Here is a 49,656-nt window from a genome sequence, read left to right as displayed (position 1 = left end):
GAAGCCAAGGCCCCAGAGGTATAGTGTGAAAAAAGCCAATAAAAACAATGCCAGTCAGGCTTAACTGACTGGCATTAACCTCATGGTCGGTTTTTTGCTTTCCGGCAAACGCAAACACCTATGCCGACAAGGGAGCAAGAGCCACGCAGTGGCGGATCATCCACGCTCTCACCACCCCGGTTTGCAAAGCCCTGGTAGCAACATCAGGACTGTTCGTATTTCCAGCTCACGTCCCCCTCCTATCCTGCTCTTGTGATTGCCCAACCCGACAAACGTTCCCCCTGTCACGGCGCAGTGCAACAAGGTGATTGCAAGGCCATCTCATTAGCGCAACACACCTCCCCTTGCGAATGTTACTCAGCGCCCATTAATTGCTCAGCGATTGGATATCATTTTGAAAAACTGATACTTAAGTAGCTACACTAGCCATTATCAACATGCAGGGACGTGTCACAAATGAGTTTGATTGGCTTGGTACTGGCGTTGATCGCCATCCTTGGCGGCAACATGATCGAGGGTGGCCACCCCAGTGCACTGCTCGATCTGCCCGCATTCCTTATCGTAATAGGCGGCACCATTGGCGCTGCGCTGACCCAGTTTCCTTTCTCCGTCGTCGGCAGCACCTTGAAGCGCTTCAAATGGCTGCTCTCCCCCCTCAAACTCGACATGCAGGAACAGGCCCAGTTGCTGGAGACCCTGGCAGGCAACGCCCGCCGCAGCGGTATGCTGGCGCTGGAAGGGATGATCGAGGAGATCAAGGATCCCTTCCTGAAGAAAGGGGTGCAGATGATGGTCGATGGCTACGAGAAGAACAAAATCCACGAGGTGCTGGAGAACGAGATCGAATTTGAACAGGAAGATCTCGAACAAACGGTCAAATTCTATGAAGCCATGGGCGGCTACTGCCCGACCATGGGGATCGTCGGCGCGGTATTTGGCCTGATCCACGCAATGGGTCTGCTGGATGCCCCCGACAAGCTGGGTGGCGCCATCGCGGTGGCCTTTATCGCCACCATCTACGGGGTATCCGCCGCCAACCTGATCTTCTTGCCGTTCGGCAACCGCTACAAGGGGTTTGCCCACCAGATCCGCCACTACAAGGAGATGACCCTGACCGGCATTCTCTGCATCGTGGATGGCGAGTCCCAAGCGCGCCTGCAAGTTACCCTCGAACCTTATCTGGGAGGCCATGGTGGCCAAAAAGAAAAAAGCTGAAGCGCCGGAGAACCACGAACGCTGGCTGGTCTCCTATGCCGATTTCATGACCCTGCTGTTTGCCCTGTTTGTGGTGCTCTACTCCTTTGCCATGGCCAAGCAGTCCGAAACCCGGGTGCTTATCCAGGGCTTTATCGAGTCACTGGGTAAAATCGGCCTCATCTCCCCTCCTGCTGGCTCACCCGTGATGCAGGGCGGTACCGGCATTCTTGAACCGGAATCGAAGACCACACCAAGCAGCTCGGAAAAAGAGACCCTGCTGGATAAAGAGGCGCAACCCGCAGCATCGGACCCCTTCAACGAGACCATAGGTGCCTCGGAAAAACCGAGCGCCACCGAAGCCTGGCCCCACAAGACCAAGGAGCAGGAGTGGGTGCAGGTGACCAAGCAGAAGCTGGAACAGCAGCTCAAGGCACAGATCGAATCCAAGGATCTCGAGGTCGAGCAGCTTGGCAGTCAGCTGGTGATCCGCATCGGCGAGAAGGCGCTGTTCCCCTCCGACTCGGCGTTCCTGCAACCCCAGTTCGTCCCGCTGGTCCACAAGATCTCCGGCATTTTGGCCAACATTCCGGGACAGGTGGTGGTCACCGGTCATACCGACAACTCCCAGGCGCCGGTGGAGCTCTATCGCAACAACTGGGAGCTCTCGGTGCTGCGGGCCTCCTCCATCGTGCAGACCATGCTGGCCAACCCCCAGCTGGATGCCAGACGGGTCATTGCCCAGGGAGTTGCCGACACCCAGCCCCGTTTCGCCAATGACACCCCCGAACATCGCCAGGCGAACCGCCGGGTCGATATCACCCTCTCCCAAGGCAAGGCAGCAGAAGAGTCGCTGCAACTGCTCAAACCCTGATCACCCTGCTCCCGCCTCGCGCGGGAGTTTCTTTTTAAAAACAAATAACTCAATAATATCAACACCATAAGATCTTAATGATAATGATTTCCATTTATTGTCAAGTGGTCAGGCCTCTGCAATAATGCCGCCCCTCAGGCTCAAATAAAAACAATTATCATTATGAACAAACTGTTTCAGGCATGGCCGGCACTCCTGTGTGCCTCCGCTGGCGCGGCCGATCTTCCCCCTGTGGAGAAGGCGCGCAGCGACGACACCATCATTGTTACCGGACAACGGGTACAACAGAAACTCTCCGATGTCTCCGGATCCATCACCGTCATCACCCAGGAAGAGCTGGACCGTCAGGTCGCCAGCGAGCTGACCCATGTGTTTCGCAAGATCCCCGGTGTCTCGGTCACCGGCTCTGCCGGGCGACCGCAAAACATCAGCGTGCGCGGCATCGGGGGCAACCGCATCCTGCTGATCAAGGATGGGGTGCGCGTCAGCGACGGCTTTGGCGCCGACAACATCAATGACAAGGTGGGGCGCTTCAACTTCGACCTTGATGACATCAAGCAGATCGAGGTGGCCAAGGGGGCCGGTTCCTCCCTGCATGGCTCGGATGCCATCGGTGGCACCGTGGTGATGAACACCAAGCAGCCAGAAGATTATCTGCAACAGCAGGATAGCTATCTGGCGGCCAAGACCCTCTACGGTGGCGACAGCAACAAGAAGAAGCTCAGCATGACCGGCGCGGCGCGGGCGCTGGAGAGCGAACATCTGTTGCGCCTCTCCGGCTGGCGCGGCAACGAAACGGCCAACTTTGAGGAGAGTCGCATTCCGGCGGATCTGGATGGCATGAGTGCCTCCACCAGCAGCCGCCTCCCCCTCAATGCCCATCACGCCCTGCGACTGGAGCTGGACTACTACGAAGATCACGCCAAACGCCTGATGGGCCCCAAGGCGGTGCCTCAACCCGATGGCAGCTGGAATGTGGTCGGCTTTCAGGAAAACAGTGATCAACGTACTCAGGGCGGCAAGTTCAGCTGGGAAGCCAACGATCTGGGCATGATCGATACCCTCAACTGGAGCCTGTTTGGCAACCAGTCACGCAACGAGGCCAACCAGCGCCAGCTGCTGCGCAACGATGCCCTGAGCGGCTATCCCAGATATCGCAGCCAGCGCACCCTCTCCACGTTCGAGGAGCTGCGCCTTGGCAGTGAGCTGGAGCTGCAGAGCAAGCTGACCACCGGCTCGCTGGATCACACCTTCAGCTACGGTGTGGAAGTGGAGCAGGCCAACCACGAGCGGCCGGTCAGCAATCTGACCCTGGAAGATGGCATCACCGCCCAGGGACAGAAAGCCCCCTTCAGCAAAGCCGAGACCCGCCGCGATGGCATCTGGCTGAGCGATGTGATCGATCTGGGCAGCTGGCAGTTTACCCCGACCCTGCGCTTTGACCGCCAGCGCCTGCGCGCACCGGACAGCAATCTGGCCGAGAACCACAGCGACCACATCTCCCCCAGTCTGGCGGCCAGTTACCGCTTCAACGAGACATGGCGCAGCTGGCTCAGCTATGCCAACGGCTTCCGCGCCCCCGCTTACGATCAGGTTTACGGCAACATTCCCCACTACTTTGCCATGCCGCCGTTCGAGATCATTGCCAACCCCAACCTCAAGGAGGAGACCAGCCACAGTCTGGAGTGGGGAGTGAATGGCCAAAGCGACAACTGGAGCGTCAAACCGGCCGTTTTCTACAACCGCTACTACAACTTCATCGACTGGCGCCAGACCGGTTTCCGCATCGATGACGGTGTCTTCCTGCGCCAGTATCGCAACGTCGCCAAAGCAGAAACCTGGGGCGCCGAGCTGGCCGCCAGCCTCTGGCTGAGCGACGAGTGGGAGCTTTCGACCAATCTGGCCTGGATGGATGGCAAGGATCACCGCGGCGAGCCGCTGCGAACCCAGGCACCGCGGGAAGGCAACACCACCCTGCGCTGGCAGCAGCTCGACTGGGGTGTTGAGCTCAGTGGCAACTATGCCGCCGCCATGACCAAGGTGCCCCAGTGCGCCAGTGCCCAGACTGGCTACAGCGGTGCCTGCCAGAGCAGCGCGGGCTGGTTCAGCCTGGATCTCACCGGCGACTGGCAGATCACCGACGCGCTCAAGGTCAATGCCACCATCGGCAACCTGCTCGATACCCGCTACGTCCGCTATCAGGATGTGGCCGGACTCCCGGCTGGCAGCGACACCTCCCTCTACAGCCAGAGCGGCCGCTATCTGTCAGCCAGCCTCAGCTACCGTTTCGTGGGGATGTGATGAAGCATCATGCAATCATGGCGGCCCTGTTGGCCGCCCCGTTGGCGTGGGCGCAAGAGGCCCTGCCACCGCCGATCCCATCCCAATCACACCTGATTTCGGGCAATCCCGTACGCCAGGATCCCTACTTCTGGTTGCGGGACGAGAGCCGCAGCAACCCGGCCATACTCGCTCTGCTCAAGCAGCAAAATCGCTGGAGCGAGCAGCAGCTCGCCGCGCAGCAGCCGCTGGAGGCGATCCTGCGCGCCGAGTTTGCCAACCATCCGGCGGGGGAACCCGTACCGGACAACTGGCTTGTGCGCGGCGATCAGGCATGGCAGCTGCGCCCGGACGGCTCCCTCTGGCAACGCCACGGGGGCAAGGTTCAGCAACGGCTTCCCGCCAGAGCGGGTGAGGGCTATTACGACGCGGGCGGCTGGGCCCTGAGCCCGGATAACCGCACGCTGGCCATCGCAGAAGACAGACGCGGCGATCTCGACTATCAGGTCACCCTGCTCGATCTCCAGAGCGGCAAGGCGCTGGCCAGTTTGGCGCAGCGCAGCGCCGATCTCGCCTGGTCACAAGATGGTCGCACCCTCTACACCATCGCCAACGAGCGCGACACCCTGCGCCCCTGGCAGCTGCGTGGCTGGCAGGATGGCCAAGAGCAGACTCTCTATGAGGAGCAGGATCCCGCCTGGCTGCTCAGCCTATATCGCACCACGGATGGCCAGCATCTGGTGTTGCAGGGCAACAACCACGACAGCTCGGAGCAGTACCTGCTCGACTCGGGCAAGCCGCAGCAGGTCAAACCCCGCCAGCGCGGGGTGGAATACTATCTGGACAGTCAATCCGGCTGGGTGATCAAGAGCAACCGGGAGGGGGCATTTGCCCTCTACTCAGCCAACACGCCGCTCGGTGAGTGGCAGCGCCTATGGCCCGCCAAAGGGGAAGATCTCGGCGATCCCGAGAAGTGGCGACTGTTTGATCGCCATCTGGTGGTGCAATTTCGCCAGCAGGGGGAGGATTGGCTCGCCCTGCTCGATCGCAACGGCCATGAACGCCAGCGCCTGCCGCTGGCCAGTGGCGCCGGTACCGGCTGGCTACAAGGAGAACATGACCCGGCCAGCGACCGCATTCTGGTGCGCAGTCAGGGCTTGAGCCAGCCCCCCGGACAGCGCTGGCTGGATTTGACCAGCAGTCAGTGGATCAACGACCAGCACACCGCAGACAATAAACCATTGCCCTATCAGAGCGAGCGGCGCTGGATCACTTCTGCCGATGGCACCCGGGTACCCGTCTCGCTGGTGTGGCGCAAGGATCTGGCCCCCCGCGCCGTGCTGCTCTACGGCTATGGCGCCTATGGCACGCCAATGCGCCCCTACTACCAGAAAGAGCTGCTGAGCCTGCTGGATCGGGGCTTTGTCTACGCCATCGCCCATGTGCGCGGCGGCGGCATGCTGGGGGAGCAGTGGACCCGCGATGGACGGGGCATCCACAAGCAGAACGGCATCAGCGACTTTATCGCCGCAGGTAGCACCCTGCGCCACTGGTCGCCCGACACAGCCCCTCTGCCCCTGTTTGCCATGGGTGGCAGTGCGGGGGGCACGCTGGTTGCGGCAGCCCTCAACCAGCAACCGACGCTCTTTAGCGGCGCCGTGTTGCAGGTTCCCTTCGTCGATATGCTCGGCACCATGAGCGATCCCGCCCTCCCCTTGACCCGTCAGGAGTACCAGGAGTGGGGCAACCCGGCCAAGCCCGCAGAGTATCAGGCGATGCGCCGCATCAGCCCCTACGACAACCTGCACCGCGCCCCCTACCCGCCCCTGCTGGTCACTACCGCCCTGCACGACAGCCAGGTGCCCTACTGGGAGCCAGTCAAGTGGCTGGCTCGCCTGCGGGAGCACAGCACGGGCTCCGGCCCCTACCTGCTGCTGACCGAACTGGAGGGAGGCCACCGCGCCGGTGGTGGCGATCGGGCTCGTGAATTTGCCTTCTTGTTGCATCTGGCGGGGATCAACCAATGACCCTACCGCTGATTGGGAGTACCACTATGAAACCCCTGTTGCCCGCCCTCTTGCTGGGGCTGGCTGGCTTTGCCACCGAGGCCGCCGAACTGCGTTTTGTCGAACAGGACGCCCCGGCCGATCCCCGCCTCTGGCTCGAACAGCAGCTCGGCGTCACCCTGAGTGATGCCCCGGCCTATCAGCGCCAAGGCAAGCTGGGCCACTATCTGCACTATCGCCAGCAGCTCAATGGCGCACCGATCGCCGGCCTGATGGCCGCAGTCAGTCTCGATGAGCAGGGTCGCCCGTGGCGTCTCTATCACAATACCCGGCTGATGCAGGCACAGGCGACGCCATGTGACGACGCCAGCCGCACCGGGGTGGATGCCTATACCGCCACGCTGGATGGCGCTGTGTGGCAATTCGCCGGCAGTGACGAGGCCCAGCCCTGGTACTGGCAGGATGGCGACACCCTGACCCCCGCCTGGCGTCTGCTGGCGGTAGAAAGCCAGCCGGGCAACAGCAAGAGCAGCCACTGGCAACTGTTTGTCACTTGCGATGGCAGCGCCCTGCTGGGGCGCACGCTGCAAGAGGCCAGCACCCGTGCCGAAGCGGCCCCGCTGGCAGGGGAAACGGCCACGGTGCAAGCCCGCATCTTTGCCCTCGACCCACGCACCCAGCTGAAAGATGGCAACCTGCTGTGGCGCCATGATCTGGTGCTGGACAACGGGGCCTATCGCACCGTCCCGCTCACGGTAAAAAAGGTGGATGACACCTACCTGCTGAGCGGCCCTCGCGCCCGGGTCGTGAACGGCACGGCGCCGGAAACCGTTCCCTTTAGCAGCCCTGATGCCGATGGCTTCCAGCTGGATCACCAGCAGCCCGCCTTCCTCGATATCAATGGCTACTACCATCTGGATCTGGCCCAGCGCCACGTAGAATCCCTGGGCTACCCAACGCTGATGGGCGGCCCCCTGGCCATCGATACCGATGCCGGGGAGCAGGACAACTCACTCTATGATCCCTTCTTGCGCCGGTTGGAAATTGGCCGGGTCGGCGTGCCCGATGCAGAAGATCCCATGGTGATCTGGCACGAGTTTGGCCATGCGGTGCAACACCATATCCTGCCCGACATGGGAGACGAGGGTGACTGGGGCGCCATCGGTGAGGGCTTTAGCGACTATCTGGCCGCCAGCTGGCGCCAGCGCAGTCCAGAGGCTCGCCAGTTCGAGCCCTTCATGGTCTTCAACTGGGATGCCAGGATCAGCGGCCGGATGCCCCGTCAGCTCGATGATCTGCGGGCGCGCTATCACCCGGGCTTCCTCTATCCGGCGCACCTCACCATCAACGGCAGCAACGGCGACCAGCTGTGGGGCACCCCGCTCTTCACCGCGCTGCGCCAGGCCGTTGAACAGTATGGCGAGGTAGCCCGTAACGAGTTCGATACCCTGCTGATTGAATCCCACTTCGGCCTCGGCCCGCAGGTGCGGATGCCCCAGCTGGCGCGCGTCACCGTGGATACCGCCAACCGTCTCTATCCGGATCGCAGCTATGGCAAGCTGCTGGAGCAGGCCTTCCGCCACCACGCCCTGCTGCCCACTCCCATCGCGGCCCGCCTTGCCGATGACAGCTACCTGCTGCCCGGGGAGAAAAAGAGCCTCGCCATTGAACTAACCAACCAGAGCGGCCGCCCCCTGACCGTGGCCGACGCCAGCCTGCTGCCGACCAAGGGGATCATGGGTGACGGTCACTGGCAGGGAGAGCTCAACGCCGATGGCACCGCCCGCTGGACCCTGCCGCTGGAAGCGGCGAGCAACCTGACCTGTGGCGAGGCTGTCACCTTGCCGCTGCAGTTCCAGCTCACCCTGCCCAGTCCCACCGAGCGCCAGACCCGCCTTGACCTGCAACTGCCGATCGGTGAACCGCTCTGGCAACGGGCCATCGGCCAGGGTGGCCAGATCAAGGATGCGGTGAGCAGTGAACGGCACGGCCTGTCCCGCTTCACCCTCACCCTGCCCGAGAGCAAGGCCCGCATCGACAGCGGATTCGTGGTTGCCCTCGATCTGGAGCACAGCAAGCTGGAGCAGCTGGAGATCTGGCTCACCTCCCCTTACGGCACCCGGATCAGCCTGTGGAACAAGGGCTACGCCAGTCATACCCGGCTCAAGGGGGAGTTCCCCCGTGAACTGGTACCGTTCGAATCGCTGGATAAGCTGCACGGCGAACCGCTCGCTGGCCGCTGGCTGCTGGAGATCAACGACACCAGCGCCGGTGACACCGGTCAGTTGCGCAGCTGGCGTGTAGCCCAGCAAGTCGGCGCCCGCTGCGACAAGGATGAAGCCCTTCCCAACACCGGCATCATCCCCCTTGAGCAGGATGAAGGGGGTGGCGGCACGACTTCCCCCCTGCTGCTGTTGCTGGCCCTGTGGCCCCGCCTCTGGCGCCGTAGCACCCCGCGCCGCTGAATCCTGTACCTCGGGGGTTACCGCCCCCGTGAACCTGTGACCGAATCAAGGAATGTGAAGTGAAACCATCCGTACTGGTTATTGCCACCCTCTCAGCCCTGCTCAGCGCCTGTGGCGGCGGGGAAGATAACGCACCACTGGCGATCCCGGACTACCGGGTCGATGTCGCCCTGCCGACCGCCGGTACCCTGTGTGCCGATCTGGATCAGAACTGGCAGTGTGATCCCGCCGATCCTGCCGTCAGCGGCGAAGGAGCGGTGGCCCTTGTCAGCCGCTCGGCCAACATCGTCAACTCGCCCCTGCTGTTCGTACCGCGGGGCGGAGGGCTGCTGCTGGCACATCCGGCCGCCAAAGGGGAGCCACAACGGCTACAACCGACCCTGCTCAGCACCCTGTGGCAGAGCCGCATTGCCGAAGGGGTGGCCGCCGAGCGCGCACTGACGCAGCTGTTGGCCGATCTCGCCCCGCTGCAACCGGGCAGCGACCGCGCGGCCCTCGCGGGTCTCGGCCAGTTTGATCAGGCGCTGCAGCAGGTGGCGAGCAGCGCTGCGGCATCAGCCAGTGGCGGCTGCCCACCATGGGCGAGCTGATGTCACTGATGCACTACGGCAGCCTGGCCAAGGATCCGCTGGGTCAGCGCATCATCGTGGACACCCGTTACTTCCCTGATATCGCCCCCTCGGAGGATGGCTTCTTCCATGGCTACTTCTGGAGCGCCACCAGCAACACCGCCCAGCGCTTCTCCGGTGGCCCCATCAGCAAACGCACGGCCCTGCTCCTGGGAGACGATGCGGGCACCACCTATCCCGCGCTGGTGCAGCAAGATACCTATATCGAACTGATGCAGGTACGACTGGTCGCCACTCCCCAATAATCCGAGGAATATCATGAGTCTTTATCGTTTTTCATTCGCCATGCTGGCACTGCTGGCCCCCCTGGCCCACGGTGCTGCCATTTGTGATGACACCATGGATCGCACCGCCCCCTCTGCCCGTTTTCTTGACCATGGCAACGGCACCGTCACCGATCAACACACCGGCCTCACCTGGATGCGCTGCAAACTGGGGCAAACATGGAATGGCAGCAGTTGCCTGGGGGAACCGACCGTTTACTACTGGCAGCAGGGGCTGCAAGTGGCGGAGCGGATCCGCAGTGACAGCAGCCATGCACTCTATCACTTCGGCGGTGTCAGCCAGTGGCGCCTGCCCGACATCAAGGAGCTGGCGACCCTGGTCGAGCATGCCTGCTACAAACCCTCCCTCAATGAAGCCATTTTCCCGCGCGCCATGGCGGGGGGCGGTAAAGAGGTCAATGAGGGCTATGTCTATCTGATGAGCAGCACGGTGACCTCCGGCAATGGTCAGCGGGCGTATCTGGATATCACCTCGGGAGATATCGGTCTTCGCGTCGTTGGCGCCTACCCGGATCAGGTCTTGCTGGTCGCCAATAAACCCTGACCGCCCCACGCTCGAAACCGGAACGTGATGACAAGAGAGGCTTGCGAGCCTCTCTTTTTATTGCTTTTTGATCGTGCCCGTCTCACCCGACCCCACTTTTCTCACCCCGGCTTTCCCTACCCGTAATACCGATCAGACCTTGCTTCACTCTCGGCATTTACCCCTTTCAGGTGATGGCAAGGAGCAGGGTTCTGCACTTTCCAAGCCTTTCCCGCCCGCCATAACCAACAAAAAAGTGCGCTTCTTAACAAAATTTAATTACCAGTTAACCGATTAATAATTAACCCATAAAAATGACATGTAAATCAGTACGAAAGTGTCATAATGCGTAACATTATTGTTAAGTCACTTGATTAAATTGGTTAGGAAAAACCTCTATGTTTGCTGATATTTCTGCTCAACATTGGGCTTTTGCCATTTATGTCATCGGTGCCATCACCATCTGTCTGGTGATGATAGGTCTCGCCGCCCTGTTGGGGGGCCGTGCCTACGGCCGTACCAAGAACAAACCATTCGAATCTGGTGTCGACTCGGTCGGCAGTGCCCGTCTGCGTTTTTCCGCCAAGTTCTATCTGGTCGCTATGTTCTTCGTCATCTTCGACGTCGAGGCGCTCTACCTGTTTGCTTGGTCCGTTTCCGTGCGCGAAAGCGGCTGGGTCGGCTTTATTGAAGCCACCATTTTCATCGGACTGCTGCTTATCGGCCTGATCTACCTCTGGCGCATCGGCGCACTGGACTGGTCACCGCGCAAACCGCAGCTGAACAACAAAAACAGTGATTGAACCACAGACCCTTTCCTTGAGGTTGCACCATGAAGTACACCCTGACCCGGATTGACCCGGATGCACCCGTTGAGCGCTACCCCCAGGAGCAGCGCCAGACCGTCGATGACCCACTGGCGCAAGAAGCGACGCGCGGCATCATGATGGGCCGTCTCGAGGAGGTGCTGCAAGACACAGTCAACTGGGGCCGCAAAAACTCCCTCTGGCCTTACAACTTCGGCATCTCCTGCTGCTACGTAGAGATGTGTACCGCCTTCACCTCCCCCCACGATGTGGCCCGCTTCGGCGCCGAAGTGATCCGCGCCTCGCCGCGTCAGGCCGATTTCATGGTGATTGCAGGGACCCCCTTCATCAAGATGGCACCGGTGATCCAGCGCCTGTATGAACAGTTGCTCGAACCCAAGTGGGTGATCTCCATGGGGGCCTGTGCCAACTCGGGCGGCATGTATGACATCTATTCCGTGGTGCAGGGCGTCGACAAATTCCTGCCGGTCGACGTCTACATTCCGGGTTGCCCGCCCCGTCCCGAAGCCTTTTTGCAAGCCCTGATGCTGCTGCAAGACTCCATCGGCAAAGAGCGCCGTCCCCTCTCCTGGGTGGTGGGCGATCAGGGGATCTATCGTCCCCAGATGCAGGCCGAAAAAGAGCGCAAGCGCGGCGAACGGATCAATGTGACCAACCTGCGCACGCCGGATGAGATCTGACCATGAAACTGACTCGTGATTTTCCCAGCAATTACGCCATGGCCCAGTGGCAGCCCAGCGACCACCTGGATGCCAAAGTCATTGGCGAACTGTTTACTCATTTCGGGGCCGAGCACTTCACCGTGCAGACCACGCGTACCGGCGTGCCGGTGGTCTGGCTCCCCCGCGAACTGCTGCAGGATGTGATGGGCTTTTTGCGCAAGGTGCCCTCCCCGTTCGTGATGCTGTTTGATCTCAGCGCCACCGACGAGCGGCTGCGCAGCCATCGCGACGACCTGCCCCAGAGCGACTTCACCGTCTTCTATCACCTCATCTCCATCGACCGTAACGCCGATGTGATGTTGAAAGTGGCGCTGGCCGAGAGTGACCTGCATCTGCCCACCATCACCAACCACTTCCCCAATGCCAACTGGTATGAACGGGAAGTGTGGGATCTGCTGGGCATCACCTTTGATGGGCACCCTCACCTGACTCGCATCATGATGCCCAAGAGTTGGCAGGGTCACCCGCTGCGCAAGGATTACCCGGCGCGCGCCACCGAATTCGATCCCTTCATGCTCGATGCCGCCAAACAGGACATGGAGCAGGAGAACCTGCTGTTCAAACCGGAAGAGTGGGGTCTGGCCCGCGGCAACGAGAACGAGGACTACATGTTCCTCAACCTCGGCCCCAACCACCCCTCTGCCCACGGCGCCTTCCGCTTGGTGTTGCAGCTCGATGGCGAGGAGATCCGCAACTGCGTGCCTGACATCGGCTATCACCATCGCGGTGCCGAAAAGATGGGCGAGCGCCAGTCCTGGCACAGCTATATCCCCTATACCGATCGGGTCGAGTATCTGGGCGGGGTGATGAACAACCTCCCCTATGTGCTGGCGGTCGAGAAGCTGGCCGGCATCAAGGTGCCGCAGCGGGTCGACATGATCCGGGTGATGATGGCGGAGCTGTTCCGCATCCAGAGTCACCTGCTGTTCTTGGGTACCTATATTCAGGACGTGGGGGCCATGACCCCGGTCTTCTTCACCTTCACCGACCGGCAGAAGATCTACACCATCATCGAAGCGATCACCGGTGCCCGCATGCACCCGGCCTGGTTCCGCATCGGCGGTGTGGCCCATGACTTGCCGAAGGGATGGCAACGACTGGTGCAGGACAACCTGCTGAGCTGGCTGCCCAAGCGGCTGATGGATTACGAAAAAGCGGCGATGCGCAACAGCATACTGCGCGGTCGTACCATAGGGGTCTCTGCCTACACCACCGAGCAGGCGTTGTCCTGGGGCACCACGGGGGCCGGATTGCGCGCCACCGGCCTCAACTTTGACGTGCGCAAGTGGCGCCCCTATTCGGGCTATGACCAGTTCGACTTTGAAGTGCCGGTCGGCAGCAATGGCGATGCCTACGACAGAGCCACCGTGCGGATCGAGGAGATCCGCCAGAGCATGTCGATCATCGAGCAGTGCATGAAGAACATGCCAGAAGGCCCCTTCAAAGCGGATCACCCGCTCACCACGCCGCCGCCAAAAGATCGCACCCTGCAAGACATCGAGACCCTGATCAACCACTTCCTGCAAGTGTCGTGGGGTCCGGTGATGCCCGCTGCCGAGTCGTTCCAGATGATTGAGGCGACCAAGGGTATCAACAGTTATTACCTGACCAGCGACGGCTCGACCATGAGCTACCGGACCCGGATCCGCACCCCGAGCTTTGCTCACCTGCAACAGATCCCCTCGGTAATCAAGGGCAGCATGGTGTCGGACCTCATCGTCTATCTGGGCAGTATCGATTTCGTTATGTCGGATGTGGACCGTTAAGTGATCCCGCCTCCCGGCCATGGTCGGGAATTGGGATCGCCGGACGAGAAGTAAAAGGACAAGCCACCAAAGGTCAAGTCATGAGCCAGCAATGTCAGTGTCACAATAATCAGACCCCACAGGGGCAAGGGGCATGCAGCAGCAAACAGGGCGACTTCGCTCTGAGCCAGGCTGAACGCGATGCCATCGAACACGAGAAACACCACTACGAAGATCCCCGCGCCGCCAGCATCGAAGCGCTCAAGATCGTGCAGCAGGCCAGAGGCTGGGTACCCGACGGCGCCATTCATGCCATCGCCGCCGAGCTCGGCATTCCCGCCAGCGACGTGGAGGGGGTCGCCACCTTCTATAGCCAGATTTTCCGCCAGCCGGTGGGGCGCCACATCATCCGCGTCTGCGACAGCATGGTCTGCTACATCAATGGCCATGAAGATCTGATGGCCGGTCTCAAGGAGGTGATGAACCTCGGCCCCGGTCAAACCACCCCGGATGGCCGCTTCACCCTGCTGCCGGTCTGCTGCCTTGGCAACTGCGACAAGGGGCCAGCCATCATGATCGATGACGACACCTATGGCGGCCTCGATCCGGTGACCTTGCTGAAAACCCTGGAGGCTTACCCATGAGCCTGCCGCAGAACAAGATTCTCGCCTCTCTTGGCACAGCCAACCGCACCCCGCGTGCGGCCGAGACCCACCCGCTCACCTGGCGACTGCGGGATGACGGCCAGCCGGTGTGGCTGGAGGAGTATCAGGCCAAACAGGGCTATGACGCGGCCCGCAAGGCGCTCGGCCAGATGAGCTCGGACGAGATCGTCAGCACCGTCAAAGATGCCGGCCTCAAGGGGCGCGGCGGCGCGGGCTTCCCCACGGGTGTGAAGTGGGGATTGATGCCCAAAGACGAGAGCATGAACATCCGTTACCTGCTCTGCAACGCCGACGAGATGGAGCCCAACACCTGGAAAGACCGGCTGCTGATGGAGCAGCTGCCCCATCTGCTGATCGAGGGGATGATCATCAGTGCCCGGGCGCTCAAAGCCTATCGCGGTTATATCTTCCTGCGTGGCGAATATGTGGATGCCGCCATCCACCTGCGCCGTGCGGTGGAAGAGGCCAAGGCCGCCGGTCTGCTGGGCAAGAACATTCTGGGCTCGGGTTTTGATTTCGAGCTGTTCGTCCACACCGGCGCCGGTCGCTACATCTGTGGCGAAGAGACGGCGCTGATCAACTCGCTGGAAGGGCGCCGCGCCAACCCGCGCGCCAAACCCCCCTTCCCTGCTGTCTCCGGTGTCTGGGGCAAACCCACCTGCGTCAACAACGTCGAAACCCTCTGCAACGTGCCCGCCATCATCGGCAACGGGGTCGCCTGGTATCACGGGCTGGCGCTGCCGGGCTCGGAAGATCACGGCACCAAGCTGATGGGCTTCTCCGGCAAGGTGAACAACCCGGGCGTCTGGGAGCTGCCCTTTGGCATCACCGCCCGCGAGCTGTTTGAAAACTACGCCGGTGGCATGAGAAGCGGCTATCGCCTGAAAGCCTGGCAACCGGGCGGCGCGGGCACCGGTTTCCTGCTGCCGGAGCACCTCGATGCCCAGATGTATACCGCCGGTATCGGCAAGGTGGGCACCCGGATGGGAACCGGACTCGCCATGGCGGTGGATGACTCCATCAGCATGGTCTCCTTACTGCGCAACATGGAGGAGTTCTTCGCCCGCGAATCGTGCGGCTGGTGCACGCCCTGCCGCGACGGCCTGCCCTGGAGCGTCAAGCTGCTGCGGGCACTGGAGCGTGGCGAAGGTCAATCCGGCGATCTGGCGACTCTGGAGCAACTCTGCGGCTTCCTTGGCCCGGGCAAGACCTTCTGCGCCCACGCGCCGGGCGCCGTCGAACCACTGGCCAGCGCCATCAAATATTTCCGCTCCGAATTCGAGGCCGGGATCAAAGGCAGCGGCGACAACCGCAAGCCGGTCAAAGGGATCCAGCCCAATCTGCTGGGCGAGCGCTGGTAACGACACCACAGATTTCACAAAACAGGTTTCAGGGAAGTTGTATGGCAACCATTTATGTAGACGGCAAAGAGTACGAGGTAGACGGAGCAGATAACCTGCTGCAAGCCTGTCTGTCGCTGGGTCTGGACGTCCCCTATTTCTGCTGGCATCCGGCGCTGGGTAGCGTTGGCGCCTGCCGCCAGTGTGCGGTGAAACAGTATCAGAATGCCGATGACAAGCGTGGCCGTCTGGTGATGTCCTGCATGACCCCGGCCACCGATGGCAGCTACATCGCCATCGAGGATGAAGAGGCCAAAGCGTTTCGCAAGAGCGTGGTGGAGTGGCTGATGACCAACCACCCCCACGACTGCCCGGTGTGTGAAGAGGGCGGCGCCTGCCACCTGCAGGACATGACGGTGATGACCGGCCACAACAGCCGTCGCTACCGTTTCACCAAACGCACCCACCAGAATCAGGAGCTGGGCCCCTTCATCGGTCACGAGATGAACCGCTGCATCGCCTGCTACCGCTGCGTCCGTTACTACAAGGATTATGCCGGTGGCGAGGATCTCGGGGTTTACGGTGCCCACGACAACGTCTATTTCGGCCGGGTCGAGGATGGCACCCTGGAGAGCGAATTTTCCGGCAACCTGGTGGAGGTCTGCCCCACCGGCGTCTTCACCGACAAGACTCACTCCGAGCGCTACAACCGTAAGTGGGACATGCAGTTTGCCCCCAGCATCTGCCAGCAATGTTCCGTGGGCTGCAACATCAGCCCGGGTGAACGTTATGGCGAACTGCGCCGCATCGAGAACCGCTTCCACGGCAGCGTCAACCACTACTTCCTCTGTGACCGTGGCCGCTTTGGCTATGGCTACGTCAATCTGGCGGACCGCCCGCGTCAGCCGCTGCTCAAAGATGGCAACGACCAGCTGACCATCACGGTCGATGGCGCCCTCAACCGCGCCGCCGATGCCCTGCGCAGTGCCCGCGGCCTCATCGGCATCGGTTCGCCCCGCGCCTCGCTCGAGAGCAACTTTGCCCTGCGCGAGCTGGTGGGTGAAGCCAACTTCTACGCTGGCGTCGAGCAGGCCGAGTGGGCCTGTCAGCTGAAGATACTGCAGATCCTGCAACAGGGCGGCGTGCCGACCCCGAGCCTGCGGGACATGGAAGAGGCCGACGCCATTCTGGTGCTCGGCGAAGATGTCACCATGAGCGCCGCCCGTATCGCGTTGGCGCTGCGTCAAGCCGTCAAGGGCAAGGCCCGCGAACTGGCCCGCAAGATGAAGGTCGATCTGTGGCAAGTTGCCGCCGTTCAAACCCTGGGGCAGAACGAGCGCTACCCGCTGCTCATTACCAGTCTCGACACCACCCGTCTTGACGATGTAGCAGCCGACAAGTTGCACGCCCCCTATGCCGATCAGGCGCGCCTTGGCTTTGCCATCGCCAACCAGCTCGACCCGAGTGCACCGGCCGTGACCGATCTCGGCCCCGAGCAGCAGGCACAAGCGGCTCGCTGGGCCGAACTGCTGGGCAACGCCAAGAAGCCGCTCATCATTGCAGGCTCCAGTGCCCGGCATGTGGCGCTGGTCGACGCGGCCAGCAACATTGCCCGCGCCCTGAAAGGCCGTGGGCTGGAAGCCAGCATCGCGCTGGTTGGCCAGGAGGCCAACTCGCTGGGTCTGGCCATGCTGGGCGCTCAAACCTTGTCAGACAAGCCGCTCGAAGCCGCCCTTGCGCGTATCGAGTCCGAAGAGGGGTTGGCGCTGGTCACCCTGGAGAACGATCTCTACCGCCGCGCACCGCGCAACCGGGTGGATGCTGCGCTGGCCCGACTGCAGCACCTGCTGGTCATCGACCATCAGGCGACCTTGACCGCCAACAAGGCTGACTTGGTGCTGCCAGCGGCCAGTTTTGCCGAAGCCGATGGCACCTTGGTCAACATGGAAGGGCGCGCCCAGCGCTTCTTCCAGGTCTATGCACCCGCCTTCTACAACGCCGACATTCAGGTGCGTGAAGGGTGGCGCTGGCTGGCAGCGCTGCAAGGGGCGCTCGAACGCAAGCCGCTGCGCTGGCAGAACTTCGATCAGATCAGCCACGCTTGCGCCAGCAGCCATCCGCTGCTGGCTACCATGCTGGAAGCGGCGCCCAACGCGGGCTTGCGGATCCGTGGCATGCGGTTGGCCCGCGAGCCGCACCGCTACAGCGGTCGCACCTCCATGCTGGCGGATCAGAACGTCAGCGAGCCACGGGTGGCGCAGGATCCCGACTCCCCCTTCAACTTCTCCATGGAAGGGTATGCCGGTGCCCGCCAGAACATGCCGCAAGTGCCCTTTGCCTGGGCGCCGGGCTGGAACTCTCCCTCCGCCTGGAACAAGTTCCAGGATGAAGTCGGTGGTCATCTGCGCGCTGGCGATCCGGGTCGCCGCTTGCTGGAAGCAACAGACCCGCAGGCAGAAGGCAAGGAGCCGCTCGGCTGGTTCGCCACCATCCCCACCCCCTTCAAGGCATCAGAGGCGCTGCAGGTGGTCAATTATGCCCAGCTGTTTGGCGGCGATGAGCTCTCCGCTCGCAGCCCGGTCATTCAGGCCCGGATGAACGAACCCGAGCTGGTGCTCAATCCCCTTGATGCTGAGCGTCTGGCCCTGCATGCCGGCAATCAGGTCTCCTTCTCCTGGGGCGGTAGCCACTGGCAACTGCGCCTGCGCCTGAGCGAACAGCTGAGCGCCGGTCTGGTGGGGCTCCCCCTTGGGGTGAACGGCCTGCCGACGGCCCTGCAACAAGCCTCAATCACTAACCTGCAGGAGGTGATCGCATGAGCGAGTCGCTAATCGATCTGTTGCTGGAGGTGGGCAAGGCACTGATCGTGCTGGTGGGGATCGTGGGGGCTGGCGCCTTCATGAGCTTCATCGAGCGCCGCCTGCTGGCCCTGTGGCAGGATCGCTACGGCCCCAACCGGGTGGGGCCGTTTGGTCTGCTCCAGCTGGCCGCCGACATGATCAAGATGTTTTTCAAGGAGGACTGGATCCCGCCGTTCGCCGATCGCCGGATCTTTATCCTGGCCCCCATCATCGCCTTCACCGCCTTTATTCTGGCGTTTGCGGTGGTGCCCATCACCCCTACCTGGGGCGTGGCGGATCTCAACGTCGGGCTGCTCTATATCCTGGCCATCGCGGGGCTGGCGGTCTATGCGGTGCTGTTCGCCGGCTGGTCGAGCAACAACAAATACTCATTGCTCGGCAGCTTGCGCGCCTCGGCTCAGACCCTCTCCTACGAGGTGTTTCTCGGGCTCTCCCTGATGGGGATAGTGATCCAGACCGGCAGCTTCAACCTGCGGGATATCGTCGAGGCACAGGCAGATTTGTGGAACGTGGTGCCCCAGATCCTGGGCTTTGTCACCTTCCTGTTTGCCGGTGTCGCCGTCACCCACCGTCACCCGTTCGATCAGCCGGAAGCCGAGCAGGAGCTCGCCGACGGCTATCACATCGAGTATGCGGGGATGAAGTGGGGTCTCTTCTTCGTGGGCGAGTATATCGGCATCGTGCTGATCTCCTCACTCATCGTGACCCTCTTCTTCGGTGGCTGGCATGGCCCCTGGTTGCCCCCCTTCATCTGGTTTGCCCTGAAGACCGCCTGTTTCATGGTGTTCTTCATCCTGCTGCGGGCCTCCCTGCCTCGCCCGCGCTTTGATCAGGTGATGTCGTTTGGCTGGAAAGTCTGCTTGCCGCTGACCCTGATCAATATGCTGGTCACCGCGGCAGTTGTACTGATAAGTACGCAGTGAGGCACTCAATATGAAAATTGTTAGCATTATTCAGGGTGTCGGCACCCAGTTACGCAGCCTGGCCATGGTCTTCTCCCATGCCTGGCGGCCCCGTGAAACCCTCAACTATCCGGAGCAGGCGGTCTATGCGGCCCCCCGCTACCGCGGTCGCATCGTGCTGACCCGCGACCCCGACGGGGACGAGCGCTGCGTGGCCTGCAACCTCTGCGCGGTTGCCTGCCCGGTCGGCTGCATCTCGCTGCAAAAATCCGAGCGGGAAGATGGCCGCTGGTACCCGGAGTTCTTTCGCATCAACTTCTCTCGCTGCATCTTCTGCGGCCTGTGTGAAGAGGCTTGCCCCACCACCGCCATCCAGCTGACGCCGGATTTCGAGATGGGTGAGTATCGCCGCCAGGATCTGGTGTACGAGAAGGAGGATCTGCTGATCAGCGGGCCCGGCAAATACCCGGACTACAACTTCTATCGCATGAGCGGGATGGCCATCAACGGCAAGCCGAAAGGGGATGCCGAAAACGAAGCCAAGCCCATCGATGTCAAGAGCCTGCTGCCCTGAGGAGTCAATCATGGAACTGGCATTTTATGCCTCGGCCCTGGTGGCCATTTACAGCACGCTGCGGGTGATCAGCACCAGCAACCCAATGCATGCGCTGCTCAATCTCATCATCTCCCTCATCGCCGTGGCCATGATCTTCTTCTGCCTGGGCGCCGCCTTTGCGGGCGCCCTGCAGGTGATCGTCTACGCTGGCGCCATCATGGTGCTGTTCGTGTTTGTGGTGATGATGCTGAACCTGGGAAGTGCCCAGGCGCAGGAGAAAAACTGGCTCACCCCCATGACCTGGGTAGGCCCTGCCCTGCTCTCGCTGATCCTGCTGGGCTTCCTGGGCCACGGCATTCTCGGGGTGACCGGTGGCCTTATCGGAGTGACCGAGGTGACCGCCAAGCAGGTCGGTGTCGAGCTCTTTGGCCCCTATGTACTGGCGGTGGAGCTCGCCTCCATCCTGCTGCTGGCGGGTCTGGTGACCGCCTATCACCTGGGTCGGGAAGACAAGAGTGGTGAAGTGCTCTCCGTCCCGCGCTCCGCATCCCGCTCTGCACAAGAAGGAGGTCAGCAATGAATGGAATCCCTATGGAGCACGGCCTCCTGCTGGCCGCGGTGCTGTTCTGCATCGGCTTGTGCGGTCTGCTGATCCGCCGCAACCTGCTCTACATCCTGATGAGTATCGAGATCATGATGAATGCCTCGGCACTGGCGTTTGTGGTGGCGGGTAGCCGCTGGGCGCAGGCCGATGGCCAGATCATGTACATATTGGTGATTTCTCTGGCGGCAGCAGAGGCCAGTATCGGCCTCGCCCTGTTACTGCTGCTCTATCGTCGTTACCACACCCTGAACGTGGACACTGTGAGCGAGATGCGCGGATGAGCCTCTTATATCTGACTTTTCTATTTCCGCTGCTGGGATGGCTGGTGCTGGCCTTCTCCCTCGGCCGGTTTGGCGAGCGTACCTCGGCACTGATCGGGGTAGGCTCCATTGGCCTGTCGGCCCTCACTACCCTGTGGGTGGGCATCGACTTTTTGGCCAACCCGCCCGAGGGGGGCGTCTATGTCCAGCGCCTGTGGCAATGGATGGCGGTGGGCAACTTTACCCCGAGCTTCTCGCTGGCACTGGATGGCCTGTCGCTGACCATGCTGGGGGTGGTGACCGGGGTGGGTTTCTTCATCCACCTGTTCGCCTCCTGGTACATGCGCGGGGAAGAGGGCTACTCCCGCTTCTTCACCTACACCAACCTCTTTATCGCCAGCATGCTGTTTCTGGTGCTGGCAGATGACCTGCTGTTTGTCTACCTCGGCTGGGAAGGGGTGGGGCTGTGCAGCTACCTGCTGATTGGCTTCTACTACAAGGATCGCAACAACGGCGCGGCAGCCCTCAAGGCATTTGTCGTGACCCGGGTGGGTGATGTCTTCCTCGCCATCGGCCTGTTTATCCTCTATCGCGAACTAGGCACCCTCAATATTCACGATCTGCTGGTGCGCGCCCCCACCCTGTTTGCCGAAGGCTCCCCTGCCCTGTCGCTGGCCTGCCTGATGCTGCTGGGTGGTGCGGTCGGCAAATCGGCCCAGTTGCCGCTGCAAACCTGGCTGGCGGATGCGATGGCAGGCCCGACCCCGGTCTCAGCGCTGATCCACGCCGCCACCATGGTGACCGCCGGTGTCTACCTGATTGCCCGTACCCACGGCCTGTTCCTGCTCGCGCCGGAGATCCTCCATCTGGTCGGGCTGGTTGGCGCCATCACGCTAGTGCTGGCCGGTTTTGCCGCGCTGGTTCAGACCGACATCAAGCGGATCCTCGCCTACTCCACCATGAGCCAGATTGGCTATATGTTTCTGGCACTCGGTGTCGGCGCATGGGAAGGGGCCATCTTCCACCTGATGACCCACGCCTTCTTCAAGGCGCTGCTGTTCCTCTCCGCCGGTGCCGTTATCGTTGCCTGCCACCATGAGCAGAACATCTTCAAGATGGGCGGGCTGCGCAAGAGTCTGCCGCTGGTCTATGCCTGCTTCCTGGTGGGGGGCTCGGCCCTGGCCGCGCTGCCGCTGGTCACCTCCGGTTTCTACAGTAAGGACGCCATCCTGTGGCAAGTAGAAGCCTCTGGCCAAAGCGCACTGCTGTGGGCCGGTCTGGTGGGGGCATTCCTCACCTCGCTCTATACCTTCCGGCTGATCTTTATCGCCTTCCATGGCAAAGAGCAGACCAAAGCCCATGCGGGCCACGGTCTGGCTCATCACCTGCCGCTGCAGGTATTGCTGGTGCTCTCTACCGGCATAGGCGCACTGATCACCCCGCCGCTGGCCGGGGTGCTGCCTGCAGGCCCGGGGGATCATATCGAAGAGGGTCGCCATGCGCTGGAGATAACTTCCGGCATCATCGCAATCGCTGGCATTGCGCTGGCCGCGTTTCTGTTCCTTGGTGAGCGCCGTCTGGCCACCTCCATTGCCAACAGCGCGCCGGGCCGTCTGCTCAGCACCCTCTGGTTCAACGCCTGGGGCTTTGACTGGCTCTATGACCAGCTGTGGGTCAAACCCTATCTGCTGGCGACCCGGCTGCTGGCCCGCGACCCGCTGGACTGGATGATGGGACTGCCTGCCTGGATTGCTCTGCGTGGCAACCAGTTGCTGGCCTGGACCGTGACCGGCAAGTTGCGCTGGTATGCTGCCTCCATGGGCATCGGCGCCGTGCTGGTGCTGGCGCTATTGCTGCTGGGGTAACGCGATGAACAACCGGACAATCATACAGCCAGGCTGTTTGCTCTCCCTGATGGAACAGGGAGCGCAATCTCATATGAACTTGAACGAGAGCTGATACCGTGACCTTACTCTGGATCTTGTTAATTCCTTTCATCGGCGGCTTGCTCTGCTGGCAGATGGAGCGTCTCGGCGGGCAGTTTGTCCGCTGGGTTGCCTTGCTCTCCATGAGCGCCAGCCTGCTGCTCTCCTGTGCCATCTGGCTCGGCAGTGACTTCTCGCTTGCCACGACGGGTCTCGACAGCGCGGGCGTCACCGGTGCCGCCTCCGCCTGGGCCGCCGAGTGGCGCCTGCCATGGATCCCCCGCTTTGGCATCTCTCTGCATCTGGCGGTGGATGGCTTGTCGCTCTTGATGGTGATCCTCACCTGCTTTATCGGGGTGCTGGCCATCCTCTGTTCGTGGAAAGAGATCGTGCAGCGCATCGGCTTCTTCCACCTCAACCTGCTCTGGATCCTGGGCGGCGTGCTCGGCGTCTTCATGGCGCTGGACCTGTTCCTCTTCTTCTTCTTCTGGGAGATGATGCTGGTCCCCATGTACTTCCTGATTGCGCTCTGGGGCCACTCGGTCACTGACGGAAAATCACGGATCAACGCCGCGACCAAGTTCTTTATCTACACCCAGGTTTCGGGCCTTGTCATGCTGGTGGCTATCATCGGGCTGGTGCTGACCCACCAGCATGCCACCGGTGTCTTCACCTTCAACTATCTGGATCTGCTCAACACCCCGATGAGCAAGGGCGTTCAGTGGCTGCTGATGCTGGGCTTCTTTATCGCCTTTGCGGTCAAGATGCCGCTGGTGCCACTGCACGGCTGGCTGCCGGATGCCCACAGTCAGGCACCGACCGCAGGCTCGGTGGATTTGGCCGGGATCTTGCTGAAAACCGCCGCCTACGGTCTGCTGCGCTTTGCCCTGCCGCTCTTCCCCGAAGCCTCTGCCGAATTTGCCCCCTACGCCATGGTGCTGGGCCTGATCGGCATCGTCTACGGGGCCATCGTGGCGTTCGGTCAGACCGACATCAAACGGCTGGTGGCCTACACCAGCATCTCCCACATGGGCTTTGTGATGATCGCCATCTACTCGGGTAGCGAGCTGGCGCTGCAAGGCGCCGTGGTACAGATGATCGCCCACGGGCTGTCTGCTGCCGGTCTCTTTATCCTCTGCGGTCAGCTCTACGAGCGGTTGCACACCCGGGATCTGCGCCAGATGGGTGGCCTGTGGGGACGCCTGCGCTATCTGCCGGGCGTGATGCTGTTCTTCTCGGTGGCGTCACTCGGCATGCCAGGCACTGGCAACTTCGTCGGCGAGTTCCTGATCCTGGTCGGCAGCTTCCAGGTGGCCCCGGTGATCACGGCGGTCGCCACCTTCGGTCTGGTGCTGGCCTCGGTCTACTCCCTCATCATGCTGCAGCGCGCCTGCTTTGGCCCCGCCAAGGATGAGAGCGTGCTCAAGGGACTGGATCGCCGCGAGCTGACCATGATGATGGTGATCGCCGGTCTCCTGGTACTGCTTGGCCTCTATCCCCAACCCGTGATTGATACCGCCAGCAGCAGCCTTATCAACGTGCTGCACTGGTATCTGCTGCCAACTGCTGGAGCCCTGCAATGACTTTCTCCGCTTCCCAACTGCTGGCACTGCTTCCCCTGCTGTTGACCACCGGGGCCATGGCGGCCCTGATGCTGGCCATCGCCTGGCGCCGCTGTGTCACCACCGCCTTTACCGTGACCATTGTTGGCCTCAATCTGGCGCTGTTCTCGCTGCCCATCGTGATGGCGCAGGGTGATCAAGGGGTCACCCCGCTGCTGCAAGTCGACAGTTACGCCGTCTTCTACATGGGACTGGTACTGATCGGCGCTCTGGCCACCTGTACCTTCGGCCAGTCATGGTTGAAAGCCTACCCGGACAACCGGGAAGAGTTCTTCCTACTACTGCTGATCGCCACCGCCGGTGGTCTGGTGCTGGCCTGCTCCCGCCATCTCGCCTCCCTGTTTATCGGGATCGAGATGCTGACCCTGCCGATGTTCGGTCTGGTGGGCTACGCCTACCGCGAGCGCCACTCGCTGGAAGCGGCGGTGAAATACATGGTGCTCTCTGCCGCCGCCACCGCCTTCCTGCTGTTTGGCATGGCGCTGCTCTATGCACAGGCAGGCAGCCTGAGCTTTGCCGCCCTAGGGCAGACCCTGGCCGAGAGCCCGGCTCACCATCCGCTGCTGATGGGCGGTTTGGGGCTAATGCTGGTCGGCTTTGCCTTCAAATTGTCGCTCGCCCCCTTCCACCTCTGGACACCGGATGTCTATGAAGGTGCGCCGGCTCCGGTCGCCACCTTCCTCGCGACCGTCAGCAAGGTGGCGGTCTTTGCCGTGCTGCTGCGCTTCTATCTGGCGGTACCGGCGGCGAGCGATCCCATGATCCACTGGCTGCTGGCGGCCATGGCGGTCATCTCCATCCTGGTCGGCAACCTGCTGGCACTGGTGCAGACCAACGTCAAACGGATGCTGGGTTACTCTTCCATCTCCCACTTCGGTTACCTGCTGGCGGTGATCGTGGCGAGCCGCATCGGCCAGATGCCGGTGGAAGCGGCCGGGGTCTACCTGCTGATGTATCTGTTCACCAGCCTGGGTGCCTTTGGCGTGGTGAGCATGATGTCGAGCCCCTATCGCGGCAAGGATGCAGACTCCCTGCACAGCTATCGCGGCCTGTTCTGGAAGCGCCCATACCTCACTGCCGTGCTGACGGTGATGATGCTCTCCTTGGCGGGTATCCCGATGACCCTCGGCTTTATCGGCAAGTTCTACCTCATCGGCGTCACCGTCGAGGCGCAGCTCTGGTGGCTCTCCGGTGCCATCGTGCTCGGCAGCGCGCTGGGTCTCTACTACTACCTCAAGGTGATGGTGACCCTCTATCTGCGCGAACCGGGCATGCAGCAGCGCGATGCCAGCGCCGACTGGGCACTCTCCTCCGGTGGTGTGGTAGTGCTGCTCTCTGCCGCTCTGGTGGTGTTGCTGGGGCTCTATCCCCAGCCGGTCATCAGCCTGGTACAAGGGTTCCAGCACGTGGTATTGCAATAACCTCCGTCGTTACCCCTCATCATTACCCGTCAAAACCGGCAGCCAAGGCTGCCGTTTTTTTTATCGACCCCTTCCCCTTAAACCATTTGCAGGGCTTGAATCGATTCTCCCCTCATCAACGTACTGGGCGACGAAGCCATTGGTTGACTTGGCACCTTGCCTGCCTGACCCACTCAGTTGAACCATAAAAAAACCGGCCAAATTTGGCCGGTTTCTGTTGTTACGCGCTAGCGTCGTCTCTATTAACCCAGACGGACCCGGGCGTTGCGGAACATCCGCATCCAGGCGCCATCTTCGCCCCAGTTGTCGGGGTGCCAGGAGTTGGCCACGGTACGGAACACCCGCTCCGGGTGCGGCATCATGATGGTGGCGCGACCATCGATGGTGGTCACGGCGGTGATACCATCCGGCGAGCCGTTCGGGTTGGCCGGGTATTGCTCGGTCACGCTGCCACGGTTGTCCACGAAACGCAGCCCCACCAGACCGCTGGCTTGCAGCGCGCTCAGGTGAGCGGCATCGCGCACCTCGACACGCCCTTCCCCATGGGAAACGGCAATCGGCATCACGGAGCCTGCCATGCCGGCAAAGAAGGCGGACGGAGAGTCTTGCACCTCTACCAGACTGAAGCGTGCCTCGAAGCGCTCGGAGCGGTTGCGCACAAAGCGCGGCCACAGATCGGCACCCGGGATGAGGTCTCGCAAGTTGGACATCATCTGACAACCGTTGCAGACACCCAGAGAGAGGGTATCGCCACGCTCGAAGAAGCGCTGGAACTGTTCGCGGGCGTTGTCGTTGAACAGGATGGACTTGGCCCAGCCTTCACCGGCACCCAGCACGTCACCGTAGGAGAAGCCGCCACAGGCCACCAGGGTCTGGAACTCCTCCAGCTTGATACGACCGGAGAGAATGTCGCTCATGTGCACGTCCACCGCCGCGAAACCGGCACGGTCGAACGCCGCCGCCATCTCCACGTGGGAGTTGACTCCCTGCTCGCGCAGCACCGCCAGACGGGGGGAGACACCACGGGCGATATAGGGGGCAGCCACATCCTCGGACGGGTTGTAAGTCAGCTTGGCATGCAGACCCGGATCGGTGGCGTCCTGACGGGCCGCGTGCTCACTGTCGGCGCACGCCGGGTTGTCACGCAGACGCTGCATCTGCCAGCTGGTTTCGCCCCAGATGGTGCGCAGCGCAGTGCGGTTGGCGCGATAGACCTCCTGACCGGCGCGCTGCAGGGTGATGAGATCCCCTTCGCGCACAGTGCCGAGCACATGAGAGCAGGCCGCCAGGCCGTGACCGGCCAGCAGGGTCATCACCGCCTCTTTATCTTCACGGCGCACCTGAATGACGGCGCCCAACTCTTCGTTGAACAGCGCCGGCAGCAGATCGCCACCGATGCGATCGAGCTGGATGTCGAGGCCGCAATGACCAGCAAACGCCATCTCGGTCAGGGTGACGAACAGGCCGCCGTCAGAGCGGTCGTGGTAGGCGATCAGTTTGCGATCGGCCACCAGCGCCTGAATGGCGTTGAAGAAGCCCTTGAGCTGAACCGGATTGTCGAGATCCGGCGCCTTGTCGCCCAGCTGGCGATAGACCTGCGCCAGCGCCGAGGCGCCGAGGCGCTGCTTGCCGTTGCCAAGGTCGATGAGGATAAGGTCGGTCTCACCGAGATCGGTACGCAACTGCGGGGTGACGGTGTTGCGCACATCCTCGACCCGGGCAAACGCCGAGATGAGCAGAGAGAGCGGCGAGGTGACGCTTTGCTCCTTGCCATCCTGCTGCCAGCGGGTCTTCATGGACATGGAGTCCTTGCCCACCGGAATGGTGATGCCCAAGGCCGGGCAGAGCTCCTCGCCCACCGCCTTGACCGCCTCATAGAGACCGGCATCTTCACCCGGGTGACCGGCAGCGGCCATCCAGTTGGCGGAGAGCTTGACCCGCTTCAGTGACCCGATGTGGGTTGGCGCCAGGTTGGTGAGCGCTTCCGCCACCGCCATACGAGCAGAGGCGGCGTGGGAGAGCAGCGCGACCGGGGTGCGCTCGCCCATCGACATGGCTTCGCCGTGATAGCTGTCGTAGGTGGCGGCGGTGACGGCGCAATCGGCCACCGGGATCTGCCAGGGGCCAACCATCTGGTCGCGGTTAACCAGACCGGTCACGCTGCGATCGCCGATGGTGATAAGGAAGGATTTCTCCGCCACGGTCGGCAGGCGCAGTACCCGCTCGGCCGCGTCACTCAAAGTGATGCCATCGAGCTGGAGTGCTTTGCCTTGGGCAGGCAGGGTCACCACATCGCGGTGCATCTTGGGCGCCTTGCCGAGCAGCACATCCAGCGGCAGATCGATGGGCTGGTTGTCAAAGTGGCTGTCAGAGAGGGTGAGATGCTTCTCTTCGGTCGCGGTGCCGATCACGGCGTAAGGCGCTCGCTCACGCTCGCACAGCGCCTTGAACAGCGGCAGCTTGTCCTGCGCTACCGCCAGCACATAACGCTCCTGGGATTCGTTGCACCAGATCTCCAGCGGGCTCATGCCCGGCTCGTCGCTCTGGATGGCGCGCAAATCGAAGCGACCGCCGCGCTCGCCGTCGTTGACCAGCTCCGGCATGGCATTGGAGAGACCACCCGCCCCCACATCATGGATAAAGACGATGGGGTTGTCGTCACCCAGCTGCCAGCAGCGATCGATCACCTCCTGACAACGGCGCTCCATCTCGGGGTTGTCGCGCTGCACCGAGGCAAAATCGAGATCTTCGGCCGACTGGCCGGAGGCCATGGATGAAGCCGCGCCGCCGCCCAGACCGATGTTCATCGCCGGGCCACCCAGCACGATCAGCGCAGCGCCGACCGGGATCTCCCCTTTCTGGACATGTTCGGTGCGGATGTTGCCGATGCCGCCCGCCAGCATGATGGGCTTGTGATAACCACGCACCTCGATGCCGTTGTGGCTCGGCACCTCCTCTTCGAAGGTACGGAAGTAACCGAGAATGGCCGGACGGCCGAATTCGTTGTTGAACGCGGCGCCGCCGAGCGGCCCCTCCTGCATGATGTCAAAGGCACTGACGATGCGGCTCGGCTTGCCGAAATCCTGCTCCCAGGGCTGCTCGAAGCCGGGGATCCGCAGGTTGGATACGGAGAAACCGACCAGACCCGCCTTGGGCTTGGCACCGCGACCGGTGGCACCCTCGTCACGGATTTCGCCGCCGGAGCCGGTGGCCGCCCCCGGGAACGGAGAGATGGCGGTCGGGTGGTTGTGGGTCTCCACCTTCATCAGGATGTCGACCTGCTCCTGATGATACTGGTACTCGCCGTTGGCCGGGCTCGGGAAGAAGCGGCCACCCTGGCTCCCTTCCATCACAGCGGCGTTGTCTTTATAGGCAGAGAGGACATAATCCGGCGTCTGCTCGAAGGTGTTCTTGATCATCTTGAACAGCGACTTGGGCTGCTGTTCGCCATCGATGGTCCAGTCGGCATTGAAGATCTTGTGACGGCAGTGCTCGGAGTTCGCTTGGGCGAACATATAGAGCTCGATGTCGTTGGGGTTACGACCCAACTTAGTGAAGTTCTCCACCAGATAGTCAATTTCGTCATCGGCCAGCGCCAGACCCAGCGCCACGTTGGCCTCGGCCAGCGCGGCACGGCCACCGCCCAGTACATCGACCTGGGTGAAGGGGCGCGGCTCGTGGTGAGCAAACAGGGCGCTCGCCGCGTCCATGTCGGCAAACACCACTTCCATCATCCGATCATGCAGCACGGCGGCAATGGCGCTGCGCTGGGCGGCACTCAATTCACCCTTCATCGTCAGGTAATAAGCAATACCACGCTCCAGCCGCTTGACCTGTTTCAGGCCGCAGTTGTGGGCAATGTCGGTTGCTTTGGAAGACCAGGGGGAGATAGTGCCGGGGCGGGGGGTAACAAGAAACAGCTGACCGCTGGGGGTGTGTTCGGGGATGGTCGGGCCGTAGCGCAAGAGCTGGCCCAAGGTCGCTCGCTCGGGGGGAGAGAGGGGGCTTGTCAGCTCGGCAAAGTGCACATACTCGGCATAGACATCCTCTATCTCTACTCCGCTCTCTACTCCACTCTCCGTACCACTCTCATTTCTCATCTGTGCGAAGCGTTGCAGCAGTTTTTGGACACGAAAATCAGACAGTGCTGGGGCACCACGCAAGATATCCATATGACCTTTCTCACCAAGTTTTAAAGTGGGGGGGAATTGAGACGCGCGTATTATAGGGATCTGGCTCACGCCGGACAAACGTTTTTCTCACTTCGTGCAGTGTGACTCTGCGCACACTCTCTGGTATAAAGGTGCCTCTTTTTTGACAAATGCCGATTTTTTCAACAAAGGTACTCACCTACTTGCGCTGCATTTTTCGACTGTTTATCGGGCTGTTGTTGACGCTGACTCTGGTTGGCTGCGACTTCTATAGCCCCTCCAGCCAGCTGGAGCAGATCCGCCAGCGAGGCGAGATCCGGGTTGGCACCATCTATGGTCCCACCTCTTATTACCAGCGTGATGACCTCGCCCAGGGGTTCGATTACGAGCTGGCGCAAAACTATGCCGACTGGTTGGGGGTGAAACTCACCATCATTCCGGTCGACACCACTGACGAACTGGTCGCCCTGCTGAAAAAGGGCAAACTCGATCTGGCCGCCGCCGCCATCATGGTCACCCCCGAGCGGCGCGAGCTGTTTCGCTTTGGCCCTGGCTTCTATCAGGTCTCCCCCAAGCTGGTCTACCGCAACGGCAAACCCAAGCCGGCTTCGTTGAACGACATCAAGGGCAAACTGGTCGTCGCCGCAGGCTCCACCGGGGAAGATCTGCTCAAAGAGATGAGCAAGGAGAATCCGGGACTGACGTGGAGCACCAGCCACAATGCCGATGTGGAGGAGCTGCTCAAGCAGGTGGTGGATGGCAAGATTGACTACACGGTGGTGCAGGATACCGTGCTGGCCCGTACCCAGCGCTACTACCCGGAGCTCACCGAGGGGCTGACCCTGGCCCAGAAGCAGACCGTCGCCTGGGCCATGAGCAAGCTGCCCGATGACAGCCTCTATGCCAGCGTGATCGACTTCTTCGGCCAGCGCTTCATGGATGGGGCCATCGCCAAGCTGGACGAGAAGTACTTCGGCCACGTGCAGAACTTCGACTTTGTCGATACCCGCACCTTCCTCAAGCGCGCCAAGAGCCTGCTGCCCAAGTACCAGCCGCTGTTCCAGACTCACGCCAAGAATATCGACTGGCGCCTGCTCGCCGCCATCAGCTATCAGGAGTCCCACTGGGACCCGCAGGCCCGCTCCTACACCGGCGTGCGCGGCATGATGATGCTGACCGAGCCCACCGCCAAGGCGATGGGGGTCAACGACCGGCTCCATCCGGAAGAGAGCATCAAGGGGGGTTCCCTCTATCTGCAACAGATGATGGAGAAGGTGCCGGACTCGGTGCCCGATGACGAGAAGGTGTGGTTTGCCCTCACCGCCTACAACATCGGTTACGGCCACATGATGGATGCCCGCCGCCTGGCCAAGGATCTTGGCAAGAATCCCGACGCCTGGAGCGACGTGAAAGAGGTGCTGCCGCTGCTGCAACAGGCGCGCTGGCATCGCAAGGTGCGTTACGGCTATGCCCGTGGCAGCGAGGCGCGCAACTATGTCAACAACGTGCGCCAGTACTACCAGAGCCTGCTGTGGCTCGACAACGAGCAGCAGAAGGCACACCAGCGGGAGAGTCTCGACAACGACAGCGAGCCGGAGCTGGCCGAGCGCCCCACCATCATCGCCGAGGTGGTCAATCAGATCACCTTGCGCTAACCAGCCATTATTCGGCTGTTGTCACGCAAATTTCTCTGTTACCATCGATTCACATCGGAGCCTATCCGAAATCGCATTGTTTTCATTATGTTGAGAGATTAAATAACAGCAATTTCGGATGGGCTCCATCAATGACCCAAGGCCGGGACGGCCACCCAGTTGGGAGGAGACCAAGATGCAAAAACGTAGAAAAATCAGTCTGGTCAGAAAAGCGAAGTGCAGCTGGAGCCCCAGACGCAAACTCAAGCTTAATGACATCAAGCGCAACTTGTGGCGCAGAAATCGATCCTATACCCTGCTTATTGCAGAGCACACAGCATAAACCCGGCATTCGCCGGGTTTTTTTATCTTCTTTCTCACCTGACTACCGTCTTACACCAGCGCCGCCTTGAACTGCACCGTCCGCTTGGAGATCAGCGAGTTGCAGTGGTTGCAGAAGTAATCCACCGCACCACACGCCTTGAGACGCTCCAGCTCCTGCTGGCAGGTGGGACAGATGGCAGTGACACGAACAGGGGCCTGGCACTGACCACAGGTCTGTTCCTTGCTGCGGGTATCCAGTTCAGCCTGGCATGATGGGCAAAGCAGCGCTTCCATTGTCGACTCCTCATAAAGTGAACCTGCGATGGGCTTGCCCATGGCGGGTTCCCCTCCCCGCCGGACATCACGCCACTGCAGGGGGAATAACAAAGCGGCTGCCGGTGAGGGCAGCCGCAAGGACTTATTTCTTCTTCATTTTCAGCAGGCGTTTGCGCTGACGTTCCTGACTCAGGGTCATGGTGTTCTTCTTGCCTTCAAACGGGTTGACCGACTCCTGGAACTCGACCCGGATCGGCGAGCCCATGATCTTGAGGGACTTGCGGAAGTAGTTCATCAGGTAACGCTTGTAGGAATCCGGCAAATCGTTCAGCTGGTTGCCGTGGATCACGATGCGCGGCGGGTTGTAGCCACCGGCGTGCGCATACTTGAGCTTGACGCGGCGACCGTTGACCATCGGCGGTTGGTGATCTTCCTGCGCCATCTGCATGATGCGGGTCAGCATCGCTGTGCTGGTACGACGGGTGGCGGACTGATAAGCCTCCTGAATGGATTCAAACAGGTGGCCAACACCGCTGCCGTGCAGGGCGGAGATGAAGTGGACGCGGGCGAAGTCGATGAAGCCCAAGCGACGATCCAGCTCGTTCTTCACATCCTCTTTCACCTTCTGATCCAGACCATCCCACTTGTTCACCACCAGCACCACGGAGCGGCCGGAGTGGAGCACGAAACCGAGGATGCTCAAATCCTGATCGGTGATGGTCTCCTGGGCGTCGATCACAAGCAGGCAGACGTTGGCATCTTCGATGGCTTTCAGGGTTTTGATGACGGAGAACTTCTCCACCGTCTCGTGTACCTTGCCACGACGACGCACACCGGCGGTGTCGATAATGACGTACTTCTGCTCGTCACGCTCCATCGGAATGTAGACGGAGTCGCGGGTGGTGCCGGGCATGTCATAGACGATGACCCGATCTTCACCCAGCATGCGGTTGGTCAGGGTCGATTTACCGACGTTGGGACGACCGACGATGGCAAACTTGATGGGCAGGTCGGCAAACGGGGTCTCTTTGGTATCTTCCCGGGTGTCCAGATCACCGGCAGCTACCATGCGCAGCAGGGCTTCTTCGTCGAAGTCCTCCTCTTCCTCATCCTGCGCATCTTCATCGGTAGCGGCTTCGACCAGGGTCTCCAGATGGGGAGCCAGGGCCAGTTCCAGCAGGCTCAGCACGCCACGACCGTGGGCGGCCGCGATCTGGTAGACCTCGCCCAGCGCCAGACCGTAAAACTCGGAAACCGCGGAATCACCATCGATGCCATCGGTCTTGTTGGCCACCAGAAATACCTTCTTGTGGGCCTTGCGCAGGTGTTCGGCGATGGCTTGATCCGCCGCGGTCAGACCGGCACGGGCATCCACCATGAACAGCACGACATCCGCTTCTTCGATGGCCAGCAGGGATTGCTCGGCCATCTTCAGCTCGATCCCCTCTTCGGTGCCATCGATACCGCCGGTATCGACCACGATAAATTCCAGCTCGCCCAACTTCGCCTGACCGTATTTACGGTCCCGGGTCAGACCGGGAAAATCGGCAACCAGGGCATCCCGAGTACGGGTCAAGCGGTTAAACAGGGTGGATTTCCCCACGTTGGGGCGGCCCACCAGGGCTACTACAGGAGTCATAAAAGCCTCATTCTCAAGACGACAAAGGCTCCGGGTCCGAAGACCAGGAGCCGGATATTCACATTATCGGACGATCAAGGACGCTTGAGGGCGTACAACTTGCCGTCACGGCTCTGCACATACAGGGTCTCGCCATCCACCAGCGGGGCGGCGTAGAGGCCACTGCTATCGAGCTGCTGCATCGCCTTGATGGTACCGTCGGTACGATCAAGCCAATACAGGTATCCTTCCACATCACCCACCACCACATAGTCACCGAAGATGACAGGTGCAGTGACGGTACGATTCTCCAGCTGGGTGTTGGACCACAGCTCCAGACCATTGCGACGATCGACCGCAAACAGATGGCTGCGGCTGTCGGTCAGCACGATGGCATTACCAGTCATCGCCAGGTCGCGATAGCCGGAATACTTGCGCTTCCACACTTCGTCGCCGGTCATCAGTTTGCGAGCCATCAGCTGACCGTTGTAGGCGATGGCATAGAGCTCATCACCGGCGATCAGCGGGCTGGCATCGACGTCGACCATACGGTCCAGTTCGGTAGCACCGCGGGCATCAGCCACCTTGGACTGACGCACCGGCTGGCCATTGCTCAGCAGGGCAATGCCCACCTTGCCATCGGCACGCCCGTAAATCACGGCGCCGTTGGTGATCACCGGCGCACCGGCACTGCGCAGGGTCAGCGGCGGCTGCTCTTCGGAGAGCGACCACTGCAGCTTGCCTTCGTCAGTATCGAGCGCGATCAGGCGACCGGAGGTGGTCAGCACCACCACGCGGCCATCTTCCACCGCGGGGCTCGCCACCACTTCGCCGGGCACATTGGTCTGCCATAGCACTTCACCGTTCTCTTCGTTCAGGGCATAGACCACCCCGTTCTCGGAGCCGAGGAACAGCTTGCCGTAACGGGAGACCAGGCCACCGGAGAGGCGGGCGCTGCGCTTGTCGGCATTGACCGGCAGGTCAGCCAGATCGACGGTCCAGAGGCGATCGCCGCTGGCCCGATCGAACGCGGTGACATCACCATCACGGGCGGCCGCATAGATGCGATCCTCTTCCACCACCGGCTTGAGCTGGGAGTAGAAGTCACCGATGCCATCACCTACGGTAGATGACCATGCGGTGTCGGCAGTGAAGGCAGATTCAACCACGGGCAGCGGCGCCATCGGGTTGAGATCCTCTTCCGAACTGAACAGGGAGCAACCCTGCAGAGCGAAGGAGACCGCAGCCCCCAGCGCTACCATCTTGAATAGATTACGCATCCGGTGCCTCACCAGTCGCAACGGCCGGCAGGGCCAGATCGTCCATTTTCAGCTTGAGCTCGGCGCTACCCTGCAGGCCGCCGGCATCGGCCGCCGCCTGATAGGCATCACGAGCCTCTTCGGTCTTGCCCTGCTTTTGCAGCACATCGCCACGGGCTTCGGCTACCTGCGCCTTGAAGGCGTCATTCTGGATGGTCGCCAGCTTGGCCAGCGCTTCGTCCGCCTTGCCCTGATCATTCAGCACACGAGCCAGACGCAGGGCCGCGATGGGGCGAATACTCTCGTCGCCGGTGGTCGCCACCAGATTCAGCTGTTCGGCAGCCAGATCCAGCTTGCCCGCCTTGACGGCAGCGGCAGCCAGTTGCAGGGCGGCCAGCTCGGCGTAGGAGTCGCCCTTGTTGGCGGTGACAAACTGCTGCGCCTGCTCGAAACCGGCGGCATCGCCCTTGGCCAGCTGTTCAATCACCTGATTGTAAGCCTGGGAGGAGGCCTCCATGGTCTCTTGCTGGTGCTGGTTGTAATAGCGCCAGCCGAACAGGCCGACCAGACCGATCACGGTCCCGGCAATCACCGAGGTTCCGTTCTCTTTCCACCACTCCTTGATAACCTCAACCTGTTGTTCTTCGGTGGTATAGACTTCCACAGCTTACTCTCCTTTGGCTGCCAGCAGGGCAATGGCGGCGTCAACCTTGACGGTCTGTTGCTCGGCCTGACCACGCAGATATTTGATAGTGATCTCCCCGTTTTGCACCTCGGTTTCACCAAGGATCAGGGCGATTGCCGCGCCGCTCTTGTCGGCACGCTTGAGTTGTTTCTTGAAGTTGCCACCACCGCAGTGGCTCATCAGGCGCAAGTCCGGCAGGGCATCGCGCAGACGCTCGGCCAACTGGAAGCCAGCCTGCTCGGTCCCCTCACCCACCATCGCCAGATAGACATCCACCGCCGGGCGGATATCGGCGTTGAGCTCGAGGGTCTCCAGCATCAGCACCAGACGCTCCATGCCCATGGCGAAGCCCACGGCCGGGGTCGGTTGACCACCGAGCTGCTCCACCAGACCATCGTAGCGGCCACCGGCACAGACGGTGCCCTGGGCACCCAGACTGCTGGTGACCCACTCGAACACGGTCAGGTTGTAGTAGTCAAGGCCACGCACCAGACGCTCGTTCACTTCGTATTTGATACCGGCAGACTCGAGCAGGCGCTTGAGCCCCTCGAAGTGGGCCAGGCTCTCTTCGCCCAGATGGTCGAACAGGCGCGGAGCACCCACCAGAATGGCCTGTACTTTTTCATCCTTGGAGTCGAGCACCCGCAGCGGGTTGCTGTACATGCGGCGCTGGCTCTCTTCGTCCAGCTGATCCTTGTACTGCTCCAGATAGGCCACCAGCGCATCGCGGTAAGCGGCGCGCTCGGCGCTCTGGCCCAGGGTGTTGAGCTGCAGAGTGACATGCTCGCTGATGCCAAACAGACGCCACAGGCGGTGGGTCAGCATGATCAATTCTGCGTCAATATCCGGCCCGTTGATGCCAAACAGCTCGACACCGAACTGGTGGAACTGGCGATAACGGCCCTTCTGGGGACGCTCGTGACGGAACATGGGGCCCATGTACCACATCCGGCGTTCCTGGTTGTAGAGCAGACCGTGTTCGATACCGGCACGGACGCAGCTGGCGGTTCCTTCCGGACGCAGGCTCAGGCTGTCGCCGTTGCGGTCTTCAAAGGTGTACATCTCTTTTTCGACCACGTCGGTCACTTCACCGATGGCGCGCTTGAACAGATGAGTCTGCTCGACAATCGGCATGCGCACTTCGCTGTAGCCATAGCTGGCAACGACTTGGCGCAGGATCTGTTCAACCTTCTGCCATACCGGGCTCTGCTCCGGCAGGCAATCATTCATACCGCGAATAGCTTGGATCTGTTTTGCCACGTTGATACTCGAGAAAAAGAGGTAAAATTTGGCCGCATTATAGGGATTTTCCCCCCCAAGGTAAAATCAGGGAATCCGGATGCGGGATTTAAAATCAGTCACCTGGAAAAAGGACCACCCGATGTGGCCCCGATTTGCTCAATCCTTGTCCACCAGGATCCGGTTGGCGGGATCCATCATGGCGGCCCGGGCGCGAATACGTCGCTCCAGCACCGGAATGAGATCCTTGTTGTCGAGCCGATCGACCCGCTGGCCCCCTTCATAGAAGGCACTCTTGTTGGCGGCACCCGCCAGACCAAGATCAGAGACCAGCGCTTCGCCCGGGCCATTCACCACGCAACCTATGATAGAGACATCCATCGGGGTGATGATGTCCTCGAGCCGCTCTTCCAGCGCGTTGACGGTGGCGATCACATCGAACTCCTGCCGTGAGCAGGAGGGACAGGCGATAAAGTTGATGCCACGGGAGCGAATGCGCAGGGATTTGAGGATATCGAAACCGACCTTCACCTCCTCCACCGGATCCGCCGCCAGCGAGATACGCAGGGTATCGCCGATGCCGTCGGTAAGCAGCATGCCCAGACCAATGGCTGACTTCACCGCGCCGGCACGGAAACCGCCCGCTTCGGTGATGCCCAGATGGAGCGGCTGCTCAATCTGTTTGGCCAGCAGGCGATAGGCACCGACCGCCAGGAACACATCGGAAGCCTTGACGCTCACCTTGAAATCCTGGAAGTCGAGGCGATCGAGATAGTCCACGTGACGCATGGCGGACTCCACCAGCGCTTCGGGGGTCGGCTCGCCGTACTTCTCCTGAATATCTTTCTCCAGCGACCCGCCATTGACCCCGATACGGATCGGGATATTGAGGTCGCGCGCGCAATCGACCACCGAACGCACCCGCTGCTCGTTGCCGATGTTGCCCGGGTTGATACGCAGGCAGTCGGCACCGTACTCGGCCACTTTCAGGGCGATGCGGTAGTCGAAGTGAATATCGGCGACGATGGGAATGCGGGTCTGCTGTTTGATGAGCCGGAACGCTTCCGCCGCTTCCATGGTGGGCACGGAGACACGGACGATATCGGCGCCGACCCGCTCGATCCGCTGGATCTGCTCGACGGTGGCGGTAACATCTGTGGTCTTGGTGTTGGTCATGGTCTGCACGGTAATGGGGGCATCGCCCCCAACCGGTACATTACCAACCATGATCTGTCTGGATTTACGACGAATGATGGGAGATTCGTGAGAAGACATGAGAAACAGGTTACTCCTGCGGCAGTGAGAAGCGGGCAGTACGACCGTTGTTGTAACGGCTCATATCAAACGACTGCCCCTTGTAGTCAAGCTTGACGGCCATCGGCGCGCCAATGATGAACTTCAGGGGCTCGGCGCCTTCCAGCACCAGCTCGTCGTTGGCCTTCTTCAGACCACTGAACAGGGTCTTGCCGTTGGCATCCTTCACATCCAGCCAGCAATCGGCGGTGAAGCTCATCTTCAGTTGCGGTGCCGTCGCAGGATCAACGACAGCCTCATTAGATTCGGTGCCATTGGCGCCGGATACTGCAACATCGGTCACTGTGCCGACATCAGCGTTGACATCGGTCGGGGCCACGGCCGCAGAGGCCGGTGCCAGTGTGGCGCTCGCCTCGGAAACCACCGCAGGGGCAGTCACGTCCGTGGCGGCAGGTGCGACAGTCGCCCCTTCCACCGCATCGGTATTGATCGCATCGGGCGGCGTGATAGCGGGTTCAGCCGGGGTCGAGCTGGTCGCACTCATCTCGGTGGCAGCCAGGGCTTCATCACCGGCAGAGCGACGGGCGGTACTCTGCCACCACCAGGCGACCGAGAGCGCAATCAACACCAGGATCACCAGCCAGGTCACCACCTTGAGCCGACTGTCGTTGGCTTGCTGGCGGGAGCGACGGGAGAAGCTCTGCATGTCGATATTGTCGGGAGGGGTCAGACCCAGCTTGTCATAAGCGGCCAGAATGGTCTCTTCGGGGATCCCGACCAGCTTGGCATAGGTACGCAGATAGCCCCGGATAAAGGTATGGGACGTGTGCTTGTCGTAGGTATCCGATTCGATAGCGGCGATCAGGGTCAGACGAAGGTGAATGCGGGACGCAACCTGTTCTCGTGTCCAGCCAAGCTGTTCACGGGCGTTGCGCAGCAATTGGCCTGGGCCTGCTGCCTGGGAGTCGTCTTGGAAATCGTGTGGCTGTTCAATAGTCATTGGCTAAATAACGCTTGGCTTGTTGCGAAGTGGGATATTGCCTTACCAGCTCAGTCCCGAATTGGTGAAGTAATGCCGGCTTGTCCATCGCCTGTGCCAGCCGCAGTCTCAACCAGAGACTCTCCTCATTCTCGTCTGACACATCGGCAAAACGGGCGAGGTAGGACTGCACATCAGGCAGCTTGCCATCTTTCATGGAAAGCTCGGCCAAGTCCAGCAATAACCCTGGATTGCGGGGATTATACCCCAAGGCCAGGCGATAGTACTCGCCTGCTTTATCATTTCTGCGATTTTGCAGCGCACAAAGTGCCGCATTTTCATAGGTATCGGCAATTTTTACATAGCCTGGCTGAATAACCGCCTGGTTGAACGCCTGATCTGCCTCGTCATAACGGCCGCGATCACAGAGGAAGGCACCATAGTTGTTCATTGCGTCAGCATTGGACGGATCCATGGCAAGGGCGTTCTTGTAATGGGTCTCGGCTGCCTTGAAATCCCCTACCTTCTGGTAAAAGTAGGCAAAACCGATCTGCACCTGAGGATTGGAGGGGTCATATTGGAGGGCGCGGTCAAGATTGAACTTGGCCTGCTCGGCATTGCCCTGACGCAGGTACTGAATACCCAGGTCGAGACGGGTCTGGGCAGCCGCCTTAAGGTCGGGGCCCACTTCACGCTGGGTCGAATTCTGGCCAGCGTAAGTGGTCTCGGTCACACAGCCAGGCAGCGCGCAGAGCGCTGCCACTACGATCAATGTACGTGTATCCATTCCCTGTCTATACAATGGCTTAGCATTTAAACCATTTTGACGGAAATCCCATCCTGTTGCATCCGATTTTTGATAGTTCGCTTGGTACGGTCAATTACGTCACCCACCAGCTGACCACAGGCGGCGTCGATGTCATCGCCACGGGTCTTGCGGACGATCACGGTGAAACCGTACTCCATCAGCACCTTGGAGAAGCGATCGATGCGGCTGTTGCTCGGCTTGCCGTAAGGGTTGCCCGGGAAGGGGTTGAACGGGATCAGGTTGATCTTGCTCGGGGTGTCCTTGAGTACCTTGGCCAGCTCGTGAGCATGCTGCATATCGTCATTGATATGATCGAGCAGCACATACTCGACGGTCACTCGACCACCGTTGGCGTTTGACTTCTCGAGGTAACGACGGACACCGGCGAGGAACTCCTCGATGTTGTACTTGTCGTTGATCGGCATGATCTCGGAACGCAGCTTGTCGTTCGGGGCATGCAGGGAGATAGCCAGCGCCACGTCGATTTGGTCGCCCAGCTTGTCCAGCGCCGGTACCACACCAGAAGTGGAGATGGTCACCCGGCGCTTGGAGATGCCAAAACCGTAGTCATCCATCATCAGACGCATGGCGGGCACCACGTTGGCCAGGTTGAGCAGCGGCTCGCCCATCCCCATCATCACCACGTTGGTGATGGGGCGCTTGCCACCGACCACGCGGGCAGCACGCCACACCTGACCGATGATCTCGGAGACTTTCAGGTTGCGGTTAAAGCCCTGCTGGGCGGTAGAGCAGAATTTGCACTCCAGCGCACAGCCGACTTGAGAGGAGACGCAAAGGGTCGCACGGTCATCTTCCGGGATATAGACGGTCTCGACTTCCTGATCACCCACCTGCAGGGCCCACTTGATGGTGCCATCGGCAGAGCGCTGCTCGCGGCTGATCTCGGGCGCCTTGATCTCGGCGATCGCCTTGAGGCGCTCTTTGAGCACCTTGTTGACGTTGGTCATCTGATCGAAATCATCACACCCAAAGTGATAGATCCACTTCATTACCTGATCTGCCCGGAATGGCTTCTCGCCCAGTTCGACGAAAAAGGCACGCATGGCATCCCGATCAAGATCCAGCAGGTTGATTTTTGTTTCGCTCATCAATGGCCTCAGTTCAAACACTTCATCAATTATTGGCTGACGACGTCAGGGGGCGGCATTGTACAAATAATGGGTCTGGCTTTCCACCTGGAGAATAGAGGGATATTGCGTAAACGGCGAAAACAACAAAGGGAGCCGAAGCTCCCTTGCAGGTATCAGTCGCGAGATTAGTCGCGGGAGCAGAGCTCGTTTTCGCTGAAGAAGTAAGCGATTTCACGCTGGGCAGAAGCAAAGCTGTCGGCACCATGCACCGCGTTGCGGTCGATGCTCTCGCCGAAGCAGGCACGCAGGGTACCGGCCAGGGCTTGCTCGGGATTGGTCAGCCCCATCAGATCACGGTAACGCTGAACGGCATTTTCCCCTTCCAGCACCTGCACCATGACCGGACCGGAGGTCATAAAGGTCACCAGTGCATCATAGAAAGGACGGCCTTGATGTTCGGCGTAGAAGCCGGCGGCCTGTTCGCTGGTCAGACGCAGCATTTTGGCGGCAACGATGGTCAGGCCAGCGCTTTCCATGCGGTGGTAGATCTCGCCGATCAGATTCTTGCTGACAGCATCCGGTTTGACGATAGAGAAGGTACGTTCGATGGCCATTGATATCTTTCCTTAACTACAGAGATTTATTGTTAGAATCCATGTTCGCTGGCGATTATACGTAAACAAAAACCGGAAAAACACACAAACAAGCAACTTTTTATTAAACATCACTCCCTTGCAATCAACATCCACGCTCATCTTGACCGAGCAGAGCCGGAAAATATGTGCGCTTGCGCACGATAGTGACCTTAAGCCGCCAAAAAACTATCTTTTGCTCACTATTCGAACAGCATGAAAGAAGGCACCCGAAGGTGCCTTGTCTCGTCTATTTGGCTTCCGCCAGCAGGGCCCGCGCAATGGTGCGCATCCCCAAAGTATTGGCCCCCGGCGCCCAGAGAGCATCGCCATTGTCACTGAAGCAGGCCGCCAGATCGATATGCAGCCACCCCATCCCTTCGTTGGCAACGAAACGGGAGAGGAAGCCCGCCGCGTTGGAAGCGCCACCCGGCCCGCCACCCTTCACCGGACGGCTGTTGGCCGTGTCGGCGTAATGGGAGGGGCACTGCTGGCGGTGCCAGGGCTCCAGCGGCAGCGGCCAGGCCGGCTCCTGCTCTGCATCGGCATAGGTCATGGCCCGGCTCACCAATCCCTTGTCGAGGCCAAACAGGGCATTGTAGCGCCCCCCCAGCGCCATCACGGCAGCGCCGGTCAGGGTGGCGGCATCGATGATCAGCGGCGCGCCGGACTCGCTCGCCAGTTGCAGGCCATCGGCCAGCACCAGCCGCCCTTCGGCGTCGGTATTCACAATCTCGACCGTGGTGCCGTTCTTGTAAGTGAGGATATCCCCCAGCTTGTAGGCGTGACCGGAGACCAGGTTCTCGGCGCAGCAGAGGATCAACTTCACCCGCTTGTCGAGCCCGCGCAGCATGGCCAGCGCCAGCGCACCGGTCACAATCGCCGCACCCCCCATGTCGCACTTCATGGTGAGCATCCCCTCGGAGCTCTTCATGGAGTAGCCGCCGGAGTCAAAGGTGATCCCCTTGCCCACCAGCGCCGCTGCCACCGGCGCCTTGGGATCGCGCCCCGGGTTGAAGTCGAGCTCCAGCAATACCGGTTCGCGCGCACTGCCGCGGCCCACCTGATAGAGGCCAACCCAACCGGCCTGTTGCAGCGCTTCGCCTTTCAAAATGCGATGGCTCCCCTTGTCCGGCGCCAGCTCGGTAATAAAGGATGCGGCTTCCACTGCCAGCTCCAGCGGGCCCAGCAGCTCCGGGGTGGCATTGGTCATCTCGCGCACCCAGCGGCCACAGAGCCAACGCGCCTCCAGCTCCTCTCTGTCCTCTTCCGAGGACATGGCCCACTGCAGTTGCACCTCCGCCTTGGGGGTTTGCAGACCCTGGGCAAAGGCCCACTGCTGCTCGCGCTCCCAGTGGCCAGCCAGCGTCACTTTCTGGATCCCCTGCAGGCAGAGCCGGCGCGCCGCCTGCTGGATATCGAGTAGCGGATTGGCCGTCACCAGATGGATCACCATGCCGTCGGCGCGGTGAGAGAGCAGCGCCCCCTCCCCCCACTCGGCCGGTGCAAATTCACGACTTAACCAGACATTCATGCGGTTACCTCCTGCAGCCAGCGTGCGATGGTGCGCAGACCGTGACCCTTGGCGCCAGTTGCCCAGAGATCGTTGCCCGATTTTTGATAAGAAGCAGCCAGATCCAGGTGTACCCAGCCTTTGCCCTCATCGCGCACGAAGCGGGAGAGGAACGCAGCAGCCGTGGTGGCACCGGCCGTGCCCTCTGCTGAAGCAACATTGCCCAGATCGGCAAAAGCCGAGGTGAGCTGGCTGGCATGCCAGGGCTCCAGCGGCAGTGCCCATGCCAGCTCATTTTCAACCTTGGCGGCGGCCAGCGCGCGCTGCTGTTCGGTCTCATCGAGGGAAAACACCGCATTGTAATCGCGGCCCAGCGCCATCTTGGCGGCGCCGGTCAGGGTGGCAGCGTCAAGGATATAAGTCGCGCCACTGTCGGAGGCTGCCATCAGGCCATCGGCCAGCACCAGACGACCTTCCGCATCGGTGTTCTGGATCTCGACCGAAACCCCATTCTTGTAGGTGAGGATGTCGCCCAGCTTGAAGGCGTGGCCGGAGACCAGGTTCTCGGCGCAGCAGAGAATGAGCTTCACCCGCTGGTTCAAACCACGGCTGATGGCCAGCGCCAGCGCGCCGGTGACCATGGCTGCACCGCCCATGTCGGACTTCATCGGCAGCATGTTGTCAGAGGACTTCATGGAGTAGCCACCGGAATCAAAAGTGATCCCCTTGCCCACCAGCGCCGCCACCACGGGCGCATGGCGATCACCGGTCGGGTTGTAGTCAAGCTCCAGCAGCACCGGCTCGCGCTCGCTGCCACGGCCGACCGACCAGATCCCGATATGGCCGGACTCGCGCAGCGCTTCACCGGCGGTGATGCGGGCAGTAACCTGATCCCCAGCCAGACCACGAATAAGCAACAGGGCCGATTCCGCCAGACTCATGGGGTAGATCTCTTCTGGACAGCCATTGGTGATGTCACGTACCCAGCGGGCCGCCTTGAGCAGCGCATCCAGTTCACGGGCGTCCGCATCGCGCTGCTGGCCGAAATCCAGTTCACGCGCACCCTTCGCGGCGTAGAACCCCTGGGCGAACGCATAGCGACGCTCCAGATCCCACTCCTCACCGGCCAGCGTCACCCGCTTGATCCCGCTCGATTCGAGGCGACGGGCGGCGCGCTGAACGGTGCGCAGAACATCCTTCTCCTGACCGGCTGCACCGAGATGGATCAGTGCCTCGTCGCCATTGAAACTGAGCTGGGCGCCCTCGCCCCAATGGGCGGCCGCAGCCTGGGTGGATAACGCTACCTTCATCATGTCAGCCATCGTGTTTGCTTCCTTTTTACTGGCACTATTTATAAGGGCTATTTGCAATCTATGGTTGGAACACTCTGATTTTCAATCAAAGTCGCCAGCTTCGGCGTTCTCGATCAAGGTTGGAATGTGAGGTCCGTACTCAACCGTTTCAGACACACTCTTGGTTGGAATTGCTGTCACTGAAGGGGCTGTCAGACGTACTCCGCTTCCCACTTTACGGGCGTGTTTTGCATACAGCGTTTTGGCCCGAATGATGTCGTAGCTGTACCCACGCCCCAACCGATTGGAGACCTTGATCAGTCCGTTCAGGCATTCTGTGTAGGCATTTGTTATTCGATTGGGCGAATCCCAATAAGCGAAGATGTCGTCATAGTGGTTATGCACAGTCTTGGCAAGACCATGAAACTTCTCCATTTCCTTCTCAGGCAAACTGTTTTCCCATGCCTCAAAGGCGAGCATTGCAGCCTTTTTGTCCGGTTCGTCGTAAATCTTAAAAAAAGATTCCTTGAAGTCATAGGCCTGAGCCAAGCCGGGAATTGTCTGTCGAACAATCAGCAGCGCTTTCTGCTCTGCGGGGCTAAGGTTGTCTGGCCGCTTCAGTACAAGCCAACGGATCGACTTTTTTACTTGGATGCGTTCATCCTTGGTCAGCGTGGATTGATACTTCTTTCTCTCTTCCTCCAAGGCTTCGGATGCCATTTTCACGACATGAAACTTGTCGATGACCAGCTTTGCATTCGGCAAATATTGGCTGAATGAGCGTTTGAAGGGACGCCACATGTCCGTACAAACCCATTCAACCCGATCCTTGTTCGGCAAGTTTTCGAAGAACGGTTTCAGATGGTCTTGAGTACGAAACTCCAATATTTGAAAGACGTTATTAGTGGCAAGGTTTGTGATGACGCAGCGGTAGGCACCAGCCAAGCTAACCTCGTCAATGCCCATGATGACTGGCGTCTCATAGCGAACGGTGCTTTCCAGCTCTTCAATCAAGTCATGAGCTATGTTCTTGATCGTGTTTACCGCTAGGCCCGTCTGTTCCGCAAGGGCGTGGAAGGTCATGCCAAGGCAGCGCTGGCGAATGGCATCGACCAGACGTTTTGTAGCACGGCGCTTTTCGTCCAGAAATGGCAGTTCCGGCGTGACGGTTTTGCCACATGTGTCGCAGCGGTAACGCGGGCGGCTGATTTCCAATCGAACGGGCTGCATCTGCATTGGCGTGTCAGCAAACACGTTTGCGCGTCGCCCATGCCGATGCAGCGGTTTTGCGCAGTCAGGGCATTGCGGCAAGTCTCCCTCAACGACCTCTGCAATGACAGTGATGCCTTTACTGCCTATGCGCAGGTCGACTGGCTTTACGCCAGGCAAGTTGAGCAGATCAAACATTTAGATCACCCAGGTCAATGTTCTTCTGGTCGCGGATCAGCTCATAAATTACATCAGTTAATCCAGCCATCGCCTGACGATCCGACTTTAGAACCAACGTGGCAAGCTTTTGATGCGAGGTCAGCGCCCGCACAACGCCCTGCTGGACAGCGCCCGGCAGATTGCCTTTCAGCGCCTGATCTCGCGTGTTGTTTTCGATTTGGGCCATCACGACATCATTCTCACGGGCAATCGCAACGATGTGATTAACGAAAGTGGCCTGATCGCGCAACGGTGTGGCATCGCCAAACAGATGATTGAGTTTGTCGATAAGCTCGCGCAGGAAGTGCGGGTTGTCGCCCTTGCCGCCGCCACCGCCAGCGCCGATCGGTTTTAGAACCAGCGGATCGTCACCCTCAGAGGGGTCGTCCTCTTTGCCCTTGATGTCGAAGCCCGTGAGCACCAACCCTTTCAAGTCGACGTTCTCCGGCGTTTCGCCACTCAAGCGTTTTTGCAGCAGCCTGGCGAAGGCCGCGAAGTTCTCCAGCTCCGGGTCACCAAAGTCGATCAACTGGGCCACGTAGGCGTAGGTACGGCAGAAGCGCCCTAAACCGGACTTGAAAGCCATCAGCGTCTTGATCTGGTCGGCATGTTCTTGCCGGTGGTGATCGGCAGACTTCATGCCCGCCTCGTCGCCTTGGGTGTGCGCCTTATCGAAGGTGGCTTCCCAAGTCGCAATCGCTTCACGCAGCATCTTCAAACGCTGATTGAACAATCGCGTCGGTTTCTCGGTCGCAGCATACAGAGCCTTGTGCTGCGGCTCCTGCGCATGGGTGATGTCACGAATGGTCTTGAAACGAGCCTCTTTGAAGCTCTCCAGGTCGCTTGCCTCGTACAACCCTTGGGCGTCGAGTTGTTCCTTGATCTCGTAAACTACATTGAGGTCTTGAACATCATCAATCTGCGCCCCGTCGTCATACATGGCAAAGGCACGGCGGACGTTGGCTGGATCATTCACGAAGTCGATGATAAAGACCTCATCCTTGCCAGGTGCCATTCGGTTGAGGCGGGAGAAGGTCTGGACGATTTCCACATCGTTGGCGATCTTCTTGTCGACGTACATTGCCACCAATTTTGGTTGGTCGAAACCTGTCTGGAACTTGTCGGCTACCAGCATTACCCGGTATTCCGGGCGATCAAAGGCAAAGCGCAAGTCTTGGCCATTCACCTCGGGATTCATGCTGTCCTCGGTGAACTCCTCGCTCTCATCCACCAAGAAAGTGTCACCAACCAGACGGTCGTCGGCGGCGTGTATCACTTGCTTGCCCGTCATCTTTCCGGAGAAGGCAATCAATGAGCGAATGCCAGAATATTCCGAGTGTTTGGCAATGTAGGCGTCAAAGCTCTTCTTGTAGCGGATCGCCGCAGCCCGTGAACTGGTGACAACCATCGCCTTGCCCTTGCCATCGAGCCGGTGCGCCACGTTCTTGCTGAAGTGCTCGATGATGAATTGCACCTTCTGGGTGACATTGGTCGGGTGCAGCGACATCCATTGTGCCAAGGCCCGTTTAGCTGCCTTGCCGCTCACCCGTTTGCTATCCTCGATCTGCTTGGCGAGGTTGAACGCCGTCTTGTAGGGCACGTAGCCCAGCAGCACATCCAGAATGAAGCCTTCCTCAATGGCTTGCCGCATCGGGTAGCGGTGGAATGCGCGGGGAAGATTACTTTTCGAGGCTGGTTGTGTCGGGTCGGTCGGTCGGCCAAAGAGCATCATCGTGGAATGCTTCGGCGTGCCGGTGAAGGCGAAATAGCTGATGTTGTCCGGACGTGCCCGCGATTTTTGAAGCTGCTCAAGCAGCTCTTCCACCGTCAGCGTGCTCATCTTGCCATTGCCGCTCATGGCCAGCGCCGTCTGTAGCTTGGCGGCGGTCGAGCCGGTTTGTGAGTTATGTGCTTCGTCGATGATGACCGCGAAATTTTTACCCTTCAGCGTCTTGTCCGTCACGATGGCTTCCATCGCAAAGGGGAAGGTCTGAATGGTCACGACGATAATGGGCGTGCCCGCCAGCAAGGCATCCGCCAACTGCTGGCTCTTCGACTTCGAGGACTTCTGGCGATCAATCGCAGCGATCACGCCGAACTGATGGTCGAGCTGCTTCACCGCATCCTGAAGCTGCCCATCCAGCACATTGCGATCCGTCACGATGATGACGCTGTTGAAGATCGATTCACCATTGTCACGACGCAATTTCACCAGATCGTGCGCCGTCCATGAAATCGTGCTGGTCTTGCCGGAGCCCGCGCTGTGATCAGCCAGATACGACAAGCCGGGGCCGTTTTTCTTGGCATCGGCGATCATCTCATTGACCGCCGACCATTGGTGGAAGCGCGGGAAGATCAGCGTTTCCTTCTTCGACCAGTTGCCTTTCAGGTCAACCACATCCTTCTTTTCGACATAGACGAAGCTGTGGAAGATGCGCAGCCACGCATCCGGCTGACAGACCTGCTCCCAGAAGTAAGCAACAGGATATTCCTGTGTGCCATCGGGCTTTCTCTCACCCTCGGGGTTGCCTGCGTGGCCTTTGTCTCCCTTGTTGAATGGCAGAAAGAAGGTGTTTTCCCCGTCGAGCTTGGTGGCCATCTGGATGTCGGAGTCAGACATCGCAAAATGCACGACAGCCCCGCGCTTAAACGTCAGCAGCGGTTCCTTGCGTTTGGTCTTGGAGTCGTAGGGCAGCCGGTCGGTGCGGTACTGATCCATCGCCGCTTCTGCCGACTGGGTAAAGTCGGTCTTGAGTTCAACGGTCGCCACCGGAATGCCGTTGATGAACAGCACCAGATCAATCGCCAGCTTGCGTGATGGGTGGTACTGAAGCTGCGGCACCACACGCAGGATATTGGCGGCATAGCGCTTCAGCACGTCGGCGTTACGCATGTCTTCAGGCGCGGCTTCAGAGAGATCAAGATGCCCACACCCAGCAATGGAGAAGCCTTGACGCAGCACTTGAACCGCCCCATGCGTTTCCAGCGCCTTGGTCAGCCGATCCATCAGGGTGTCGAGCGCACGATCACCATTGTCCTTCTTGAGCTTGGCCCACTTCTCGCCTTGGCCGGAGCCTTCCAGCCAAGCAATAAGATCGTCAGCATACAACGCCCGCTCGGTATCGTATTGGGCGGTTTCGCCAACCTTCCAGCCTTGTGCCTCCAACTTGGAAACGATGTAGCTCTCGAAGTGCTTCTCTTGGTGTGCGGTGTCGCTCATGCGGACTCCCGAAGGTCGATTTGGCCGGTGACGGCAGCGGTGATGAAGGCAGCGCGGCGCTCTCTAAGCAGATCGATGCTGCGCTGGGTTTTTTCGGTGAGAAGATCAATTCGCCCGAGGGTTTGTTTCAGAGAGGTCATGATCTCGATCTGCTCATCAACAGGTGGAAACGCAAACCGGTACTCTCTGAACTTTTCGGCGGGTAGATGCGAGATCGTGGATTTCGTTTCGCCCTCTTCGAACACCCCATTCCTTTTTGCCGCGCCAAGAACATAAACATAGAACTCAACACAGTCTTTGTCTGGTGAAAGGCTTCTAAGGCGGTGAAGAGCTTTTTGGTAACCAATAACGTTGTCAGAGCCGCGCCAAACGGCAGAACGACCAATATCACCACCCTCGCACACCAAGAGGTCGCCATTCCTGACGGTGTAACGCTCGTGTTCATTTGGCGCTATATCCATTACAGGGAGTCGCGAATTCAACTCCGAAGTGCAACACCCGCCAAATCAAGCAACCTGTCGTAGTTCATCAAACACGATCTGCGGTTG

The 49,656-nt window shown here is 60.4% G+C and carries 38 protein-coding genes; 22 read left to right on the top strand and 16 right to left on the bottom strand.

What is annotated here, in order from left to right; genetic code table 11:
• Positions 1–456: 456 nt before the first annotated feature.
• From OKC27_RS17905 to nuoN, 21 genes are all read left to right on the top strand, one after another.
• Positions 457–1,215, top strand: coding sequence for a flagellar motor protein (locus OKC27_RS17905; protein WP_042658429.1), 759 nt, complete (start codon positions 457–459; stop codon positions 1,213–1,215).
• Complete coding sequence (locus tag OKC27_RS17900) at positions 1,190–2,068, top strand: flagellar motor protein MotB (RefSeq protein WP_182932494.1); 879 nt, start codon at positions 1,190–1,192, stop codon at positions 2,066–2,068. The genes OKC27_RS17905 and OKC27_RS17900 overlap by 26 nt, the downstream gene beginning before the upstream one ends.
• 162 nt (positions 2,069–2,230) lie before the next feature.
• Positions 2,231–4,369: a TonB-dependent hemoglobin/transferrin/lactoferrin family receptor gene (locus OKC27_RS17895; RefSeq protein WP_182937683.1), complete on the top strand. Its 2,139-nt coding sequence runs from the start codon at positions 2,231–2,233 to the stop codon at positions 4,367–4,369.
• Positions 4,369–6,375 (top strand): prolyl oligopeptidase family serine peptidase, encoded by a 2,007-nt coding sequence (locus OKC27_RS17890; protein ID WP_182937684.1) that lies wholly within the window; start codon positions 4,369–4,371, stop codon positions 6,373–6,375. The genes OKC27_RS17895 and OKC27_RS17890 overlap by 1 nt, the downstream gene beginning before the upstream one ends.
• A complete protein-coding gene (locus OKC27_RS17885) occupies positions 6,372–8,819 on the top strand; it encodes a proprotein convertase P-domain-containing protein (RefSeq protein ID WP_270806532.1) in 2,448 nt (815 codons plus the stop codon). Before OKC27_RS17890 ends, OKC27_RS17885 begins: the two co-directional genes overlap by 4 nt.
• A 59-nt stretch (positions 8,820–8,878) precedes the next feature.
• A complete protein-coding gene (locus OKC27_RS17880) occupies positions 8,879–9,409 on the top strand; it encodes a hypothetical protein (RefSeq protein ID WP_270693522.1) in 531 nt (176 codons plus the stop codon).
• Positions 9,397–9,693 (top strand): hypothetical protein, encoded by a 297-nt coding sequence (locus tag OKC27_RS17875; protein ID WP_270806531.1) that lies wholly within the window; start codon positions 9,397–9,399, stop codon positions 9,691–9,693. The genes OKC27_RS17880 and OKC27_RS17875 overlap by 13 nt, the downstream gene beginning before the upstream one ends.
• A gap of 13 nt (positions 9,694–9,706) precedes the next feature.
• Positions 9,707–10,276, top strand: coding sequence for an Lcl C-terminal domain-containing protein (locus OKC27_RS17870; protein WP_182937687.1), 570 nt, complete (start codon positions 9,707–9,709; stop codon positions 10,274–10,276).
• A 377-nt stretch (positions 10,277–10,653) separates the two neighbouring features.
• Entirely contained in the window at positions 10,654–11,058 is a 405-nt protein-coding gene (locus tag OKC27_RS17865; protein ID WP_005344919.1) for an NADH-quinone oxidoreductase subunit A, read from the top strand.
• 29 nt (positions 11,059–11,087) lie between these two features.
• Entirely contained in the window at positions 11,088–11,762 is a 675-nt protein-coding gene (locus tag OKC27_RS17860; protein ID WP_005344917.1) for a NuoB/complex I 20 kDa subunit family protein, read from the top strand.
• A 2-nt stretch (positions 11,763–11,764) separates the two neighbouring features.
• Entirely contained in the window at positions 11,765–13,570 is a 1,806-nt protein-coding gene (nuoC, locus tag OKC27_RS17855) for an NADH-quinone oxidoreductase subunit C/D (protein ID WP_270806530.1), read from the top strand.
• An 80-nt stretch (positions 13,571–13,650) separates the two neighbouring features.
• Complete coding sequence (gene nuoE, locus OKC27_RS17850; RefSeq protein ID WP_163129866.1) at positions 13,651–14,193, top strand: NADH-quinone oxidoreductase subunit NuoE; 543 nt, start codon at positions 13,651–13,653, stop codon at positions 14,191–14,193.
• On the top strand, positions 14,190–15,575 hold the full coding sequence (gene nuoF, locus OKC27_RS17845; RefSeq protein ID WP_182937690.1) for an NADH-quinone oxidoreductase subunit NuoF: 1,386 nt from the start codon (positions 14,190–14,192) through the stop codon (positions 15,573–15,575). The genes nuoE and nuoF overlap by 4 nt, the downstream gene beginning before the upstream one ends.
• 41 nt (positions 15,576–15,616) lie before the next feature.
• A complete protein-coding gene (nuoG, locus tag OKC27_RS17840; protein WP_182937691.1) occupies positions 15,617–18,373 on the top strand; it encodes an NADH-quinone oxidoreductase subunit NuoG in 2,757 nt (918 codons plus the stop codon).
• On the top strand, positions 18,370–19,338 hold the full coding sequence (gene nuoH / locus OKC27_RS17835) for an NADH-quinone oxidoreductase subunit NuoH (protein WP_005337244.1): 969 nt from the start codon (positions 18,370–18,372) through the stop codon (positions 19,336–19,338). Before nuoG ends, nuoH begins: the two co-directional genes overlap by 4 nt.
• 10 nt (positions 19,339–19,348) lie before the next feature.
• Complete coding sequence (gene nuoI, locus OKC27_RS17830) at positions 19,349–19,891, top strand: NADH-quinone oxidoreductase subunit NuoI (protein ID WP_182937692.1); 543 nt, start codon at positions 19,349–19,351, stop codon at positions 19,889–19,891.
• A 10-nt stretch (positions 19,892–19,901) separates the two neighbouring features.
• Positions 19,902–20,453, top strand: a complete 552-nt coding sequence (nuoJ, locus tag OKC27_RS17825) for an NADH-quinone oxidoreductase subunit J (RefSeq protein ID WP_111808375.1) — start codon at positions 19,902–19,904, stop codon at positions 20,451–20,453.
• The gene (gene nuoK, locus OKC27_RS17820; RefSeq protein ID WP_005337247.1) at positions 20,450–20,758 is read left to right on the top strand and encodes an NADH-quinone oxidoreductase subunit NuoK; all 309 of its coding nucleotides are present in this window, start codon (positions 20,450–20,452) and stop codon (positions 20,756–20,758) included. Before nuoJ ends, nuoK begins: the two co-directional genes overlap by 4 nt.
• Positions 20,755–22,602, top strand: a complete 1,848-nt coding sequence (gene nuoL, locus OKC27_RS17815) for an NADH-quinone oxidoreductase subunit L (protein ID WP_182937693.1) — start codon at positions 20,755–20,757, stop codon at positions 22,600–22,602. Before nuoK ends, nuoL begins: the two co-directional genes overlap by 4 nt.
• A gap of 98 nt (positions 22,603–22,700) precedes the next feature.
• Positions 22,701–24,245, top strand: coding sequence for an NADH-quinone oxidoreductase subunit M (gene nuoM, locus OKC27_RS17810; protein WP_182937694.1), 1,545 nt, complete (start codon positions 22,701–22,703; stop codon positions 24,243–24,245).
• Positions 24,242–25,705: an NADH-quinone oxidoreductase subunit NuoN gene (gene nuoN / locus OKC27_RS17805; RefSeq protein ID WP_139408725.1), complete on the top strand. Its 1,464-nt coding sequence runs from the start codon at positions 24,242–24,244 to the stop codon at positions 25,703–25,705. Before nuoM ends, nuoN begins: the two co-directional genes overlap by 4 nt.
• 242 nt (positions 25,706–25,947) lie before the next feature.
• On the opposite strand, the gene purL is transcribed toward nuoN, so the two are convergent.
• Positions 25,948–29,877, bottom strand: a complete 3,930-nt coding sequence (purL, locus tag OKC27_RS17800) for a phosphoribosylformylglycinamidine synthase (protein WP_182937695.1) — start codon at positions 29,875–29,877, stop codon at positions 25,948–25,950.
• A gap of 149 nt (positions 29,878–30,026) precedes the next feature.
• Here purL and mltF point away from each other — a divergent pair, with 149 nt between their 5' ends.
• Complete coding sequence (mltF, locus tag OKC27_RS17795; protein WP_182937696.1) at positions 30,027–31,511, top strand: membrane-bound lytic murein transglycosylase MltF; 1,485 nt, start codon at positions 30,027–30,029, stop codon at positions 31,509–31,511.
• A gap of 372 nt (positions 31,512–31,883) precedes the next feature.
• Here the strand turns inward: mltF and OKC27_RS17790 are convergent, their stop codons facing one another.
• From OKC27_RS17790 to OKC27_RS17720, 15 genes are all read right to left on the bottom strand, one after another.
• The gene (locus OKC27_RS17790; RefSeq protein ID WP_005344872.1) at positions 31,884–32,108 is read right to left on the bottom strand and encodes a zinc ribbon domain-containing protein; all 225 of its coding nucleotides are present in this window, start codon (positions 32,106–32,108) and stop codon (positions 31,884–31,886) included.
• A gap of 124 nt (positions 32,109–32,232) precedes the next feature.
• Positions 32,233–33,729 carry a ribosome biogenesis GTPase Der gene (gene der / locus OKC27_RS17785; protein ID WP_042063432.1) on the bottom strand — a complete coding sequence of 499 codons (1,497 nt, stop codon included), beginning with the start codon at positions 33,727–33,729 and terminating at the stop codon, positions 32,233–32,235.
• Positions 33,730–33,803: 74 nt separating this feature from the next.
• Positions 33,804–34,988 (bottom strand): outer membrane protein assembly factor BamB, encoded by a 1,185-nt coding sequence (gene bamB / locus OKC27_RS17780; RefSeq protein ID WP_058053749.1) that lies wholly within the window; start codon positions 34,986–34,988, stop codon positions 33,804–33,806.
• Positions 34,981–35,631: a YfgM family protein gene (locus tag OKC27_RS17775; protein ID WP_182937697.1), complete on the bottom strand. Its 651-nt coding sequence runs from the start codon at positions 35,629–35,631 to the stop codon at positions 34,981–34,983. The genes bamB and OKC27_RS17775 overlap by 8 nt, the downstream gene beginning before the upstream one ends.
• 3 nt (positions 35,632–35,634) lie before the next feature.
• Positions 35,635–36,912, bottom strand: coding sequence for a histidine--tRNA ligase (hisS, locus tag OKC27_RS17770; protein ID WP_033136069.1), 1,278 nt, complete (start codon positions 36,910–36,912; stop codon positions 35,635–35,637).
• A gap of 138 nt (positions 36,913–37,050) precedes the next feature.
• Complete coding sequence (ispG, locus tag OKC27_RS17765) at positions 37,051–38,166, bottom strand: flavodoxin-dependent (E)-4-hydroxy-3-methylbut-2-enyl-diphosphate synthase (protein WP_182937698.1); 1,116 nt, start codon at positions 38,164–38,166, stop codon at positions 37,051–37,053.
• A gap of 10 nt (positions 38,167–38,176) precedes the next feature.
• Positions 38,177–39,145, bottom strand: a complete 969-nt coding sequence (gene rodZ, locus OKC27_RS17760; protein ID WP_182937699.1) for a cytoskeleton protein RodZ — start codon at positions 39,143–39,145, stop codon at positions 38,177–38,179.
• The gene (gene tapF, locus OKC27_RS17755; RefSeq protein WP_111808391.1) at positions 39,135–39,926 is read right to left on the bottom strand and encodes a PilW family type IVa pilus biogenesis/stability lipoprotein TapF; all 792 of its coding nucleotides are present in this window, start codon (positions 39,924–39,926) and stop codon (positions 39,135–39,137) included. Before tapF ends, rodZ begins: the two co-directional genes overlap by 11 nt.
• Positions 39,927–39,937: 11 nt before the next feature.
• The gene (locus OKC27_RS17750) at positions 39,938–41,041 is read right to left on the bottom strand and encodes a bifunctional tRNA (adenosine(37)-C2)-methyltransferase TrmG/ribosomal RNA large subunit methyltransferase RlmN (protein WP_033136073.1); all 1,104 of its coding nucleotides are present in this window, start codon (positions 41,039–41,041) and stop codon (positions 39,938–39,940) included.
• A gap of 167 nt (positions 41,042–41,208) precedes the next feature.
• The gene (gene ndk / locus OKC27_RS17745) at positions 41,209–41,637 is read right to left on the bottom strand and encodes a nucleoside-diphosphate kinase (RefSeq protein WP_033136074.1); all 429 of its coding nucleotides are present in this window, start codon (positions 41,635–41,637) and stop codon (positions 41,209–41,211) included.
• 268 nt (positions 41,638–41,905) lie between these two features.
• Complete coding sequence (pepB, locus tag OKC27_RS17740; RefSeq protein ID WP_270806529.1) at positions 41,906–43,189, bottom strand: aminopeptidase PepB; 1,284 nt, start codon at positions 43,187–43,189, stop codon at positions 41,906–41,908.
• The gene (pepB, locus tag OKC27_RS17735; protein ID WP_182937701.1) at positions 43,186–44,490 is read right to left on the bottom strand and encodes an aminopeptidase PepB; all 1,305 of its coding nucleotides are present in this window, start codon (positions 44,488–44,490) and stop codon (positions 43,186–43,188) included. The genes pepB (OKC27_RS17740) and pepB (OKC27_RS17735) overlap by 4 nt, the downstream gene beginning before the upstream one ends.
• A 72-nt stretch (positions 44,491–44,562) precedes the next feature.
• A complete protein-coding gene (locus tag OKC27_RS17730) occupies positions 44,563–45,867 on the bottom strand; it encodes an ISL3-like element ISSm4 family transposase (protein ID WP_076611309.1) in 1,305 nt (434 codons plus the stop codon).
• Positions 45,860–49,108 carry a type I restriction endonuclease subunit R gene (locus tag OKC27_RS17725; RefSeq protein WP_100229851.1) on the bottom strand — a complete coding sequence of 1,083 codons (3,249 nt, stop codon included), beginning with the start codon at positions 49,106–49,108 and terminating at the stop codon, positions 45,860–45,862. The genes OKC27_RS17730 and OKC27_RS17725 overlap by 8 nt, the downstream gene beginning before the upstream one ends.
• On the bottom strand, positions 49,105–49,569 hold the full coding sequence (locus OKC27_RS17720) for a restriction endonuclease subunit S (RefSeq protein WP_270806528.1): 465 nt from the start codon (positions 49,567–49,569) through the stop codon (positions 49,105–49,107). The genes OKC27_RS17725 and OKC27_RS17720 overlap by 4 nt, the downstream gene beginning before the upstream one ends.
• Positions 49,570–49,656 lie beyond the last annotated feature (87 nt).

This window comes from Aeromonas sp. QDB62, from assembly GCF_027705695.1.
In the GTDB taxonomy this organism is placed as follows: domain Bacteria; phylum Pseudomonadota; class Gammaproteobacteria; order Enterobacterales; family Aeromonadaceae; genus Aeromonas; species Aeromonas allosaccharophila.
The sequence above is the reverse complement of the archived record's forward strand: the minus strand, read 5'-3'. Positions and strand labels throughout refer to the sequence as shown.

Excerpts from the sequence above, each read along its gene's own strand:
- pepB (WP_270806529.1), bottom strand. The coding sequence starts at position 43,189 with ATGAATGTCTGGTTAAGTCGTGAATTTGCACCGGCCGAGTGGGGGGAG.
- OKC27_RS17865 (WP_005344919.1), top strand. The coding sequence starts at position 10,654 with ATGTTTGCTGATATTTCTGCTCAACATTGGGCTTTTGCCATTTATGTC.
- nuoC (WP_270806530.1), top strand. The coding sequence starts at position 11,765 with ATGAAACTGACTCGTGATTTTCCCAGCAATTACGCCATGGCCCAGTGG.
- OKC27_RS17860 (WP_005344917.1), top strand. The coding sequence starts at position 11,088 with ATGAAGTACACCCTGACCCGGATTGACCCGGATGCACCCGTTGAGCGC.
- nuoH (WP_005337244.1), top strand. The coding sequence starts at position 18,370 with ATGAGCGAGTCGCTAATCGATCTGTTGCTGGAGGTGGGCAAGGCACTG.
- rodZ (WP_182937699.1), bottom strand. The coding sequence starts at position 39,145 with ATGACTATTGAACAGCCACACGATTTCCAAGACGACTCCCAGGCAGCA.
- OKC27_RS17720 (WP_270806528.1), bottom strand. The coding sequence starts at position 49,569 with ATGGATATAGCGCCAAATGAACACGAGCGTTACACCGTCAGGAATGGC.
- der (WP_042063432.1), bottom strand. The coding sequence starts at position 33,729 with ATGACTCCTGTAGTAGCCCTGGTGGGCCGCCCCAACGTGGGGAAATCC.
- bamB (WP_058053749.1), bottom strand. The coding sequence starts at position 34,988 with ATGCGTAATCTATTCAAGATGGTAGCGCTGGGGGCTGCGGTCTCCTTC.
- purL (WP_182937695.1), bottom strand. The coding sequence starts at position 29,877 with ATGGATATCTTGCGTGGTGCCCCAGCACTGTCTGATTTTCGTGTCCAA.
- OKC27_RS17750 (WP_033136073.1), bottom strand. The coding sequence starts at position 41,041 with ATGAGCGAAACAAAAATCAACCTGCTGGATCTTGATCGGGATGCCATG.
- OKC27_RS17730 (WP_076611309.1), bottom strand. The coding sequence starts at position 45,867 with ATGTTTGATCTGCTCAACTTGCCTGGCGTAAAGCCAGTCGACCTGCGC.
- OKC27_RS17890 (WP_182937684.1), top strand. The coding sequence starts at position 4,369 with ATGAAGCATCATGCAATCATGGCGGCCCTGTTGGCCGCCCCGTTGGCG.
- nuoN (WP_139408725.1), top strand. The coding sequence starts at position 24,242 with ATGACTTTCTCCGCTTCCCAACTGCTGGCACTGCTTCCCCTGCTGTTG.
- nuoK (WP_005337247.1), top strand. The coding sequence starts at position 20,450 with ATGAATGGAATCCCTATGGAGCACGGCCTCCTGCTGGCCGCGGTGCTG.
- nuoJ (WP_111808375.1), top strand. The coding sequence starts at position 19,902 with ATGGAACTGGCATTTTATGCCTCGGCCCTGGTGGCCATTTACAGCACG.
- nuoI (WP_182937692.1), top strand. The coding sequence starts at position 19,349 with ATGAAAATTGTTAGCATTATTCAGGGTGTCGGCACCCAGTTACGCAGC.
- OKC27_RS17870 (WP_182937687.1), top strand. The coding sequence starts at position 9,707 with ATGAGTCTTTATCGTTTTTCATTCGCCATGCTGGCACTGCTGGCCCCC.
- OKC27_RS17895 (WP_182937683.1), top strand. The coding sequence starts at position 2,231 with ATGAACAAACTGTTTCAGGCATGGCCGGCACTCCTGTGTGCCTCCGCT.
- nuoE (WP_163129866.1), top strand. The coding sequence starts at position 13,651 with ATGAGCCAGCAATGTCAGTGTCACAATAATCAGACCCCACAGGGGCAA.
- OKC27_RS17905 (WP_042658429.1), top strand. The coding sequence starts at position 457 with ATGAGTTTGATTGGCTTGGTACTGGCGTTGATCGCCATCCTTGGCGGC.
- OKC27_RS17900 (WP_182932494.1), top strand. The coding sequence starts at position 1,190 with ATGGTGGCCAAAAAGAAAAAAGCTGAAGCGCCGGAGAACCACGAACGC.
- ispG (WP_182937698.1), bottom strand. The coding sequence starts at position 38,166 with ATGTCTTCTCACGAATCTCCCATCATTCGTCGTAAATCCAGACAGATC.
- OKC27_RS17790 (WP_005344872.1), bottom strand. The coding sequence starts at position 32,108 with ATGGAAGCGCTGCTTTGCCCATCATGCCAGGCTGAACTGGATACCCGC.
- OKC27_RS17725 (WP_100229851.1), bottom strand. The coding sequence starts at position 49,108 with ATGAGCGACACCGCACACCAAGAGAAGCACTTCGAGAGCTACATCGTT.
- nuoF (WP_182937690.1), top strand. The coding sequence starts at position 14,190 with ATGAGCCTGCCGCAGAACAAGATTCTCGCCTCTCTTGGCACAGCCAAC.
- ndk (WP_033136074.1), bottom strand. The coding sequence starts at position 41,637 with ATGGCCATCGAACGTACCTTCTCTATCGTCAAACCGGATGCTGTCAGC.
- nuoL (WP_182937693.1), top strand. The coding sequence starts at position 20,755 with ATGAGCCTCTTATATCTGACTTTTCTATTTCCGCTGCTGGGATGGCTG.
- pepB (WP_182937701.1), bottom strand. The coding sequence starts at position 44,490 with ATGGCTGACATGATGAAGGTAGCGTTATCCACCCAGGCTGCGGCCGCC.
- OKC27_RS17885 (WP_270806532.1), top strand. The coding sequence starts at position 6,372 with ATGACCCTACCGCTGATTGGGAGTACCACTATGAAACCCCTGTTGCCC.
- mltF (WP_182937696.1), top strand. The coding sequence starts at position 30,027 with ATGCCGATTTTTTCAACAAAGGTACTCACCTACTTGCGCTGCATTTTT.
- nuoG (WP_182937691.1), top strand. The coding sequence starts at position 15,617 with ATGGCAACCATTTATGTAGACGGCAAAGAGTACGAGGTAGACGGAGCA.
- OKC27_RS17875 (WP_270806531.1), top strand. The coding sequence starts at position 9,397 with ATGGGCGAGCTGATGTCACTGATGCACTACGGCAGCCTGGCCAAGGAT.